Annotated in this window: 43 protein-coding genes and 1 tRNA gene (1 of these 44 running past the window's edge); 23 read left to right on the forward strand and 21 right to left on the reverse strand. The window is 59.7% G+C overall.

The features are described 5' to 3' along the window. Positions 1 to 61 precede the first annotated feature (61 nt). A complete protein-coding gene (locus tag QEP12_RS15200) occupies positions 62 to 643 on the reverse strand; it encodes a peroxidase-related enzyme (RefSeq protein ID WP_284214775.1) in 582 nt (193 codons plus the stop codon). Between the two features lie 137 nt (positions 644 to 780). On the opposite strand from QEP12_RS15200, the gene QEP12_RS15205 reads away from it, so the two are divergent. Continuing rightward, complete coding sequence (locus tag QEP12_RS15205; protein WP_174863870.1) at positions 781 to 1,275, forward strand: DUF6882 domain-containing protein; 495 nt, start codon at positions 781 to 783, stop codon at positions 1,273 to 1,275. Between the two features lie 265 nt (positions 1,276 to 1,540). On the opposite strand, the gene QEP12_RS15210 is transcribed toward QEP12_RS15205, so the two are convergent. Both QEP12_RS15210 and QEP12_RS15215 read right to left on the reverse strand, forming a co-directional pair. Continuing rightward, positions 1,541 to 2,989: a catalase gene (locus tag QEP12_RS15210; RefSeq protein ID WP_284214776.1), complete on the reverse strand. Its 1,449-nt coding sequence runs from the start codon at positions 2,987 to 2,989 to the stop codon at positions 1,541 to 1,543. Between the two features lie 299 nt (positions 2,990 to 3,288). Then, entirely contained in the window at positions 3,289 to 3,834 is a 546-nt protein-coding gene (locus QEP12_RS15215; protein ID WP_174863598.1) for a PAS and helix-turn-helix domain-containing protein, read from the reverse strand. Positions 3,835 to 3,912: 78 nt separating this feature from the next. On the opposite strand from QEP12_RS15215, the gene QEP12_RS15220 reads away from it, so the two are divergent. The 4 genes from QEP12_RS15220 to QEP12_RS15235 all read left to right on the forward strand — a co-directional run bounded on the left by QEP12_RS15220 (position 3,913) and on the right by QEP12_RS15235 (position 7,222). Further along, positions 3,913 to 4,620, forward strand: coding sequence for a CoA transferase subunit A (locus QEP12_RS15220; RefSeq protein WP_174863597.1), 708 nt, complete (start codon positions 3,913 to 3,915; stop codon positions 4,618 to 4,620). A gap of 1 nt (position 4,621) precedes the next feature. Continuing rightward, on the forward strand, positions 4,622 to 5,260 hold the full coding sequence (locus tag QEP12_RS15225; protein ID WP_174863596.1) for a 3-oxoacid CoA-transferase subunit B: 639 nt from the start codon (positions 4,622 to 4,624) through the stop codon (positions 5,258 to 5,260). Between the two features lie 101 nt (positions 5,261 to 5,361). Continuing rightward, positions 5,362 to 6,732 (forward strand): HD-GYP domain-containing protein, encoded by a 1,371-nt coding sequence (locus tag QEP12_RS15230; protein ID WP_284214777.1) that lies wholly within the window; start codon positions 5,362 to 5,364, stop codon positions 6,730 to 6,732. A gap of 256 nt (positions 6,733 to 6,988) precedes the next feature. Continuing rightward, positions 6,989 to 7,222, forward strand: a complete 234-nt coding sequence (locus QEP12_RS15235) for a DUF6566 family protein (protein ID WP_284214778.1) — start codon at positions 6,989 to 6,991, stop codon at positions 7,220 to 7,222. 131 nt (positions 7,223 to 7,353) lie between these two features. Here QEP12_RS15235 and selD read toward each other — a convergent pair whose 3' ends face one another. The 8 genes from selD to fdnG all read right to left on the reverse strand — a co-directional run bounded on the left by selD (position 7,354) and on the right by fdnG (position 17,951). After that, entirely contained in the window at positions 7,354 to 8,418 is a 1,065-nt protein-coding gene (gene selD / locus QEP12_RS15240) for a selenide, water dikinase SelD (protein ID WP_284214779.1), read from the reverse strand. Positions 8,419 to 8,599: 181 nt separating this feature from the next. After that, a tRNA-Sec gene (locus tag QEP12_RS15245) sits at positions 8,600 to 8,695 on the reverse strand. Positions 8,696 to 8,754: 59 nt separating this feature from the next. After that, a complete protein-coding gene (gene selB, locus QEP12_RS15250; RefSeq protein ID WP_284214780.1) occupies positions 8,755 to 10,686 on the reverse strand; it encodes a selenocysteine-specific translation elongation factor in 1,932 nt (643 codons plus the stop codon). Between the two features lie 75 nt (positions 10,687 to 10,761). Then, positions 10,762 to 12,177 (reverse strand): L-seryl-tRNA(Sec) selenium transferase, encoded by a 1,416-nt coding sequence (selA, locus tag QEP12_RS15255; RefSeq protein ID WP_431308100.1) that lies wholly within the window; start codon positions 12,175 to 12,177, stop codon positions 10,762 to 10,764. A 69-nt stretch (positions 12,178 to 12,246) separates the two neighbouring features. Then, positions 12,247 to 13,221, reverse strand: coding sequence for a formate dehydrogenase accessory protein FdhE (gene fdhE / locus QEP12_RS15260; RefSeq protein ID WP_284214781.1), 975 nt, complete (start codon positions 13,219 to 13,221; stop codon positions 12,247 to 12,249). A gap of 104 nt (positions 13,222 to 13,325) precedes the next feature. Next, positions 13,326 to 13,952, reverse strand: coding sequence for a formate dehydrogenase subunit gamma (locus QEP12_RS15265; protein WP_284214782.1), 627 nt, complete (start codon positions 13,950 to 13,952; stop codon positions 13,326 to 13,328). Then, positions 13,949 to 14,878: a formate dehydrogenase subunit beta gene (gene fdxH, locus QEP12_RS15270; protein ID WP_284214783.1), complete on the reverse strand. Its 930-nt coding sequence runs from the start codon at positions 14,876 to 14,878 to the stop codon at positions 13,949 to 13,951. Before fdxH ends, QEP12_RS15265 begins: the two co-directional genes overlap by 4 nt. A gap of 13 nt (positions 14,879 to 14,891) precedes the next feature. After that, positions 14,892 to 17,951, reverse strand: a complete 3,060-nt coding sequence (gene fdnG, locus QEP12_RS15275; RefSeq protein ID WP_219162099.1) for a formate dehydrogenase-N subunit alpha — start codon at positions 17,949 to 17,951, stop codon at positions 14,892 to 14,894. A gap of 367 nt (positions 17,952 to 18,318) precedes the next feature. Here fdnG and mnmH point away from each other — a divergent pair, with 367 nt between their 5' ends. The 5 genes from mnmH to QEP12_RS15300 all read left to right on the forward strand — a co-directional run bounded on the left by mnmH (position 18,319) and on the right by QEP12_RS15300 (position 25,434). Then, positions 18,319 to 19,362, forward strand: coding sequence for a tRNA 2-selenouridine(34) synthase MnmH (gene mnmH, locus QEP12_RS15280; RefSeq protein WP_174863589.1), 1,044 nt, complete (start codon positions 18,319 to 18,321; stop codon positions 19,360 to 19,362). A 47-nt stretch (positions 19,363 to 19,409) separates the two neighbouring features. Further along, entirely contained in the window at positions 19,410 to 20,294 is an 885-nt protein-coding gene (locus tag QEP12_RS15285) for a pirin family protein (protein WP_174863588.1), read from the forward strand. Positions 20,295 to 20,356: 62 nt separating this feature from the next. After that, a complete protein-coding gene (locus tag QEP12_RS15290) occupies positions 20,357 to 20,815 on the forward strand; it encodes a retropepsin-like aspartic protease family protein (protein WP_284214784.1) in 459 nt (152 codons plus the stop codon). 297 nt (positions 20,816 to 21,112) lie between these two features. Then, positions 21,113 to 23,257 (forward strand): HDOD domain-containing protein, encoded by a 2,145-nt coding sequence (locus QEP12_RS15295; RefSeq protein ID WP_284214785.1) that lies wholly within the window; start codon positions 21,113 to 21,115, stop codon positions 23,255 to 23,257. Continuing rightward, positions 23,254 to 25,434 carry an EAL domain-containing protein gene (locus QEP12_RS15300; RefSeq protein ID WP_174863584.1) on the forward strand — a complete coding sequence of 727 codons (2,181 nt, stop codon included), beginning with the start codon at positions 23,254 to 23,256 and terminating at the stop codon, positions 25,432 to 25,434. The genes QEP12_RS15295 and QEP12_RS15300 overlap by 4 nt, the downstream gene beginning before the upstream one ends. A 608-nt stretch (positions 25,435 to 26,042) precedes the next feature. Here the strand turns inward: QEP12_RS15300 and mmsB are convergent. From mmsB to QEP12_RS15330, 6 genes are all read right to left on the reverse strand, one after another. Continuing rightward, the gene (mmsB, locus tag QEP12_RS15305; protein WP_284214786.1) at positions 26,043 to 26,939 is read right to left on the reverse strand and encodes a 3-hydroxyisobutyrate dehydrogenase; all 897 of its coding nucleotides are present in this window, start codon (positions 26,937 to 26,939) and stop codon (positions 26,043 to 26,045) included. An 85-nt stretch (positions 26,940 to 27,024) separates the two neighbouring features. Beyond that, positions 27,025 to 27,447: a DUF488 domain-containing protein gene (locus QEP12_RS15310; RefSeq protein WP_174863583.1), complete on the reverse strand. Its 423-nt coding sequence runs from the start codon at positions 27,445 to 27,447 to the stop codon at positions 27,025 to 27,027. 18 nt (positions 27,448 to 27,465) lie between these two features. Continuing rightward, complete coding sequence (locus tag QEP12_RS15315; RefSeq protein ID WP_174863582.1) at positions 27,466 to 27,969, reverse strand: TfoX/Sxy family protein; 504 nt, start codon at positions 27,967 to 27,969, stop codon at positions 27,466 to 27,468. A 65-nt stretch (positions 27,970 to 28,034) separates the two neighbouring features. After that, positions 28,035 to 29,201: an acyl-CoA dehydrogenase family protein gene (locus tag QEP12_RS15320; RefSeq protein WP_174863581.1), complete on the reverse strand. Its 1,167-nt coding sequence runs from the start codon at positions 29,199 to 29,201 to the stop codon at positions 28,035 to 28,037. 55 nt (positions 29,202 to 29,256) lie between these two features. After that, entirely contained in the window at positions 29,257 to 29,664 is a 408-nt protein-coding gene (locus QEP12_RS15325) for a lysozyme inhibitor LprI family protein (RefSeq protein WP_284214787.1), read from the reverse strand. Between the two features lie 84 nt (positions 29,665 to 29,748). After that, positions 29,749 to 31,272 carry a CoA-acylating methylmalonate-semialdehyde dehydrogenase gene (locus tag QEP12_RS15330; RefSeq protein ID WP_284214788.1) on the reverse strand — a complete coding sequence of 508 codons (1,524 nt, stop codon included), beginning with the start codon at positions 31,270 to 31,272 and terminating at the stop codon, positions 29,749 to 29,751. Between the two features lie 140 nt (positions 31,273 to 31,412). Between QEP12_RS15330 and QEP12_RS15335 the strand changes: the two genes are divergently transcribed. The 6 genes from QEP12_RS15335 (at position 31,413) to QEP12_RS15360 (ending at position 43,644) form a co-directional block, all read left to right on the forward strand. Continuing rightward, complete coding sequence (locus QEP12_RS15335; RefSeq protein ID WP_219164776.1) at positions 31,413 to 32,312, forward strand: LysR family transcriptional regulator; 900 nt, start codon at positions 31,413 to 31,415, stop codon at positions 32,310 to 32,312. A gap of 140 nt (positions 32,313 to 32,452) precedes the next feature. Further along, positions 32,453 to 35,626, forward strand: a complete 3,174-nt coding sequence (locus QEP12_RS15340; protein ID WP_284214789.1) for a bifunctional diguanylate cyclase/phosphodiesterase — start codon at positions 32,453 to 32,455, stop codon at positions 35,624 to 35,626. Between the two features lie 183 nt (positions 35,627 to 35,809). Next, the gene (gene smc / locus QEP12_RS15345; RefSeq protein ID WP_284214790.1) at positions 35,810 to 39,334 is read left to right on the forward strand and encodes a chromosome segregation protein SMC; all 3,525 of its coding nucleotides are present in this window, start codon (positions 35,810 to 35,812) and stop codon (positions 39,332 to 39,334) included. Between the two features lie 26 nt (positions 39,335 to 39,360). Then, entirely contained in the window at positions 39,361 to 40,545 is a 1,185-nt protein-coding gene (locus QEP12_RS15350) for a cell division protein FtsZ (RefSeq protein ID WP_284214791.1), read from the forward strand. A gap of 17 nt (positions 40,546 to 40,562) precedes the next feature. Next, positions 40,563 to 42,674 carry an NAD-dependent DNA ligase LigA gene (ligA, locus tag QEP12_RS15355; RefSeq protein ID WP_284214792.1) on the forward strand — a complete coding sequence of 704 codons (2,112 nt, stop codon included), beginning with the start codon at positions 40,563 to 40,565 and terminating at the stop codon, positions 42,672 to 42,674. 1 nt (position 42,675) lies between these two features. After that, the gene (locus QEP12_RS15360; protein ID WP_284214793.1) at positions 42,676 to 43,644 is read left to right on the forward strand and encodes a patatin-like phospholipase family protein; all 969 of its coding nucleotides are present in this window, start codon (positions 42,676 to 42,678) and stop codon (positions 43,642 to 43,644) included. A gap of 79 nt (positions 43,645 to 43,723) precedes the next feature. Here QEP12_RS15360 and QEP12_RS15365 read toward each other — a convergent pair whose 3' ends face one another. Beyond that, positions 43,724 to 44,008 carry a hypothetical protein gene (locus QEP12_RS15365; RefSeq protein ID WP_284214794.1) on the reverse strand — a complete coding sequence of 95 codons (285 nt, stop codon included), beginning with the start codon at positions 44,006 to 44,008 and terminating at the stop codon, positions 43,724 to 43,726. Between the two features lie 139 nt (positions 44,009 to 44,147). On the opposite strand from QEP12_RS15365, the gene QEP12_RS15370 reads away from it, so the two are divergent. Next, positions 44,148 to 46,649, forward strand: a complete 2,502-nt coding sequence (locus tag QEP12_RS15370; protein WP_284214795.1) for a YgiQ family radical SAM protein — start codon at positions 44,148 to 44,150, stop codon at positions 46,647 to 46,649. Positions 46,650 to 46,754: 105 nt separating this feature from the next. Here QEP12_RS15370 and QEP12_RS15375 read toward each other — a convergent pair whose 3' ends face one another. From QEP12_RS15375 to QEP12_RS15385, 3 genes are all read right to left on the reverse strand, one after another. Further along, positions 46,755 to 49,199 carry a putative bifunctional diguanylate cyclase/phosphodiesterase gene (locus tag QEP12_RS15375; protein ID WP_284214796.1) on the reverse strand — a complete coding sequence of 815 codons (2,445 nt, stop codon included), beginning with the start codon at positions 49,197 to 49,199 and terminating at the stop codon, positions 46,755 to 46,757. Positions 49,200 to 49,682: 483 nt separating this feature from the next. Then, positions 49,683 to 50,627: a CoA transferase gene (locus QEP12_RS15380; RefSeq protein WP_284214797.1), complete on the reverse strand. Its 945-nt coding sequence runs from the start codon at positions 50,625 to 50,627 to the stop codon at positions 49,683 to 49,685. 211 nt (positions 50,628 to 50,838) lie between these two features. After that, entirely contained in the window at positions 50,839 to 52,035 is a 1,197-nt protein-coding gene (locus tag QEP12_RS15385; protein WP_284214798.1) for an amino acid aminotransferase, read from the reverse strand. Between the two features lie 118 nt (positions 52,036 to 52,153). Between QEP12_RS15385 and uvrB the strand changes: the two genes are divergently transcribed. The 6 genes from uvrB to hscB form a co-directional block, all read left to right on the forward strand. Further along, positions 52,154 to 54,214, forward strand: a complete 2,061-nt coding sequence (gene uvrB, locus QEP12_RS15390; RefSeq protein WP_284214799.1) for an excinuclease ABC subunit UvrB — start codon at positions 52,154 to 52,156, stop codon at positions 54,212 to 54,214. A 244-nt stretch (positions 54,215 to 54,458) separates the two neighbouring features. After that, positions 54,459 to 54,995, forward strand: a complete 537-nt coding sequence (gene iscR, locus QEP12_RS15395) for a Fe-S cluster assembly transcriptional regulator IscR (protein WP_042412774.1) — start codon at positions 54,459 to 54,461, stop codon at positions 54,993 to 54,995. Between the two features lie 93 nt (positions 54,996 to 55,088). Continuing rightward, positions 55,089 to 56,309 carry an IscS subfamily cysteine desulfurase gene (locus QEP12_RS15400; RefSeq protein WP_284214800.1) on the forward strand — a complete coding sequence of 407 codons (1,221 nt, stop codon included), beginning with the start codon at positions 55,089 to 55,091 and terminating at the stop codon, positions 56,307 to 56,309. Positions 56,310 to 56,361: 52 nt separating this feature from the next. Continuing rightward, entirely contained in the window at positions 56,362 to 56,763 is a 402-nt protein-coding gene (iscU, locus tag QEP12_RS15405; protein ID WP_219162074.1) for a Fe-S cluster assembly scaffold IscU, read from the forward strand. 2 nt (positions 56,764 to 56,765) lie between these two features. Further along, the gene (iscA, locus tag QEP12_RS15410; RefSeq protein ID WP_219162073.1) at positions 56,766 to 57,089 is read left to right on the forward strand and encodes an iron-sulfur cluster assembly protein IscA; all 324 of its coding nucleotides are present in this window, start codon (positions 56,766 to 56,768) and stop codon (positions 57,087 to 57,089) included. Positions 57,090 to 57,160: 71 nt separating this feature from the next. After that, positions 57,161 to 57,671 carry the 5' portion of a Fe-S protein assembly co-chaperone HscB gene (gene hscB, locus QEP12_RS15415; protein WP_174863965.1) on the forward strand. Its footprint extends 8 nt past the window's final position, so 511 of the gene's 519 nt are visible here — the first part of the coding sequence; its start codon is at positions 57,161 to 57,163; its stop codon lies beyond the right edge, outside the window.

Raw genomic sequence — 57,671 nt, forward strand, 5'->3', positions numbered from 1 at the left:
CAGCTATGGTTTTATGGGTTCAACCACTCGTTGGCATGGCTGAACGTCCAGGGCAGCTGGCTTAAGGCTTGGCCTTGGGGATGCGCCCCATCAGAAAAAACTCCGGGTTGGGCGCCATGCCGCTGAAGCTGGCCATGCGGTTGGACAAGCCAAAGAACGCGGTGATGGCGGCAATGTCCCAGATGTCCTCATCGTCAAAACCGTGGGCGTGCAAGGCGGCGAAGTCGGCATCTTCCACCTCGTGGCTGTGCAGGCAGACCTTCATCGCAAAGTCCAGCATGGCGCGCTGGCGGGGCGTGATGTCGGCTTTGCGGTAGTTCACGGCCACCTGGTCGGCCACCAGCGGTTTTTTCTCATAAATGCGCAACATGGCGCCATGGGCCACCACGCAGTACAGGCACTGGTTGGCAGCGCTGGTGGCGGTGACGATCATTTCGCGCTCACCCTTGGTCAGGCTACCCCCGTCTTTGAGCATCAGCGCATCGTGGTAGGCAAAAAAAGCGCGCCATTCGGCAGGGCGGCGGGCAAACGCCAAAAACACATTGGGGATGAAGCCGGCTTTTTCTTGCACTTCCAGAATGCGGCTGCGCAGATCTTCGGGCAGGGTATTCAGGTCGGGAAAAGGGTAGCGCGCGCTGGGCATGGTGGTGTCTCCGGTGGTTGTACTTGTGGCCCGTGGCTGGACTGTGCAGGGGGCTTGGGATCAGCATAGCCATATGGCTGCGTCAAGGTCGTCATGTAGCTGACAATCGGCAGCTCCTACAGCACAACGGATTGGGAATGAGCCAAGCACTTCACACCACAGACTGGGCGGCATGGAGCCGCGAAGCCGCCGAAACCATGGTGGCCCGCAACGCCGAATGGCCGCAGCAAATGGGGTTGACCGCGCCCTTGAAATGCCGCTGGGATCTGGAGCGTGCGCTGCTGGCTTTTGAGGCACCGCTGCATGAGGTGATTGCCACGGTGTGTCTGGTGGGCACCAGCAGTGACCAAGAGGGCAGCTTTGTCTGGAGCTGGGCCAATGAGGCCATTCCTGCGCAGCACGGCCAGGCGCTGGAAGTGGTGCATGATTTTGGGCGCGAGAACCAGTTGGCCCTGCTGACGACGCCCCGTTTGCAAGGGGGCAAGCCTGTGGGTATGGAGTGCCTGAGCATTGCCGCTCGCTTGCAGCGGGCAGTGGGCACCTATGTCGATCAGCAAGGCGATGTGGCGCTGTATTTCACCATCTTGCATTTGCAAGTGGCTGTGCCTGAGGCGGATCAACTGCCTAACTAAGCAAATAAGCAAGTTAGTCGGTACGGGAGGCAGCGTTAAGCAACGGTGCTGCAGCCATACCCAGCCTTATGCAGCCACCCTCCCATCAACGCGCAGTGCGCTGGAGACGGTGGGTTGATGGTGGCCCCCGCAGCGGCGGTGTGGCTGCAAAAAAGCCCTCTTCGCACGGGGCAAAGAGGGCCGGGCATGCGCCGCCGCTATGGGCATAGAGTTGGGATTGCGGTGAGCCGCATGTCCCAACACGGTGCCGTGCAGCGGTCGCTGCTTACAGCTTGCCAGCTTTGAGGGCTTCCAGCGCCGCATTCACGCCTGCGCCGTAGGCGGGGTCGGCCTTGGTGCAGTGCTCGATGTGCTTGTCGATGATGTGTTGCGACACACCATGAATGTTGCGGGCGGTGTTGGCAAACAGCAGTTGCTGCTTTTCGGGTGTCATCAGGCGAAACAGGTCACCGGGCTGGGTGAAGTAGTCGCTGTCATCTTCACGGTAGTCCCAGCGCGCTACGTCGCCATACAGCTTTTCCACGGGTTCCGCGTACTCGGGCTGCTCTTGCCACGCGCCCTTGGTGTTGGGTTCGTAGGCAATGGTGCGGCCAAAGTTGCCGTCAATACGCATGGCGCCATCGCGGTGGTAGTAGTTGGTGGGGCAGCGCGGGGCGTTCACCGGGATTTGGTGGTGGTTCACGCCCAGGCGGTAGCGTGCCGCATCCGCGTACGAGAACAGGCGGGACTGCAGCATGCGGTCTGGCGAGGGGCCAATGCCGGGCACCAGGTTGGACGGTGCGAACGAGGCCTGCTCGACATCCGCGTAGTAGTTGTCGGGGTTGCGGTTGAGCTCCATCACACCCACTTCAATCAGGGGGAAGTCTTTCTTGGACCAGACTTTGGTCAGATCGAAAGGGTGGAAGCGGTAGGTTTTCGCTTGCTCTTCGGTCATGATTTGCACGCACAGCGTCCACTTGGGGAAGTCACCGCGGTCAATCGCTTCCAGCAGGTCGCGTTGTGAAGATTCGCGGTCATGGGCCACCACGGCAGCGGCTTCTTGGTCGCTGAGGTTTTCAATGCCTTGATGGCAGCGCCAGTGGAATTTCACATAGTGGCGCACGCCTTCCTTGTTGATCAGGGAGTAGGTGTGCGAGCCGAAGCCGTGCATATGGCGGTAGCCCTTGGGAATGCCGCGGTCGGACATCACGATGGTGATTTGGTGCAAGGCTTCGGGCAGGCCGGTCCAGAAGTCCCAGTTGTTTTCTGCCGAGCGCATATTGGTGTAGGGGTCGCGCTTGACGGCTTTGTTCAGGTCGGGGAACTTCAGCGGATCGCGGAAGAAGAATACCGGGGTGTTGTTGCCCACCAAGTCCCAGTTGCCCTCTTCGGTGTACATCTTCACGGCGAAACCGCGGATGTCACGCTCGGCGTCGGCCGCGCCGCGCTCACCGGCGACCGTGGAAAAGCGCGCAAACAACTCGGTTTTCTTGCCAATTTCAGAAAACACCTTGGCACGGGTGTAGGCCGTGATGTCGCCAGTGACAGTGAAGGTGCCAAAAGCACCCGAGCCCTTGGCGTGCATGCGACGCTCTGGAATCACTTCACGGTGAAAGTGCGCCAGCTTTTCCAGGTGCCACAAATCTTGCAGCAGCATGGGGCCACGAGGGCCGGCAGTCAGAGAGTCCTGGTTGTTGGGTACCGGTGCGCCGGCTGCGGTGGTAAGGCGGTTCATCGCAAGCTTCCTTGTGCTGGTGGACAGACTAGAGGGCTGCGCAAAGAGGCTGTCCGTTTGGCTCTGTGCGTGTTGAATTTGATCGAGTGCTTGTATTTTTAATCAAAAACTATCGAAATAAATACCAGATTGATTGTTTTTAAACATCGCACTGATAAAGGATTTCAGGCCACATCTTGTGGGTTGCATTCGCAATATTCTGCGCAGTCTCATGCGAAGGCGTATGTCAGATGAGGCCGCTGTTCCAGTCCAAGGCCCGCAGAAACATGGGCACAGGATGCATGGCGTTTGCTGCGCTTTTATGTCAAAGACAGCAGTTTATGCACCAGGTCACCGGTGGTGCTGGCATCGTATTTGCGCATCAATCGGGCACGGTAAATCTCTACGGTGCGGTGGCTGATTCCCAGGGTGCGGCCAATCTCCTTGGAGGTCAGGCCTTCCAGCAACTTCGCGGCCACTTCGCGCTCACGTCCGGTGAGCCCGGCTTTGACAGGGCGTTGTTCGCTCATGTCCTCAAAACTCCAGATGCCCTCCGCATGCGGGTTGTGGCGGTCCAGCGCGCGTCCGCTGACATGGCACCAGAAGGTCTCGCCCGTGCTGCGCTTCATGATGCGGTTGTCGGAGTAGGTGCCCTTGGCGTTGAGGATAGGCGCCATGCGCGCACCCAGACGCTCGTACTCGTCCACACTGGGATACAGAATTTGGAAAGACTGGCCCACCATGATCTCGCGTGACATGGCAAACATCTCGCATACGCGCAGGTTGCAGTCCACCATGATGCGATTGCGCGAGATCACAAGGCCCACGGGGGCGAGCTCAAAAGCAAGGCGATGATCTAGCTCCATGGTGCAACTCTCTAGGAAATACTACGTATGCGGATAGGTAGTATCGTATGAAGCAGCGATAGTAAACAAGGAGACAACATGAAAAAACTCTATCCCTCAGCGGCTGCTGCCTTACAAGGTGTGGTGGCTGATGGTCAGTTGCTGGCCGTTGGTGGCTTTGGCCTGTGTGGGATCCCCGAGGCCTTGATCGATGCACTGCGAGACAGCGGTGTGAAGGATCTGACGATTGCATCCAACAACGCAGGTGTGGACGGCTTTGGCCTGGGCAAGCTGCTGGAGACCCGCCAAATCAAGAAGATGATTGCCAGCTACGTGGGTGAGAACAAAGAGTTTGAGCGCCAGTATCTGGCGGGTGAGCTGGAGCTGGAATTCACGCCCCAAGGCACCTTGGCAGAGAAGATGCGCGCTGGTGGTGCGGGCATTCCAGCCTTCTTCACCAAAACCGGGGTAGGCACGCAAGTGGCGGAAGGCAAAGAGCTGCGCGAGTTTGACGGTGAGACCTATGTGATGGAGCGCGCCATCGTGGCCGATGTGGCGCTGGTGAAGGCTTGGCGTGCCGACAAAAGCGGCAACCTGCAATTCCGCCTGACAGCACGCAACTTCAACCCCGCAGCCGCTACCTGCGGCAAGGTCTGCGTGGTGGAGGTGGAAGAGGTGGTGGAAGTGGGCGAGATTGCGCCGGACGACATCCATCTGCCCGGTATTTATGTGCACCGCATTGTGCACAACGCCACCCCCGAAAAGCGCATTGAAAAGCGCACCATCACTGAGAAGGCAGGAGTTTGATATGGCTTGGACGCAAGATCAAATGGCCGCGCGGGCGGCCCAAGAGTTGCAAGACGGTTTCTACGTCAATCTGGGTATTGGCATTCCTACGCTGGTGGCCAACCATACGGGCGATAAAGAAGTGTGGCTGCAGTCTGAAAACGGCATGCTGGGTATTGGCCCCTTTCCCACAGAAGATCAGGTCGATGCCGATCTGATCAATGCGGGCAAGCAAACGGTGACCACGATTGCAGGCTCGTCCATTTTTGGGTCCGACCAGTCGTTTGCCATGATTCGTGGCGGCAAGATCAACCTGTCGATCCTGGGTGCCATGCAAGTGAGCGAGACGGGGGATCTGGCCAACTGGATGATCCCTGGCAAGATGGTCAAAGGCATGGGCGGTGCCATGGACCTGGTGGCAGGCGTGAAACGCGTGATTGTGCTGATGGAGCATGTGGCCAAGAAAAAAGATGGCACCACCGACATGAAAATCCTGCCACAGTGCACCTTGCCTTTGACAGGTGTGGGCGTGGTGGATCGCATCATCACGGACTTGGGCGTGCTGGACGTCACCCCCGATGGCTTGAAAGTGGTGGAGCTGGCCGAGGGTGTGAGCTTTGAAGAAATCCAGAGCAAAAGCGGCGTGACCCTGTTGCGCTGAGACGCCTGCGTTTATTAACTTACATCAAGCCCACTCCGCAGTGGGCTTCTTTTTAGACTGAATCTACTAACATCGCACTAGTTACAACTAGAGTGTGCAGCATGGATTCGGAAACCGCAGAGGACGCAGCCACACTGCTGAGCAGTGCCTCCTTGATCAATGACCCACATTATCTGCAGGCGGTGTCGAATTTGGCCGACACCCAAGAAGTGGTGGCGGGGTCTGCTATTTACGCGGCGAGTGGCGTCAAGCTGCTGGACACCGGCGCGCGGATTGATCACCGGCTGTATGAGCGCCTCAAGCTGCACCAGCTGCACATACCGATTGATGACCAGCTTAAGGTGCAAAACGCGGTAGATATTCCCAGCCTGGAAGCGCAAGTCATGCTGCTGTCTGGTTCAACGCAACTGGGCAGGCAACTGTCTGCACACCTGGGGGCGCAGCAATACATGCTGATGGAGGTGCTGCGCCACATGCAGTGGCCGCAGCAAGCGTCTTTCAAGATGACGGTGATGCGCCACCACTTGCCCGAGCTGTTTGAGCACAGCATTTTGATGATGATGTCCGCCGTCTTCCTGGCGGTGAAGCAGCGCTTTTCGGTGCCAGATTGTGCGGAGCTGGCGGCGGCTGCCTTGCTCCACGATGTGGGCATGCTGTATATGCCACCGAGCTGGAAGAATGCCAAACACAAACTGACCGTGCAAGAGCGCAAGCAACTGGCCGCGCACTCCATCACGGCGATGCTGGTGGTGCGCGAGACGGGCGTGTATTCGCGCCGCGTAGAAGATGCGGTGCTGGAGCACCATGAACGTCTGGATGGCAGCGGTTACCCCCGCCACGCCAAAGGCGACGAGATTTCGCCCTGGGGACGCATTTTGATGCTGGCAGAGGTGATATCTGCCTTCTACAGCAAGTTCACGGATATGCCCGGGCAGCGCCTGTCGCTGATGCTGCGCATGAACCACAGCCGCTTTGATGCCACGCTGACACAGCACGTGTATGACTTGCTGGCGCAAGAAGAACCCAGCGCTGCCGACGGGCCTGCGCACACCAGCGCCGAAGTGCGCCAAGTGGTGGCAACGCTGGCCACGGTGATGCAGCACTGGGCGTTGTGCAAGCGCAAATTGCCCGAGGTGTGGCAGAGCCTGCCAGGCGCAGCAGCAGTGTCTTATGTGGACACGCGCATGCAAAGCCTGGAGAAATCTTTGGCGGAATCAGGCTCCCACCCGCGCCAGCAGGCGGATTGGCTGAAGATGTTTGAAGAAGACCCCAGCAGCATGCAAGAGCTGGTGTTGATCAACAAAGAAGCGCTGTGGCAGGTCGAAAGCTGCGTTGAGGCCTGCGTGCGCCAGTGGCCGCACCTGCTGCAGCCCCAAGGCCCGTTGGACACCATCATGGAAGACTGGTTGGTCAACAGCCGCATGGTGCTGGGGCTGCACAGCAGCACGCCGCCAGCGGCGCAGCAGGCCTAAGGCAGCGCACAGGCGCTATGGCGGCTGATTATGTGGTTTGCTGAAATTTGATAGCTGCTAGCGCTTGCTGATCAATGGGTTGAGGGTGGTTGGCATCTTATGTGTTTGGTAAATCTGCGCAAGCTGCTACTTTTTTTGTCATAGCACTGACACAGGCACGATCTATGCTGTAGGTTGAAATCAAAAAATCAACCTACAGCACGACCACGACGGTGGTGCATGGGCGCTAGGTCGCCCCAACGGAAAGGACAGCCTGATGGATCACAGCTATCACCAGCGCATCACCATGGACCGCTTTACCTTTGTCTCCAACGCGCAGCAGGCGCAAGGCGCAGGCTTTGTCTCGCAACTGAGCATTGACAGCGGTGAAGGCACTGCCCGCTACCAGCGGTTTTTTACCTTCAGCCCTGTGTTTGAGACGGCCGAGCACGCCGTGGCTTATGCGCTGGATCAGGCGCGCGAATGGATGCAACACAAGTCGCTGGCTTAAGGCGCAGCGTGCACAGTTTGCTTTGCTGCTGCAGCGCATGAAAAAAGCCCTTGGCGATTACCAAGGGCTTTTTTGATTATGGAAGGTGGCTTTGTCGGTGCCAGCATCCGTAAAGCATGGCGGGGCCTCGTTCAGGCTACGAGCACTTCGGCCGGGCCTGCTTGCATATGCCCCACGATGGCGGCATCGGCAAAACCACCGTTGCGGAAAATGGCCAGCACCTGCTCCACGGTTTCAGGGCTGCACGACACCAGCAAGCCGCCAGAGGTTTGCGGATCGGTCAGCAAGGCGCGCTGGGTGTCGGTGATGTGACTGGCCAAACGCACGGCCTCCCCGTAAGAGGCCCAGTTGCGGCCAGAGGCACCGGTGAAGATGCCTTGCTCGGCCAGCTCCAGCACGCCGGGCAGCACGGGCAAATCCTGGGCGTTGAGGTGCGCGGTCAGCTGGGCACCACGAGCCAGCTCCAGGCTGTGCCCAAGCAGACCAAAGCCTGTCACATCGGTCAGCGCATGTACGCCGTCCAGTTTGGACAGCTCGGTGCCCGGGCGGTTGAGCAAGGTGGTGGCATTCACCATGGACTGGTAGCCCGCCTCATTCAGCAGGTTCTTCTTGAGCGCGGCCGACAAAATGCCGACCCCCAGGGACTTGCCCAAAATCAGCACATCGCCGGCCTTGGCATCGGCATTGCGCTTCATCTGCTTGGGGTTGACGATGCCAATGCCCACCAGGCCATAGATAGGCTCTACGGAGTCGATCGAGTGGCCGCCGGCCAATGGAATGCCTGCTTCCTGGCAGACCGAAGCGCCACCATCCAAGATGGCGGCAATGGTCTCGTGCGGCAGCACATTGATTGGCATGCCCACAATGGCCAGCGCCATCAGCGGTGTGCCGCCCATGGCGTAAATGTCGCTCAGGGCGTTGGTGGCAGCAATACGGCCAAAGTCGTGGGGGTCATCCACGATGGGCATGAAAAAGTCGGTCGTCGCCACAATCGCTTGCTCGTCATTGATGCGGTAGACGGCAGCGTCGTCGGCGGTTTCGGTACCCACCAGCAAGTCGGGGAAGAACTGTTTGGGCAAGGTACTTTGGCCAATCAGCTTGGCCAAGATGCCGGGGGCAATTTTGCAACCACAGCCGCCGCCGTGCGACAAAGAGGTCAGGCGGGGGGCTGTGGCGGTATCAGATGCTTGGGTCATGGTGATTCAGTGGCTGCACGCAGCACGGGAGTGGCTCGCACATGGAGAAAGAAATAGCCACCATTGTGCGCCAGATGCGGTCTGTATTAGCGCTTGCGGTTATGTCGCAACGGCTGTGCCCCGTTGGATTGGGGACAAATAACAAAGCCCCTGCCTTGAAGGGCAGGGGCTTGGTGAAATCTGGCGGAAAGCAGCTGGAGTCGAACCAACCCGAGAGTGGCTAACACCCTCCACCGGGTTTGAAGCCCGGCCGCACCACCGGGCACGATTGCCTTCCTGAGAAGAGGTGCAAATTGTAGCTGTTCGCGCATGCTCCGTCTGCGTGCGCGGGCAATTTCATCCTTTTTTCACTTGGCTGTGCCACTGTGCATCGGGGCGCAGCACGTGAGCGTCGCGCACGCGGCGCGTGTAGCCCAGGCGGTCAAAGCACTCAATTATCTGGATAGCGCGCTTGCGGCCCAAGCCGGTGGCGTCGCGAAACTCTCGTGCCACCACTTCGCCGTTGGGGGTGGCAGAGGCCAGCTCTTTGATGATGCGGGCTAGCTCATCCATGTTGGCGGCGGTGTAGAACAAGTCTTTGACGACCTGAAAGATGTCGCCCTGGCGTGCCAGCTTGCGCAGCAGCTGGCGCACCACTTCTTCGCCCGTGCCGGTGTCGGCCGCCAGATCGCGCACCCAGGGTGGATCAAAGCGACCGTCCTGCAGGCGCGGCAGCAGTTGCTCGGCCAGGGTCTGCTCGGGCGCCGACAGTTGCACGCTGTGGCCGGGTAGGTGTAGCCATGCACCACTGCTGGTGAGTTGCTGCGCTGCCAGCATCTCGTCGAGCAGGGCGCGCCACAGTTTGTCGTGCTGGGGGTGGATCAGCCCGGGCCACGCCATGCGGCGCAGGCGGGCGGCGTTGATGCCCGGCTCGTCCGGGTACTTTTCGTGAAAACGCGCCAGGGTGTCCAGCACTTGCTGCTGTAGGCGCTGCCAGCGCTCGGCGTCAATCAGCACCGCGTCACCGTCGGGCTGCGGGATGTGCTGGGTGCCCGGCAGCGCGAGGTTGTCCAAGGCGCGACCAGACAGGCGCTGCAGTTGCGACAGGCTGATGCCGTGGTTGGCGTGGTGAACCAAAGCCGATGGGCTGCCGGTGGTGATGAGGGATTCCAGCGCTTGCAAATAAGCCATGCGCTCAGCGCTGCGGCGTTTGCGGGCTGGGGCATAGGGGTCAAGCACCATGCCGCCTGCAATGGTGCGGCTGGCTTGGGCGTTGCGCAGAATCAGTCGGTCACCGGGGATGGTGAATACGGGGTGGTCCAGCACCAGCTGCGCGGGCACTTCGGTGCCGGGCTCATTGGCACTGTCTTGCAGCAGTGCGACGTGGGCGGTGCAGCGCTGGGTGCCGATGTGGACGTGCACCGGCGTCCACTGCTGCATGGGCGGTGCTTCGGCCAGCAGGTGCAGGCGAATATCGATACGGTCACTGGCTTGCAGCACCCGTGCGTCGGCAATCCAGTCGCCGCGGATGATGTCTTCCTTGGCAATGCCTGCCAGGTTCAGCGCACAACGCTGGCCTGCCACGCCGATGTCGGCAGCCTGGTTTTGCGCATGGATGCTACGCACGCGCACCGCTTGGCCGCTGCCAGAGTGCACCAAGTTGTCTCCCACGCTGACCTTGCCGTTGAACACCGTACCGGTGACCACCGTGCCTTGGCCGGGCAAGGTGAAGACACGATCTACAGCCAGGCGGAACAGGCCGTCTTGCGCGCGCGCGGGCATCATTTGCGCTTGCACCTGCAGGTACTCGCGCAAGGCTTGCACACCGGCATCGCCCGGCTGGCTGGCGGCAGTTTCAAAAATAGGGCTGTCATGCAGCGAGGACACCGACAAGATGGCGGCAATCTCCAGCTTGACTTCTTGCACCCGCTCAGGCAACACGCGGTCAACCTTGGTCAGGGCCACCGTGCCTTTTTTGACGCCCAGCAGTTGCAGGATTTCCAAATGTTCCAGCGTTTGCGGCATGACGCCGTCATCGGCAGCCACCACCAGCAAGGCGTGATCAATGCCCACAGCGCCTGCGGCCATGGTGTGGACAAAACGCTCGTGGCCAGGCACATCAATGATGCCCATGACATCACCATTGGGCAGGGGCGCGTAGGCGTAGCCCAGCTCAATCGAGATGCCGCGTGCCTTCTCTTCTTTCAGGCGGTCGGTTTCCACGCCCGTGAGGGCGCGCACCAAGGTGGTTTTGCCGTGGTCAATGTGTCCGGCGGTACCGATGATCATGCAAACATTTCCTGGTCAGTCTTGAAAAATAGGGGTCAAATTGCCCTCCAGCGCTTATGCAGCAAGCACTGATAGCTATGAATTTGAGGTTTGAAGCGCGTGCAGCTGCTGCTCAAACTGCGGTTGCATGGCGGCTTCCAGGCAGCGCAGATCCAGCCACAGCGCGTCGTCGTGCAAGCGGCCAATCACGGCGCGGGGCAGGGCGCGCAGGCGTGCTTCCAGTTGGGTGAGCTGGCGGCCGGCTTGCTTGCCGCTGGCTGGGTACAGCTTCAGGCCATAGCTGGGCAGGCTTTCCACGGGCAGGGCGCCGCTGCCAATCTGGCTGTGCATGGCTGCAGTCTCCACCACCCACGCGTTACCCAGCACGGCTTGCAGTTGGGGGGCCAAGTGTTCGGCTTGGGCCTGCATGTCGGCTGGGGGGCGGGTAAACAGGCGCAACGTGGTCAGGCGCTGGGCCAGTTTTTCGGGGTGCAGGTACAGGCGCAGCGTGGGCTCCAGCGCTGCCAGCGTGAGTTTGCCCACGCGCAGGGCACGCTTCATGGGATTTTTTTTGATTTTGGCGATCAGCTCTTTGCGCCCGACGATGATGCCTGCCTGCGGGCCCCCCAGCAGCTTGTCGCCGCTGAAGGTGACGATGTCCGCCCCTGCATCCACGGTTTCGCGCACAGTGACTTCATGGGGCAGACCCCAGTCGCGCAGATCGACCAAGGTGCCGCTGCCCAAATCCACCATCATGGGCAGGCCACGGGCATGGGCCATGGCGGTGACTTCGGCGTCGGAGACGGCCTTGGTAAAGCCCACCACTTCGTAGTTGCTGGTGTGCACCTTCATGAGCAGAGCGGTGTGCTCAGTCACCGCCTCGGCGTAGTCTTTGGCGTGCGTGCGGTTGGTGGTGCCTACTTCTACCAACTGGCAGCCTGCACGTTTCATGATGTCGGGGATGCGGAAGGCGCCACCAATTTCCACCAGTTCACCGCGCGACACCACCACCTCTTTGCCCGCTGCCAGCGTAGACAGCGCCAGCAGCACCGCAGCGGCATTGTTGTTGACGATGGTGGCAGCTTCTGCCCCGGTCAGTTCGCAAATCAGTTGCTCAACCAGATCATCGCGGTCGCCACGGCCCCCAGTGGCCAGGTCGTATTCGAGGTTGGCGGGGTTGGTGAGGGCTTCGACGACTGCATCCACGGCCTCCTGCGGCAGCAGGGCACGGCCCAGGTTGGTGTGCAGCACCGTGCCTGTGAGGTTGAACACGGTTTTCAGGCGGGGTGCAAAACGCGCTGTCAGGCGCTCGTGCACGGCTTGGGTCAATGCGGCTTCTTCAACCTGTGCAGCTTGCAAGCTGCCTTCGCGCAGTTGGGGGCGCAGGCCGTCTAAAACTTGCCGCACTGCATCGGTCACACTGGCGCGACCAAATTCAGTCTGCAAGCCTTGCAAGACGGGGTGTTGAAGCAGTTTGTCCACGGAGGGCAGACGCGGTGCGGCAGTATTCAAGGTAGCAACTCTTTTTCAAAAACCAATAAAGAAAGGCCGCCGCAGCGGCCTTTCGGCAAGTGGCAGCGTTTATTGTGCCGCAGGGTCTACCAAGCCTTGATTTTGGGTTTCAGCTTGCTCTTCCGCCACAGCAACAAACAGCAGGGGGTTGGCGCTGGAGCGCTTGAACTTGGTGTTCTCACTCATCAACAAATCCAGCATCAGGCTGGCCAGATCGTCGGCCAGAGGCTCGGCCATCGGGTCTTTTTCCTGGTTCACGATCTTGCGGTAGGTGCCGCATTCATCGCAGGTTTCCGCTGTGATAGCATCGTTGCCACCTTCGATGGTTTCATAGTGAATGCCCTTGGTGGATTCGCAGTGTGAGCATTTCACGCGCACCATGTGCCATTCGGTGCAGCAGGTGCCGCAGTGCAGGTAGCGGTGGCCATTGGCCTTGCCGCCAATGCGCAGCACGCTTGCCACAGGCTCGCTGGCGCAGACGGGGCAGATGGATGCAGGGTCTGTGTACGGAACGTCCGCAGCATTCAGCGCTGCCGCACGCTTGGCGTAGGTCACTTGCAAGGCAGCCATGATAAATGGCGCCATGCCGATGTGGCGGGCCGCTACCTCTTTTTGCAGCAGGCGGGTGGCGATTTCGTCGCGCTCTTCCTTAGCCAGCTCACGCAAAGAGGTAATCAGGGGCTGCAGCGGCTCTGGCAAGCCTTCGTTGCCAGCAAGGGTGTCCAGCATGGCATCCAGCACCTGGTGCCAAGCGGGGTCAATATGTTCGGCTGCTGGCAGCAGCGGCATGGAGAACTGCTGCGCGCGCTCCATGGTGCTGGTGTCCAGTGGCTGCAGCGTTACCGATGCTTGCGCTGCATGCTGAGCATCCACGATTTTGGCTGCAAATTGCAGGTAGTCCGCAATCGGGTTGTCCTCAGAGAGTTGGCGCAGGCGCGCCGCACGCTCAAGAAACAAGCTGCCCACTTGAGGCAGCAGAATGCGCGGGAAAGAGGTCTTGTCCAGCGCTTCGATTTCGCCGGGTTGAAGAATGCGTTGTTGCATAAAAGGAATCCCTAAATTGAAACCGCCGGTACGCCCAGCTTGGGGCGTCCGGCGGTAATCAACAAGCGTCTAAGTGACTTCTATTTTTCGATCAGTCGTCTGGCTCAGTCGTTGTCGCCAGTTACCTTGCGATACCAGCCGCGGTGATGTTGCTTGGCCCAAGCACGGGTCACTGTGCCATACATCATTGCGCGCACGGTGCCGCGGGTCCAAATAGCCGCATAGACGTGCATGATGATCAGACCAATCATCCACACGGCTGCGATAGCGTGCAGGGTAGAAGCTACGCGGACCATGTCCACGGGCAGATTCCACCAAGCGCGCCACATCACAAAGCCCGACACGGTGATCAAGGCCATGCCGATGACCAAGCCCCAGAACAACAGCTTTTGACCGCCGTTGTACTTGCCTTGTTCAGGCATGTCGTGGTCGTCGCCATCAATCATCTTGTTCACGTTCTTGAGCCACTCGATATCGCGCGGCTCAATCACGTTCAAGCGCCAGAAGCGCAACGCCATGATGATGAAGAACACCGCCATCACAACACCAATGTAGGGGTGCAGGATGCGGGTCCAGGGGCCGCCACCGAACAGCTGAGTCAGCGGAAAGAAGGCGGGGTGGAAGAACGCCAAGCCAGACAAAGCCAGCAAGATGAAGCAAATGCCTACCACCCAGTGGTTGGCGCGTTCCGATGCGTTATAGCGCACGAGGTCGCGTGGATTGCGTTTCATTGGCCGTTCTCCTTCTTCTCGGCTTCGGCGTCCTTGCGGTCCATTTCATCTTCCAAGTCCTTGGACACTTCGTTCGGGCCCTTGGTGATGTAGTGGAACAAGCTGCCAACAGCGGCTGCGCCCAAAGCTGCCATAGCCAAAGGCTTGGCAACACCCTTCCACAGAGAAACCATAGGACTGATCTTGGGATCGTCGGGCAGGCCCTTGTAGAGGGAAGGCTTGTCGGCGTGGTGCAGCACATACATGACGTGTGTGCCACCCACAGCGGCAGGGTCGTACAAACCAGCATTGGCGTAGCCACGCTTTTGCAGATCGCCAATGCGGCGCTCTGCTTGGTCGTGCATCGCCTTCTTGGTGCCAAACATGATGGCGCCGGTGGGGCAGGTCTTTACGCAAGCAGGTTCACGGCCCACAGCCACGCGATCCGAACACAAGGTGCACTTGTACGCCTTGTGGTCCTTCTTGGAAATACGTGGAATGTTGAATGGGCAGCCGGTCACGCAGTAACCGCAGCCCACACACTGGTCTTGCTGGAAGTCCACGATGCCGTTGGCGTACTGCACGATCGCACCGGGCGATGGGCAGGCCTTCAGGCAACCTGGGTCTTCACAGTGCATACAGCCGTCCTTGCGGATCAGCCATTCCAAGTTGCCTGTGGCTTCGTTTTCGTATTCCGTGAAGCGCATGACAGTCCAAGAATCGGCCGTGAGGTCGGTTGGATTGTCATACACGCCGGCAGCCAATGTGCCGACTTCGTCACGCAGATCGTTCCACTCCATGCATGCTGTTTGGCAAGCCTTGCAGCCAATGCATTTGGAGACGTCGATCAACTTGGCCACTTCTCCGCTGTGCGCACCGCGTGCGCTCGGCGAAGGCGTAGTCGTTGCGGAACGACGCTTGATATCGAGAGACATGGTTGAAGACATCAGCTATTCCTCCTTATGCCTTCTCGACCTTGACCAAGAAGGTCTTGGACTCAGGGGTGTTGCTGTTGCCATCGCCAATCGATGCGGTCAGGTTGTTGGCCATGTAGCCCTTGCGACCTGTCGTCGAGAAGCCCCAGTGGATGGGGATACCCACGTGGTGGATGGTCTTGCCGTCGATCTGCATGGGCTTGATGCGCTTAGTCACCACAGCCGCTGCCTTCACGAAGCCGCGCTTGGACGAGACCTTGACCTTTTGGCCGGTCTCAATGCCCAACTCCTTGGCCAGCGCTTCACCAATTTCCACAAACTGTTCAGGCTGAATGATGTTGTTCAGCTGAACGTGCTTGGTCCAGTAGTGGAAGTGCTCGGTCAGGCGATAAGTAGTACCCACGTGTGGGTAGTCCTTCGGATCGCCAGCGGTACCCTTGGTCGACTCCAAGATACGTGCAGCGGGGTTGATCACCGCCAGCTTGTTCTCGGGGTACATCGGGTTGTAGCCCAATGGATTGTCGAACGCTTCGTAGTGCGTAGGGAACGGACCTTCGTTCATGCCCTTGCGAGCAAAGAAGCGAGCCACGCCTTCGGGGTTCATGATGAAGGGGTTGATGACTTCTGGATCCAGGCCCACCGCCACGTCTGGCACGTCAGCGCCAGCCCACTTCTTGCCATCCCACTTGATCAGCACGCGGTTGGGGTTGAACGGATTGCCCTGACGGTCGCACGATGCACGGTTGTACAGAATGCGGCGGTTGGCAGGCCATGCCCAAGCCCAGTTCAGCGTATTGCCAATGCCGGTGGGGTCGCTGTTGTCGCGACGAGCCATCTGGTTGCCCGACGAAGTCCAGCTACCAGCCCAGATCCAGCAACCACCCAAGGTGGTGCCGTCATCACGCATCTCACCAAAACCGCCCAGTTGCTCGCCAGCCTTGCGGATGACGTTGCCATTGGCGTCCTTGATATCTGCCAATGCACGACCGTTGTACTCCTTGGCAATTTCCTCGGAGGTTGGGTGTGCTGCCTGTGCATAAGGCCAGTAGAGATTGACGATGGGGTCGGGGAACTTGCCGCCGTCCTTTTCGTACATCTTCTTCAAGCGCAGGTGCAGGCCAGACATGATCGCAATGTCGGTCTTGGCTTCGCCCGGAGCGTCCGAGGCCTTCCAGTGCCACTGCAGCACGCGTGAGGAACTCACGACTGCGCCGTCTTCTTCTGCGAAGCAGGTGGTGGGCAGGCGGAATACTTCGGTTTGGATCGAAGCGCTGTCTACGTCGTTGAACTCACCGTGGTTCTTCCAGAACTCGGAAGTTTCTGTGACCAGCGGATCCATCACGACCAAGAACTTCAGCTTGCTCAAGCCATTGCGAACGTTGTTCGAGTTGGCCAGCGATGCCAATGGGTTAAAGCCTTGGGCAATGTAACCATTGACCTTGCCTTGCACCATCATGTCGGTGATCTGCAGCATGTCGTACTGCTTGTCCAACTTGGGCAGATAGTCATAAGCCCAGTTGTTTTCGGCAGTCGCAGCAGGGCCCCACCATGCTTTCATCAGGCTCACGTGGAACTTGGGCGTATTGGCCCAATAGTTCATCTGGCCGGGGCGCAGCATCTTGGGTGTACGTGCACCAATGTACTTCTCGTACTCTTGCTCGCTTTCGTTGGGCAGCGTCAGGTAACCTGGTAACGAAGCAGACAAGATGCCCAAGTCCGTGAGACCCTGGATGTTGGAGTGACCGCGCAATGCGTTCATCCCGCCGCCAGCCACACCGATGTTGCCGCACAGCAGCTGAATCATGGCACCTGTACGCAGCATCTGTGCGCCGGTGGTGTGCTGGGTCCAGCCCAGGGCATACATGATGGTCGCAACACGGCCAGCAACTGCGGTCGACGCGAATTGCTCAGCAACGTGCAGGAACTTTGCCTTGGGTGTACCGCAGATGCTTTCCACCTTTTCGGGGGTGTAGCTTGCGTAGTGGCGCTTGAGCCACTGGTACACGCAGCGTGGATGCTGCAGCGTGGGGTCAACCTTCACAAAGCCATCTTCACCCAGCTCGTAATCCCACGACGATTTATCGTAAGTGCGAGTTTCGGGGTTGTAGCCCGAGAAGATACCTTCGTCGAACGCAAAATCTTCACGCACGATGAACGAGAAGTCTGTGTAGTTCTTCACGTACTCATGGTGGATCTTGTCGTTGGTCAACAGGTAATTGATGATGCCGCCCAGGAATACGATGTCCGAGCCCGAACGGATAGGGGCGTAGAAATCGGCAACCGATGCGGAGCGGTTGAAACGGGGATCGACCACCATGAAGTGCGCACCGTTGTGCTCCTTCGCTTCGGTGACCCACTTGAAGCCACAGGGGTGAGCTTCTGCTGCGTTACCACCCATCACGAGAATCACATCAGCATTCTTGATGTCTTCCCAGTGATTGGTCATGGCTCCACGGCCAAACGTCGGGGCAAGACCTGCCACCGTCGGGCCGTGTCAGACACGTGCTTGGTTATCGAGCGCCAGCAGACCCCAGGAGCGGGCTACCTTGTGTGTGACGTAACCGGCTTCGTTGCTGGAAGCTGAAGCAGCCAGCATGCCGGTGGTGAGCCAACGGTTAACCGTTTGGCCCTTTTCATTCTTCTCAACGAAGTTGGCGTCGCGGTCTTCTTTCAGAAGTTTGGCGATACGGTCCAAGGCTTCGTCCCAAGACATGCGCTTCCACTCGGTAGAGCCAGGAGCGCGGTACTCAGGGTACTTGAGGCGGTTGGGGCTGTGCACGAAGTCGAGCAGCGAAGCACCCTTGGGGCACAGTGTGCCGCGGTTAACAGGGTGATCTGGGTCGCCTTCAACGTGCATGACGGACAGCTTGGCGTTCTTGACACCGTCGCTGTACGAATACATCAAAAGACCGCAACCGACCGAGCAGTACGTGCATGTCTGCCGTGTGACGGTGGTAGCGGCCAGCTTGAACTGGCGTACTTCAGCAAGAGCGGCGGTGGGCGAGAAGCCCATCACTGCCAAGCTGGATGCCGCCAGACTCGAACCAGTCACTTGCATGAACTGGCGTCTGGATAGTTGCACCATGGGGTTACCTTTTTAAAACTTGACGCTTGTAGGCAGGATTCTAGTTATGTGTCTCATACAAGACCTACATTCCAGTCTTTAACCGATGAAGGCTGACGGGGAATGTATGCATATGGTTGCATAGATTGTGAATGTCTATACCGCTGCAAACCCTCGCAGTCGGATGTAAGACAACACCTGCACTGCCACTGCTGCCGTGTGCTCTGCAGGAGCAGGCGAGAACGGTGACAATTCATACCTTGTCATCAAGGTTCTCTGCTGCGGCGGAGGCGTGTCGAGGCTCGACCATCCTTGCCTGGTATCCACACACCACGCTGTGGAAAAGACTGTCGAGCCTGAGCGCCCGCATAAGCACTGTTGAATTTTCATGTCCCACCGCCAACCCGTTCGCGTTACTGATATTGCGCAGTACGACTGCATCATTGACGCCCGCACCCCTGCAGAGTTTGAACTAGACCGCATTCCGGGTGCCATCAATTGCCCTGTGCTCAGCAATGAAGAGCGGGTCACGATTGGCACTATCTATAAGCAAGTCAGTCCGTTTGAGGCCAAACGTCTGGGTGCGGCCATGGTGGCTGCCAATTTGGCCAGGCATTTGCACACCACTTTTGCGGACAAACCTGCGAACTGGAAACCCTTGGTCTATTGCTGGCGCGGCGGTTTGCGCAGCGGCTCCATGGTGACGTGGCTGCGCCTGGTGGGCTGGGATGCGCAGCAATTGGCGGGCGGTTACAAGGCATTTCGCCACCATGTGCTGGAAGTGACGGAGGCCATCGTGCCGCAATTGCAACTGCGCGTGCTGTGCGGTGCTACGGGCAGCGCCAAAACCAGGCTGCTGCACGCGTTGAAGGAACAAGGCGCACAAGTGCTGGATTTGGAAGGGCTGGCGCGCCACAAGGGTTCCTTGCTGGGGGGGCTGCCGGGTATTGCTCAGCCCAGCCAAAAGCATTTCGATACTTTGCTGGCGCAAGAGCTGAAAGCGCTGGATGTAAGTCAACCCGTGTTTATCGAAGGAGAAAGCCCCAAGATTGGCCGTATCGCACTGCCCTTGCAACTGGTGCAGCACATGCGCAAATCTGCCGTGGTGGAAATTGATGCCACGCCACAGGCGCGGCTGGAATATTTGCTGCGCGACTATGCCTACCTGGGGGATGACGTCGAGAGTCTGTGCGAGCGGTTGGGTTTTCTGAAAGAGATACAGGGCAACGAAACGATTGCCCGCTGGCAAGCGTGGGCCCGCGAGGGCGATTTGCCCGCCTTGTTTGAAGAGCTTATGCGCTTGCACTACGACCCGCAGTACGAGCGTTCGCAGTCCAAGCATTTCACACAATGGCCCCAGCGCCAGAGCCTGCCAGCCAATGACCTTTCGGCCGCAGCAGTGCAGGCACTGGCCTGCCAGATGCTGCGGTAGATTCGCAGTCAGCGACCTACGATCCCAATCCCTCCAAGGAGAACTGCATGTCTGAGCCTACTTTTCCTGCAGTGCAACGCATTACCGGCCGCAAAGGCAGCTTGGGGGAGGGGATGGAGATTGCCCGCCTTTTGCCCACGAAAGCGCGGCGCATGATTGGCGCATGGTGTTTTCTGGATCATTTGGGGCCGCTGCAGTTCCCGCAAGGCGGGGGCATGCACGTGGGTGCGCATCCGCACACTCGGCTGCAGACCTTCACGTGGATGATGGAAGGCGAAGTCATGCACCGCGACAGCTTGGGCTCTGTGCAAATTGTGCGTCCGCAGCAGGTCAATTTGATGACGGCAGGCTACGGTATCTCGCACACCGAAGATTCTGTGACGCCCGGTGGCCGCATTCACGCTGCACAGTTGTGGATTGCCTTGCCCGATGCGGTAGCCGATCAACCGCCGGCATTTGCGCACTACGCGCAGGTGCCGCAGTGGCAAGCGCAGGGGTGTGTATGGTCACTGATGGCAGGTAGCTATGGCACACATACCGCTCCGACCGAGCTGCATTCGCCATTGATTGGCTTGGACGTGCGCGCAGATGCGGGTGTAGCGCTAGCGCTGGAACTGCAGGCAGACTTTGAATATGGGCTGGTGGCCTTGACTGGCGGCTTTGCACTGGACGGCCAAGCTTTCGTTCACGATGAGCTGGCTTATTTGGCGCCTGGCCGCACACAACTTGCGCTGCAACTACACGCTGGCACGCGCTTGCTGTTGGTGGGTGGCACGCCTTTTGCCGAGCAAGTGACCATGTGGTGGAACTTCTTGGGCAAGGACTTGGACGCCATCCGTGGCTACCGAGCCCAGTGGGAAGGTAACGATGCCCGATTTGGCACGGTGGAGGGGGGCGAGCACCGACGCCTGGCCGCCCCGCAACTGCCATGATGGCAAAGGCAGCTACGCGCCGTAGGCACACTGGGCGCTCGTTGTGGCGCTTAAACCTGGGCATGGCGCTGTTTTGGCTGGTGGCGCTGGGCGTGATGTACGTGGCCATGGAGCGTTACCTGCAGCCTTCCGAGGCGGTCGTTCTCTCCAATGGTAGTTTGCAACTGCAGCGCCAGCGCGATGGTCACTTTTACGCGGATGGCAGCATCAATGGCCAACCCGTGCGCTTCATGGTGGATACGGGGGCTTCATCGATTGCCGTGACCGATGCCTTGGCACAGCGTGCCGGGCTGGAGGGTGGGCAGGTGGTGCAGTTTCAGACTGCGAATGGCCCGCGCATGGGGCGGCTGGTGCGGGCGCAAAACATTCAGGTGGGGCCGCTGCAGGTGCGCAATCTGACGGTAGGTACCGGCTATACCGGCCGCACTGCGCAAGATGCACTGCTGGGCCAGAATTTCTTGCGACAGTTTCAAGTCTCCATACAGGGCGATGTGCTCGAGTTGCGGCGGCTGCAAAAGTAATCAGTGAAAACAATAGCTGCTAGCGCTTACGCAGTAAACGTTAGAGGTTGTTTGGGCTGTGAATGGTCTAGTTGCAAAAAATGCTGGGCAGGCTGCTCATGCCTCAAGACTACTGCTAGTCGCACATCGATATAAGCAACAGCGCACATGTAGGACAAAGGCGCTTTCGAATGCAATATCTCTGTGAGTTGTTGTTTGTGATGATCAAGTAGGCGCTGTTGTGCCGATTTATTGTTTTTGTATCAATAAAAACTTATAAAGTATTTGACACAACCACAAATCAAAGCAATGCCAGCCATGCATCGACTACCAGAGGTCGTTCGGGAGTTCGTAGCAACCGGGAGGATCCCGTCGCCACCTGAAGTCTTGGTGCATCTGATGCGTGCCATGGAGGATGAGGCGTCTTCTATTGCCGATTTGGCGCAGATTGTCAGCCAAGATCCTGGCTTGACGAGCCGCATTCTGTCGGTCGCCAATTCGCCTGCGCTGCGGCGAGCGAAAGAACTCACAACGATTGAGGACTGCCTCACTTCCATCGGTATTCGACTGGTGCGCGCTTTGGTCACGTGCCTGTCCATCCAAAGGCTGTTTGACAAAGACAACCAGCTTGCATCGGCCGAAGTGGCGGATTTCTGGTGCCATTCATTGCTGGTGGGTGAGCTTGCACGGGGCATTGCCGAGCAGGCCGGTTTGAAAAACCCGGACGACGCTTATTTATCCGGTCTGCTGCACGACATCGGTGAATTGATTTTGCTGCAGGCCATCGGTGATCCCTATCGTCAGTTCCTGGCAAATGTATCGGCACACCCTTCGCTGACTGCCGATGAGGAACAGCTTTTTGGCACTACACACGGTGAGGTCGGGGCGTGGCTGATCGCTCATTGGGGGCTGAACTCGGTGCTGGGCGATGGTATTGCGTTTCACCATGCCCGTGCCACTGAGATAGCCGCAGCGACAGTATTGCCACAAGCCGTGTGGCTCGCGCAGGCGCTCACGGCGCTGGAGGAGGACGCGGTCGAATACGGGGCACTGATTGAGCGCACCGCGCTTTCCATCGACCAAGCGGCATTGGCTGCGACGCGAGCGCGTGCGGTGGAGCGCACCCGGCAGATTGTGGAGGCCATGGGGATTGCGGTGGCTGCGGAATTTCCTCAACGAGCCATCCAGCAGGTGCCCGCGACCAGTGCCCCCGTCATGGCGCTCAGCCCTGCCGATAGCGAGCTGTCAGTGATGGTGGGCGGTATGGCTTTGCTGCAGCCGCTGCAGCAGGATTTGCTGCAACTTGGCAACGTCAAGGAGGTGCTGCTGGCGCTGCGAGAGTCTGCGCGCATTTTGTTTGAGCTGCCAAGCATGGCCATCTTGCTGGTTGATGCTTCAGGTACTGTATTGACGGGCGATGGGGTGGACGACCAACCTTCGCTTTTTTGCCACCTCTCGATCCCCTTGGCTCCTGCCGGATGTCTGGCGGCGGCCGCTGTCGCTGATCGCCAAGTCAGCGCATCGTTTGCCAGCACCCAGCCGTTGGCTTTGCTCGACCAGCAATTGGTGCGCGCGCTCTCGGCGGAGGGCCTGTTGTGCATTCCGATGGTGGCCCGCCAGCGGACGGTGGGCGTCATCCTCTGCGGTCTGTCTTCCCAGCAATACGCAGGCCTGCAGCGACGCATTCCGTGGTTGAGCCATTTTGGAAAAATTGCTGCGTTGAGCCTGGATGTGGTGCTGGTGGCTGAGCAACAGCAACAGCAGGCCGAGGAGGAGCGGAGTCAGCAATTTACCCGGCACGCGCGCCAGATCGTTCATGAAGCAGGCAATCCGCTCGGCATCATCAAGAGCTATTTGAAGATTCTGGAACGCAAGCTGCCTGAAGACGGCGTTCGCCAGGAACTGGGAATCCTCACTGAAGAAATTGACCGTGTTGCCGCTATCGTCGGGAAAATGGCCGATGACCAAGCCCAGCACGCCGCCCGCCAGAGCATTGATCTGGCGGGCGTGCTGAGCGATTTTCTGGCCCTGTATGCTGATCCCCTATTCAAACAAAAAGGGATCCGGGTTGAAAAGCAAGTGCCCACGGTTGAAATCCTTGCCTCTGTGGGGCGCGACAGTTTCAAGCAGATCGTGCTCAATCTCTGGAAGAACGCATCAGAGGCATTGGGGGCGGGCGAGCTGGTCAAAATTGCCCTGATTGACGGTGTGGTGCACGGGGGCGCCCCTTACGCGCAGCTTCGGATTGATGACACGGGTCCTGGCATCAGCGAAGCAAAAATCCGCACCCTGTACGAGCCTGCAGCCGTTTCCGCGACACAAACGCGTGGATTGGGCCTGTCACTGGTGGGGCGGCTCGCAAAGCAGGAAGGAATTTTGATCACCTGCCGCAGCCAGCCGGGAACGGGGACCTGCATCGAACTACTGGTTCCAAAATTCATACCGGAGAGCGCACTCACATGAATGCCATCAGCATCCTGGGCGTTCCCGACAGCCCTCAAAACCTGGAGACAGGCTGCCATCTCTTGATTGCTGACGACGAAGCACGCTTTCGAACCGCCTACAAAACCTTGCTGGCCCATGAGCAGCGGGTCATTGAGGAGGCCGAGAATGGACAAGAAGCCTTGTCCAAGCTCAAAGAGGGAAAAATCGATCTGGTGATCCTGGATTTGAAGCTGCCGGACATTTCGGGGCTGGAGATCATGGAGTGGTTGACCGCCAACAAGATCAACACCACCGTGATTGTCTTCAGCGCTGACAAATCCATCAATTCCGCAATCCATGCCTTGCGCTACCGGGCTTTTGAGTTTTTGCGCAAGGATTGCGATCCGGACGATATGTTGCTGGCGGTCGAGCGTGCTTTGAACCACCGGCAGCGGGACAAGGAGCACGCCATCATCTCGGCCCAGCTCAAGCACTCGGAACGTTTGCACCGATTTTTGGTGGAGCAGTCCCCCGACATCATCTTTACGCTCAACCGAGAAGGTTTTTTTACCTTCATGAACAGCCGCGTATACAGCCTGTTGGGGTACGAGGCCGATGAGCTGATTGGCAAGCACTACTCGCTGATCGTCGACCCGCGCGACTACCTGCACGTGCAATATGCGTTCAAGGAGCGGCGTGTCGGTCTGCGCGCCACCAGCAACAAGGAAGTGCGCTTTCGCGTCAATCCGGTATCGCCCAAGGCCAGCAGCGGCAGCGAGATCACGGCCATCCTGAGTACCCAGGGCGTGTATGAGGCCCAGGATATCGGGCAGACAGGACGCTTTCTGGGCACAGCTGGCGTGGCCCGCGACATTTCCGAGCGCAAGCGCGCAGAAGAAACAATTGCCTTTCAGGCCTTGCACGATTTGTTGACCAAGCTGCCCAATCGCAACCTGTTCATGGATCGCCTGGAGATGGCCATTGTCGAGGCGAGCCGCCGCAAAGAAAAACTGGCCGTGATGTTTTTCGATCTGGATCGCTTCAAGCTGGTCAACGACACCTATGGCCATGCCGTTGGCGACCAGCTTTTGCGGGAGTTTGCGGCGCGTGTGCGCAAATGCCTGCGCAATGGCGACACCCTGGCGCGCCAGGGTGGGGATGAATTCACCGTCTTGCTGCCGTCCCTGGCGCATCGCGATGACATTGCCGTGATCACGGAAAAAATCCAGGAGGAATTGCGCAAGCCCTTCAGGGTCTCGGATACGCAGTTTCTGGCTACGACGAGCATTGGCGTTGCGGTCTATCCGGAAGACGCGACGAATGCCGCAGAACTGATCCGCTGCGCCGACATGGCCATGTACCAGGTGAAAGGGCAGGGCAAAAATGGCTGCGCAGCTTTTTTGCCGCACATGCAGACCACCTACCTGAACCGCTTGTCGATTGAGAATGACCTGCGTGAAGCCGTCAAACAGGGCGACCAGTTCGAGCTGTACTTTCAGCCGCAGATCGAGGCTTTGACTGGTCAAGCGACAGGTTTGGAGGTGCTCATTCGTTGGCACCACCCCAAGGAAGGAATGATCAGCCCCGATGTTTTCATCCCGATTGCTGAGGAAACAGGGTTGATTGTGGCCATCAGTGACTGGGTGCTGTGGAAGGCCTGTTCCCATTTTGCGGCCTTGAGTGCCATGGGTTTTGACAATCTGCGCCTTGGCATCAACCTCTCGCCCCGTGAATTCGATCGAAGTGATTTCATGGAGCGTATCCAGCTGCCGCTGGAGGAGTTTGGCGTGCCCCCCCAGTTGCTGGACATCGAAATCACCGAGAGCCTGCTCATGAAGGATGTTGAAAGTATCGTTGCGCGCATTCAGCGCTTGCGCGATACCGGGATTCACATCTCCATCGATGATTTCGGCACGCGTTATTCATCGCTGAATTACTTGCGCCGGTTTTCGGTCAATCGCATCAAGATCGATCAATCCTTTGTGCGTGACCTGGGCCTGTCGCAGGACTCCTACGCCATCATCCAGGCGATTGTGGGCATCGCCAAGAATTTCAAGCTGAACGTGATTGCCGAAGGCGTAGAAACGGCGCAGCAACTGGAGATACTGCACCAATTGGGGTGCAGCGAGATGCAGGGCTACTTCTTCAGCCGCCCCTTGCCTTTTGAAAAGACGTTGGAGTTTTTGAAGACCACTCCGCAGTACGCTCTTGGTTGATCATGGCGCGGCTCGTGATGGGGGAAAATCCTTGGACAACCCGTGGCGCTGGCGTGTATCCCTCTTTTCGTCACATAGCGAAAGCTGGAATTGATGCATGGAGGCCGGTGCAAACTGGTACTTCCGTGTTTGGCTGGGCAGCGTAGAGGGCCACCATATGCACCATGCATGGAGCTCAGGGTGTGACGCTTGCGGCACTTGGCGTTAACGGGGGGCCTTTACCTGAGCACGCCATCTCACTGCAAATCCAGCGACCGATACTGCTGGTTTCAGCACGTCGATGTGGGCGATGCCACCCTTGTCATAGACATCCTCCGCCGCCTGAAAACCGAGTGATTCGTAGCACTTTTCCACCCCAGCTTGCGCACCAATCCGTATACCTTGGCCGGGAAAGTGCTTTCCCGTGAAGACGATGAGGCCAGCGCACCCAATTGACGGCTCCGTGTATTTGAGCCCGGGCTCTACGACCCGTGGGGCATGGCAGAGAGGGCCCCAACAGGTTCGCCTAATGGTTCGTCTGCACGACGCGCCATCGCCCCCCAAAAAACAAACCGCCAGACACATGCCTGGCGGCCTGGGAGGTGAATCAACCGTGGCGGCTCAGGCCATCACGGTTTTTGCAGCATCTTGATGATGCTGGAGAAGTCCTGGCCTCCGTGGCCCGCAATGCTGTGGGCCGCATAGATGGCGCGTGCCATGCCGCCCAGCGGGGTACTGGCCTTGGTGGCGATGGCGTTGTCCTGGGCCAGGCCCAGGTCCTTGAGCATCAGGTCCGTGCCAAAGCCGCCGGCATAGCCCTTGCTGGCAGGGGCATTCTCGTGCACGCCGGGGAAGGGGTTGTACTTTTCCAGCGCCCAGTTGCCGCCGGAACTGCGGCGCATGATCTCGCTCAGCACCTTGGGGTCCAGGCCGTTGGCCACGCCCAGGGCGATGGCTTCGCTGGTGCCCACCATCAGAATGCCTAGCAGCATGTTGTTGCAGATCTTGGCGGTCTGGCCGGCCCCCACGGCGCCGGCGTGGAAGATGTTGGCGCCCATTTTTTCCAGGTAGGGCTGGGCGCGTTCCAGCTGTGCCGTGGTGCCGCCGACCATGAAGGTCAGCGTGCCCGCAATCGCGCCGCCCGTGCCGCCCGACACCGGGGCGTCGATGAAGTCGATGCCGGCGGCATCGGCCGCCTTGGCCACCTTCTGGCTGGTGGCGGCGGCGATGGTGGAACTGTCGATCACCAGCGTGCCCGGCGCAATGCTGGCCAGCAGACCGGGGGCGCCGTCCTTGCCCAGGAACAGGGCCTCCACGTGCTGGCTGGCGGGCAGCATGGTGACCACCACCTTGGCGCCCTGCACAGCGTCCTGTGCGCTGAAGGCGGCGGTGGCGCCTTCAGCGACCACCTTGGCGACGGCCTCCTTGGACAGGTCGAAGGCGCGCACGGCGTGGCCGGCTTTTTGCAGGTTGATGGCCATGGGGCCGCCCATGTTGCCGAGGCCGATGAAAGCGATGGTGGTCATACCGTTGTCTCCTGGTGGTGTTGAACTGGGGTTGTAATCTTCAAAAAAACTAGCTGTCTGCGCTGGTGTGATAAGGGTAGGAGGCCTAAAAGTCTTGCAATGTGAGCTGGCCTATGCTGAAGTCGGCCCCGCGCTCGGCCAGCAGGCTGCGCAAAATGCTGCGGTGGCAGCGGGCTTCGTCCTCGCAATAGCAGCCCAGGGCGAAACGGCCGTGGTGCGACAACGCCGCCAGCAGGTCCAGCGTGCGCGCCGCCGGGGCTTCGGCCATGGCCTTGCGAAAGGCTTTCTCAAACTGTTGCCAGTCCTTGGCGTCGCCGTTTTTCTGCGCCGCCTGGCCCAGGGCCATGAGTTCGGCCGAGGGCGACAGCTCCGGGTACCAGACGTCGTAATAGTCGCGACGGGCAAATTCGGCCTTGGGCACACCGCGCGGCGGGCGGCGCACGGTGCCGATGCGCAGGCCTTCGCCCGCGCTGCGCGGGCTGCCAAGTTGAACGATGCGGATGGGCATGGCGGATCTCCGGGCCGGTCAGGCGTCGTCATCGAACACGGAGTGCTTGCGCGCAGGCGAGCGCGGCGTGGCCTTCGTGTTGCTGGGTGTTTTGGCCGTTTTGCGCAGGCTGGAAGACCGTGGTGTGCTCTCTTTGAGAGAGCGCGTCGGTGCCCCGTCACCGCGTGCGGCCTTCTTGCGCGTGGCCTTGGCCAGCGGGTTGAAGGCCAGGGCCGCAGCGATCCAGTGCTGCCACTGTGCGCGCGTGGCGTAGGCGGCGGGGCTGATGTAGAAGTAGCCGTCCATCAGCCCCTTGCTGGACAGGGTGCGCACGCCCGGCGTTTCCGCCACGGCGGCGTGCGTGTCTGGCGGCAATCGCACCAGCAGCTCGTCGCCTTCCACACCCAGGCACAGCTTGCCGTTGACCATGAAGACATGGCAGCCGAACATGCGCTTTTCCTCGACCTCGCCGGCATCCAGCAGCGCTTCGCGCACGGCGTCGATGAGCTGCAAGGTGTCTTCGGAAAGCGGGCGGGCAGGCATGGTGGTTTTGGTGTGAAAAATGGCGTTGAGGCTGGTGCAGTGCGCGCTGCCAGCTATGAAAAATGTCAGCGGATGGCGTCGGGCGCGTCGGCCTCCAGCATGCGCCGGGCAATGATGACACGCATGATCTCGTTCGTGCCCTCCAGGATCTGGTGCACGCGCGCATCGCGCATCAGGCGCTCCAGCGGGTACTCGCGGATGTAGCCATAGCCGCCGTGCAGCTGCAGGGCCTCGTTGCAGACCATGAAGCCGGCGTCCGTGGCAAAGCGCTTGGCCATGGCGCAGTAGGTGCTGGCGTCGGGGGCGGAGGCATCCAGTTTGCTGGCAGCCAGGCGCACCATCTGGCGCGCGGCAACCAGCTCGGTCGCCATGTCGGCCAGCTTGAACTGCAGCGCCTGGAAGCTGGCGATGGCCTTGCCGAACTGCTTGCGCTCCTGCATGTACTGCTGCGCCTGGGTGAGTGCGCCCTGGGCGGCACCGATGGAGCAGGTGGCGATGTTGATGCGCCCGCCGTCCAGCCCCTTCATGGCGATCTTGAAGCCTTCGCCTTCCTGGCCCAGCAGGTGGTCGGCCGGGATGCGCACATTGTCAAAGCTGATGACGCGCGTGGGCTGGCTGTTCCAGCCCATCTTCTCTTCCTTCTTGCCGTAGCTGATGCCCGTGGCATCGGCCGGCACGGCAAAGGCGCTGATGCCCTTGGCGCCCGAGTCGGGGGCGCCGGTGCGGGCCATCAGCACCAGCACGTCGGTGCTGCCTGCGCCGCTGATGAAAGCTTTGGCACCGTTGATCACGTAGTGGCCGCCGTCCCTGTCGGCCCGGGTTTTGAGCGAGGCGGCGTCCGAGCCGGCGCCGGGTTCGGTCAGGCAGTAGCTGGCCAGCTTCTGTCCACTGGTCAGTGCCTCGCCCCAGGTGGTGCGCACGGCTTCGGTGGCCCAGGTGCCCAGCATCCAGGTGGCCATGTTGTGGATGGTGATGAAGGCGGTGGTGCTGGGATCCACGGCGGCCAGCTCCTCAAACACCAGCGTGGCATCCAGGCGCGGCAGGGCCAGGCCGCCGGTGTTCTCGGGAGCGTACAGGCCGCAAAAGCCCAGTTCACCGGCCTGGGCGATGGCCTCGCGCGGGAAGATGGCTTCGCGGTCCCATTCGGCGGCATGCGGGGCCAGGGCGGTCTGGGCGAACTGGCGCGCGGTGTCGGCAAAGGCGCGTTGGTCTGCGCTGAGTTCAAAGTCCATGGCGGTGTCTCCTTGTTCTTCTTGGTCGGCTGGCCCGTGCGGCGGTTCAGGTGGATCAGGAACCCGGTGCCCGGCCTTCGTGCAGCCAATGCATCAAGGCTTGGCGGCGTTGTTCGGTCAGCTGCGTGAGGCAGTCGTGCAGGCGCTGGGGCCAGTCGGGGCTGCCTTCAGCGTCTGCGTGCTGGGCTTTGCAGTGCTGGCTGCGCTGGCGGCTCCACGCGGATTGGTCTTTGCGCAATGCGGGGCGTTCATGGGCTGACAGGGCGCGCATTACATCGCCATACAGGATGTTCTGCGCGCTGTCGGCCTGCTGAAAGCGCTGCACGGCGCAGGCGTTGGTGCTGGCGGTGTCTGCAGACTGCGGATCACAGGCAGCACCCGCTTGCGCCAGTGCGGAGCCTGCCAGCAGCCAACTGGCGGCCAATGTGGCGTACTGAATCCGGGAAAGAAGGCGGAGCGTCATGCCCAGCATCTTCCCAGAATTCAATGCCAAATTGGCTGCTAACGCCCGCTGTATCTGCGCTGGCAGCTATGCTGTGCGCAGGCTTTACTTCAGGCTGATGGTGGTGTTCACGCCGTGGCTGGTGGTCGAGTCGTCGAACCAGCGCGCGGTGACTGTCTTGGTCTGGGTGTAGAACATCACCACCTGCTTGCCGTAGGGGCCCAGATCGCCCAGCTTGGAGGCGCGGCTGCCGGTGAACGAGAACAGGGGCACAGGCACAGGGATTGGCACGTTGATGCCGACCTGGCCCACGTCGATTTCTTCCTGGAACTTGCGCGCGGCGGCGCCGCTTTGCGTGAAGATGGCCGTACCGTTGCCGTTGGGGTTGGCGTTGATGAACTCAATCGCCTGGTCGATGTCGTCGGCTGCCACGATGCACAGCACGGGGCCAAAGATTTCCTGGTCGTACACGCTCATGCCGGGCTTGACGCCGCTGAAGATGGTGGGGCCGACAAAGTTGCCCTTGTCGTAGCCAGCCACCTGGGGCTTGCGGCCATCCAGTTCCAGCACTGCACCTTCGGCAATGCCACGTTCAATCAGGCTTTCCACGCGCGACAGGGCAGCGCAGCTGACCACGGGGCCCACGTCGGTGCCGGGTTCGGTGCCGGCGGAGACTTTCAGGGTCTTGGCCTTGGCCACCAGCTCGGGGATCCATTTTTGTGCCTCGCCCACCAGCACCACCACCGACAGCGCCATGCAGCGCTGGCCAGCCGCGCCAAAGGCGGCGCCGGCCAGGGCGTTGAGCGACTGCTCCTTGTTGGCATCGGGCAGGACGATGGCGTGGTTCTTGGCGCCCATCATGCACTGCACGCGCTTGCCGTTGAGGCTGGCGCGGTTGTAAACGTGGGTGCCGACCTTGGTGGAGCCCACGAAGCTGATGGCCTTGATGTCGGGGTGGTCGCAGATGGCGTTCACCGCGTCTTCACCGCCGTGGATCACGTTCAGCACGCCGGGGGGCACGCCCGCTTCCAGTGCCAGTTCGCACAGGCGCATGGTGACCATGGGATCCTGCTCGGAAGGCTTGAGCACGAAGGTGTTACCGGTGGCGATGGCCATGGGGAACATCCACAGCGGAATCATGGCGGGGAAGTTGAAGGGGGTGATGCCGGCGCACACGCCCAGGGGCTGGTTCAGGGTGTAGGTGTCCACGCCGTTGGCCACGTTGTTGGCCAGCTCGCCCAGTTGCAGGGTGCCGATGTTGGCGGCGTGCTCCACCACTTCCAGACCGCGGAAGACGTCGCCTTCGGCGTCGGGCAGGGTCTTGCCCTGTTCGGCGGTCAGGATGGCGGCCAGCTCCTTCATGTTCTCGCGAATCAGCTGCTGCAGCTTCAGGAAAATGCGGGCGCGGGTGCCGATGGGGGTTTTCTTCCAGGTCTTGAAGGCTTCCTTGGCGTTGCTCACCGCCAGGTTGATTTCCTCGGGGGTGGCAAAGGGCACGCGGGCCAGCACCTCCTGGGTGGCCGGGTTGACCACGTTGCGCCACTGGGTGGTTTTGGATTCGACCAGCTGGCCGTTGATCAGCAGCTTGACGGTGGGCGCAAGCACTTGGGAGGAAGTGGGGGCATTCATGGCGTGTCTCCTTGGTTGGTGGGTGTCTGTGGGGTGGCTTTTGCAGCACATATGCAGGCATCGTAGATGTGCAAATCTGCTTGGGCAATACGCGTTTACGCACCTTGGCTTTGCAAAAAAGCACAGGCACACTGCGAGCCATGGACTGGGATCACTTGCGTTTTTTTGCGGCACTGGCACAGACGGGCACCTTGGCAGGGGCGGCGCGCGTGCTGGGGGTAGAGCACACCACCGTGGCGCGGCGCATTCAGGCGCTGGAGCAGCAACTGGGGCATCCAGTTTTTGTCCGTGAGGCGTCGGGCCACAAGCTCAATGAGGCGGGGCGGCAACTGTTGCCCGTGGCGCAGGCCATGGAGCAAGCGGCACGTGGGATGGAGCACTTGGGGCAGCAAGCTGCGGCGCAGCCCAGCGCAGTCGCTGGCCTGGTGCGAGTGGGGGTGACGGAGGGGCTGGGCGTGCAGTTGCTGGCAGCGCCTTTGGCGTTGCTGGCGCAGCAGTACCCCAAGTTGTCGGTCGATTTGCTGGCTTTACCACGTCTGATGCATTTGTCGCGCCGGGAGGCAGACATCGTCATTTCCCTGGAGCGCCCCAAGCGCGCGACGGTGGTGGTCAGCAAGCTGGCGGACTATCACCTCTATCTATATGGAGAGCGCCAGTATTTGGCCCGCAGACCCTTGGTGCGCAATTGCGACGATTTACGGCATCACCAATTTATTGATTACGTGGACGACATGCTGTTTTCCAAAGAGCTGCAATTGCTGGCGCAAATGCACAAGCCGATGCAGTATGTGTTTCGCAGCACCAGCATTGCCGCGCAGTACGCCGCGGTGCGGGCTGGGGCCGGGCTGGCGGTGCTGCCCGCTTTTTTGGCCGATCGTGACCCCTTGCTGCAGCGGGTGATGCCAGAGCAGGCCAAGTTTGAGCGCACTTTTTGGATGTCCATGCCCGAAGAGGCCAAAGGATTGCTGAGAATTCAGACCGTTTGGCGCTTGCTCAAGCAAGTGATGGCGGAGTACCACGCAGGTTTAAGGCCTGTTTGACCTGGGTTTAGAAGCGTTATTTAGGCCACTGGTTTGCAAGATTCAGGGGCCGAGCAAGGTTATGCTTGCGGGCAAGTAATTGTTGTTTGCAATTGCTGCGATACAAATCCGTTGATTTTTGCCCCTTTTTTGCCTCACCTATGACATTTAGTCCCAAGCTTCGTCGGCAGCTGCATATCTGGTGGCCTGCAGCAGCTGCGCTCGCTGTCGGAGCTGCATTGAGTGTGGGGCTGTGGCATGTGCTGGCGCAGCGTCAGACGCAGACGGTGCAAGAGCGCTTGGAAGAGCAGGCACAACTCTTTACCAGCACGCTAGAGCAAAGGCTGTACTCCTATGCCGACTACGTGCGGGTAATGCGTCCGCTGCTCGAGGCCAATCCCGGCGAAGTGCATGAAATCTTCAAAAACTTGAAGCTGGTGGAAGATATCTCGCAGCGCTATCCCGGTGTGGAAGGGATGACCTTGGTGCGCAAAATGTCTGCGCAAGACTATGCGCAGCGCAGAGCGCAGCTATTGCAGGAGGTGTCGCCCCAGCTGCGGGTCGATGAAAGTGCAATGCCCGCCTGGCCGCTGACGCAGTCCACGTACTTCATCGTCGATGAAGTGTGGCCCTTGCGGGCCAAGCGCAGTCTGTCGGGCCTGGATGCCATGCAGCAACCGGCTGTACGCGCACAAATTGAACGGGTGCAGCAGGTTCAAGACGCCGTGATGAGCGGTCCCATGACGCTGAGTGATGCCGGCTCCGATGCGGTCGGGGTTCTTATCAGCGTGCCTGTGCTGGCAGAGCAGACTGATGCGCAGGGCGCGCAAGCTCTGCTGGGGGTGCTCAATGTCAGCGTGCGTGTCAATGCATTGGTCGCGCAATTCCGTGATCGCGGCATGCTGCCGCACATGATGCTGGCCATTGAAGACACCACCCCCACCAAAGGGCACATGGTGCCAGTGACGGTGGTGGCGCCGCCCTGGACGGCGCAGCAGCCATTCTTGGCGTCTGCCCAGCACAGCATCTCGGTGCTGGGGCGCCAGTGGTCGCTGCAGTTCGTGGCCAGCGACTCCATGCTCTCTTCGGTAGAGCGCATGTTTCCGGTGATTATTGGCGTCAGCAGTTTGGGGGCCAGCTTGTTGCTGGCAGCCGTGGTGTTGCTGCTGTCACTGCAGCGCGCGCGCGCTCAGGTGCAGGCCAAGGCCAAGTACAACCTGCTGCGCGAACGCACCGACCGCCTTAAAGCCTTGTTTAACCAGTCGGCAATTGGTGTGGCCGAGATAGAGCCTGCCAGCGGTAGCCACGTCAGTGCCAACGCGCGGTTTGCGGACATTGTGGGTTACAGCCGTGAGCAACTGGGGAGCATGAGCATCCATGATCTCATCCACCCCCAAGACCGCGATGAATGCCAGCGCCTGGAGCGTCAGCTGATTGAGGGGCGCCTGCAGCACTTTAATGTGACGCAGCGCATGGTACGCAAAGACGGCGGCGAGATTTGGGTGAAGTTCTGGGTGTCACCACTGCAAAGTGTGGACGGCAGGCTGTTGGGCCGCCACTTTGTGCTGCTCATGGATGTGACGGAGCGGCGCGTGATGCAGCAGCAGTTGCAGGCGCGTGAGGCTTACTCCAGCGAAATGCTGCGCTACATGCCGGTGGGCTTGGTCGTCGTGGGGCCGGTGGGCAATATCGAGTTCGTGAACCACCAGTTTGAGGTGATGACGGGCTGGGCGCAAAGCGATATGTCCGATGAGTCCACCATGTGGCGCCATTTGTGCGTAGATATGCAGCAGCACGCTACCTTGCTGCAACGCCTGAATGCCGGGCGCTGCGAGGTGGTGCCTACAGGCGTGAACATGCCGGCGATGGAGTATTTGCTGCGCAGCAAAAACGGCCAAGAGCTTGCGATGGAGGTGTCGGGCCGTTTCTTGTGTGGCCGCATCTTGCTGAGCTTTGTTGACGTGAGCCAGCGCAAAGCGGCGGAGGCAGAAATCCGTTGGCTGGGCTATTACGACACATTGACGCAATTGCCCAATCGCCGCTTGCTGCTGGATCGTCTGGAAGAAGCCCTGATGCGCAGTCAGCGCGGGCATGGCAACAAGGGCGCCTTGCTGCTTTTGGACATTGATAATTTCAAGTCGCTCAATGAAACCCTGGGGCATGACCATGGCGATGCCTTGCTGCGACTGGTAGCCACCCGCTTGAGCAGCTGCATAGCCGGGCGCCACACCTTGGCGCGCCAAGGTGGTGATGAATTTGCGGTGGTGCTGGAAGATTTGCCCGTTGATTCTTTGGAGGCCGGCCGCTGCACGGAGCAAGTGGGTGGTGCCATCTTGCAAGCGCTGCGCACGCCGTTTTATCTGAACAACCAAGATTTCCACGTCACCGTCAGCATGGGGGCGGTGGTGTTTTGCGGGCCAGATGACTCGGTCGAGGAGCTACTCAAACGCGCAGACTTGGCGCTGTACCAGGCCAAGAGTGCGGGGCGCGACACCCTGCAGTTTTTTGACCCCAGTATGCAAAAAGCGGTCAGCGCCCGTGTGGAAATGGAGAAAGACATGCGCATGGCGCTGGAGCGCCATGAGTTTGATCTCTTCTTCCAGCCGCAGGTGCAGCATGACAAGGTGATTGGTGCAGAGGCGCTGCTGCGCTGGCAGCACCCCACCAAGGGGTTTATTCCGCCCGGGGTGTTTGTGCCTGCAGCCGAAGAGTCGGGCCTGATTTTGCCTTTGGGCGAATGGGTGTTGTATGCGGCCTGCCGCCAGTTGGCACGCTGGGCGCAGGACCCGGCACTGGCGCATCTGACCATGTCGGTCAATGTCAGCCCGCGCCAGTTCTACCAGCCTGACTTTGTTGACAAGGTGCAGCAAGCTTTGCAGGTGACTGGTGCCACACCCGATCTGCTGGAGCTGGAATTGACCGAAGGCATGTTGCTGACGGACGTGGAAGACACCATTCGCAAGATGGTGCAGCTCAAGGCAATTGGTGTGATCTTCTCGCTGGATGACTTTGGTACCGGCTATTCCTCGCTGAGCTATCTCAAGCGCTTGCCGCTGGACAAGCTCAAGATTGACCAGAGCTTTGTGCGTGAAGTGGAGACCAGTGTGAACGATGCCACGATTGCATGTTCCATCATTGCGCTGGGCAACAGCCTGGGATTGCAAGTGATTGCGGAAGGGGTGGAGACGGAAGCCCAGCGCGCCTTCTTGGCGGCCAATGGCTGCAGCTATTGGCAAGGCTTTTTCTTCAGCCGCCCACAGCCTGCTGCGAAGTTTGAAGCGTGGACGCGCGCCTATGGCGCAAGCCACGAGGCGGACACCGTGCTCAGCAGCTAAGTCTTGCGCAATCGGTCGCCACCAAGACACTCCTAAATATGGAGCTAACAGCGCTTACTGCATCTGCGTAAAAGCTATTTTTGTTACAAAGTTCGCAGAGAGGGCTGGCAAGCACTTGTAACCGGGCGCGTTATCATCGCGGCTTATCCATCTTGGTTTGCCAGCTTCTAAGACACATCCTCCGTGCGCCTTAATTCGATCAAGCTCTCCGGCTTCAAGTCCTTTGCCGAGCCCACCAACTTCCTGCTGCCCGGTCAGCTGGTTGGTGTGGTGGGGCCCAATGGCTGCGGCAAATCCAACATCATGGATGCCGTGCGCTGGGTGCTCGGTGAGAGCAAAGCCAGCGAATTGCGTGGCGAGAGCATGCAGGACGTGATCTTCAACGGCACGACGCACCGCAAGCCGGCCAGTCGCTCCAGCGTGGAGCTGGTGTTCGACAACAGCGACCACCGTGCGGGCGGCCAATGGGGCCAGTTCACGGAAATCGCCGTCAAGCGCGTGCTCACGCGCGACGGTAACAGCAGTTACTTCATCAACAACCAGCCGGTGCGCCGCCGCGATGTGCAGGACGTGTTCTTGGGCACCGGCCTGGGCCCGCGCGCCTACGCCATCATTGGCCAGGGCACCATCAGCCGCATCATCGAGTCGCGCCCGGAAGAGCTGCGCCTGTTCCTGGAAGAGGCGGCGGGTGTTTCCAAGTACAAAGAGCGCCGCCGCGAGACCGAAAACCGCCTGGGTGACACGCGCGAGAACCTGACGCGCGTAGAAGATATCTTGCGCGAGCTGAACGCCAACCTCGACAAGCTGGAAAAGCAGGCTGTGGTGGCGGCCCAGTACAACACGCTGCAGTCCAGCGTGACCCTGAAGCAGCACCAGCTGTGGTTCCTGAAAAAGCAGGACGCCGAGGGCGATCTGGCCAAGATCCGCCAGGAAGGTCTGCAGGCCGTCAACGAGCTGGAAAGCCGCATGGCGGAAATCCGCCACATCGAGGCCGACCTGGAAGCCGTGCGCCAGGCGCACTACGAGGCCGGCGACCAGGTCAACCAGGCCCAGGGGCGGCTGTACGAAGCCACGGCTGAGGTGGGCAAGCTGGAGGCCGAGATCCGCTACGTGGTCGAGGGCCGCCAGCGCGTTGAGCAGCGCATGCAGCAACTGGCCGAGCAGATCGCCCAGTGGGCGCAGCGCAAGGACGACGCCGCAGCCGAGCTCGAGCACCTGGCCGCCAGCGGCATGGATGCGGAAGAACAGACCGAAATGCTGGCCGCGCAGCTGGAAGAGCAGAGCCAGCGCCTGCCGGACCTCGAAGACGCGCTGCGAGCCACCCAGCACAAGGCCAATACCCAGCGCCAGCAGGTGGTGCAGGTGCAGCAGCAGATCCAGGTGCTAGCTGCCGAGCAGCGCAGCCTGAACGAGCAAACCCGCCAGCACGAAAGCCGCCTGGAGCGATTGCGTAACGACCGCAACGCCCTGGCGACACCGGACGAAGCACGCTTGCAGCAAGTCACTGTCCAGTACGCTGATGCTGCCGAGTTGGCCGAGATGGCAGAAGCTGCATTGGTAGAGCTGCAAGACAGCGTGCCGCAACTGGACGATGAGCGCCGTCAGCGCCAGCAAGCGCTGAATGCTGAAACCTCCAGGCAGGCCGAGCTGGCCGCACGCATGGAGGCGCTCAAGGCCTTGCAAGAAAAAGTCAAAACAGACGGCAAGCTCCAGCCTTGGTTGGCCCAGCATGGCTTGGAAAGCCTGCAAGGGCTGTGGACCAAAATCCATGTGGAAAATGGCTGGGAAAATGCTTTAGAAGCGGCCCTGCGCGAGCGCATGGGTGCGCTGGAGATCAGCCGCCTGGACATGGTGCGGGGATTTTTGGGTGCAGGCGCCAAAGAGGCACCTCCTGCACGGCTGGCTTTTTATTCCAAACCAGACGCTGCCATCGGTCTGAATGGCAATGGTATGCCGCTGTTGGCGGATTTGCTGCGTGTGCAGGACGTGGGTTTGAAAGCGCTGTTGACCGAATGGCTGGCCGGCTGCTACACCGCACCCAGCTTGGGTGAGGCCTTGAGCCAGCGCAACCGGCTGAAAGCGGGCGACACCATGTATGTGCCGACGGGCCATGCGGTCACCGCGCACAGCGTGAGCTTTTACGCCCAAGACAGTGAGCAATCGGGGTTGTTGGCGCGTGCCCAAGAAATTGAGCACTTGGAAAAAGAGCTGCGCGCTCAAGCCTTGATCAGCGAAGAAACACGCACTGCCTTGGTGAAAGCCGAAGCAGCCTATGCCGACGCCTCGCAACGCCTAGTCAGCGCACGCCGTGAGGCCAGTGAGGCCAAGCAGAGCGCGCACGAGCTGCAAGTCGACATGCTGCGCTTGACGCAGCAGGCCGAACAGGCGCGGGCCCGCACGGCACAGATCGAGGCCGATGTGGCCGAGGTACAAACCGCGCTGGACGATCTGCAAGAGCGCGCCGTGGCCGCCGAGGCACGCTTTGAAGAGCTCGACATGCAGTTGGCCGACAGCCAGGAGTTGCACGCCCAACTGGACGAAAAAGTGATTGAGGCTGAGCGCAAACTGGCGGAGAGCCGTGAGCAATTGCGCACGCTGGAGCGTCGCGCGCAAGAAGCCACGTTCAGCCAACGCAGCATGCAGGCGCGCCAAGGTGAGTTGCAGCGCACCCTGGAGACGGCCGAGCAGCAAACCAAGGCGCTGCTGGAAGAGTGCGAACGCGCTGTGGCCGAGCAAGGGCGCTTGAACGATGCCGCCGCCCAGGGCGGGCTACAGGATGCCCTGGCGCTGAAGATGGAGCGCGAGCAGGCCGTAGCCACTGCCCGCAGCGCCTATGAAGACTTGACCAACAAGCTGCGCGCCAGCGATGACCGCCGCGTGCAGATCGAGCGTGCGCTGGATCCCATGCGCGCGCGTATCACCGAGTTTCAGCTCAAGGAGCAGGCCGCATCGCTGGGCAGTGCCCAGTATGAGCAGCAACTGGCCGAAGCCGGGGCCGATTTTGCCGCGGTGGCGCAGTCCATCCTGGAAGGCAATGTGAAGCTGCACGGGCTGCAGTCGGAAATTGACCGCCTGCACCGCGAGATCGCCGCGCTGGGTGCTGTGAATTTGGCCGCACTGGAAGAGTTGCAGCTGGCCAAAGAGCGTAAAACCTTCCTGGATGCCCAGATGGCCGATCTGACCGAGGCCATGTCCACGCTGGAAAACGCGATCAAAAAGATCGACAACGAAACGCGTGAGCTGCTCTCGGGTACCTTTAACACCGTGAACGAACACTTTGGGCGTATGTTCCCCGAGCTGTTTGGCGGCGGGCAGGCCAAGCTCATCATCACGGGTGACGAAATCCTGGATTCAGGGGTACAAGTGATGGCGCAGCCCCCAGGAAAGAAGAACCAGACGATTCATTTGCTGTCGGGCGGTGAAAAAGCCCTGACTGCGATTGCGCTGGTGTTTGCCATTTTCCAATTGAATCCTGCTCCGTTCTGCTTGCTGGACGAGGTGGATGCGCCACTGGATGATGCCAACACCGAGCGTTATGCCAAATTGGTGGCCAGCATGAGCAAGGGAACCCAGTTCCTGTTCATCAGTCACAACAAAATCGCCATGGAAATGGCGCAACAATTGATCGGTGTGACGATGCAAGAGCAAGGCGTCTCGCGCATCGTGGCCGTGGATATGGAATCTGCCCTGTCCATGGCACACGCCTGAGCACGGAAACGGGACAGAGTAATTCCATGAGTACCCTTCAAATCAGTCTGGCCGTCGTAGGGGTGATCCTGCTGGGCCTGATCGTGGCCTACAACACGTGGACCCACCGCCGCAATGCACCCAAGCGCGCCGACGCAGAGACCCGGTTGAGCGACAACCACTCGCGTTTTGATCCGGCTTTGGATGGGGTGGATGTCACCAATTTGCCTGAGCATGCCCGCACCCCCCTGGTGGACCCTTTGCTGGATGCCACGCCTGCGCAAGAAGGCGTTGCCGAGGGGATGGGCCTGGACCCTGCGCTGGAGGCATCGCCTGCCGACACGGCCACCGCTGCTGAGGGGGCTGCCGCGGAGCCTGCGGGCCGTGCTGCACAGCAGCATGCGGAGCGCAAGCTCGCGTTAGATGGCTTGATCGATGCGATTGCCACGGTGCGCATTGAAGGCGTGGTCACGGGTGATGCCGCGCTGATGGTGCAACCCACCACGCGCCGAGCAGGCAGTAAGCAGTTTCGTATTGAAGGGCTCAACGCCGCTTCGGGCGAATGGGAAACCGTGCGCTCCGGCCAGCGTTACACCTGCTTTCAGGCGGGGGTGCAATTGGCCAACCGCTTGGGCGCGCTCAACGAGATTGAATTTTCGGAATTTGTGGCCAAGGTACAAAGCTTTGGCGATGCGCTCAATGCAGCGGTCGATTTGCCAGACATGCTGCACGAAGTCAGCCGTGCGCGCGAGTTGGACCAGTTTGCCGGAGAGCACGACGCACAGCTGAGCTTTATGTTGCGCCCCCGCCGTGCGGCGTGGAGCCCCGGCTATATCGAGCAACATGCCGCAGCGGCGGGCTTTGTGTCTGCAGCCATGCCGGGGCGTATGCAACTGCCGTCCGAGACCGTAGGCCATGCACCCTTGCTGACACTGGCGTATGACGCGCAAGCCGCTCAGGCGGACAACCTGGACCAGACCGCGGTGCACGAAGTGTGGCTGAGCCTGGATGTCCCCCAGGTGCCGCGCAGCGAAGATCCCTTTAAGCGCTTGCGTGATGTGGTGCAAGTGCTGTGCGAGGGCATGGACGGCATGCTGTGCGACCAGAACGGCTACCAGTTGCTGCCGCAGGTGCTGGACCCTATCGGGGCCGACCTGCAAAAACTGTATGACAAGCTCGACAGCCGCGAACTGTCTGCAGGCTCTATGCTGGCGCGCCGCTTGTTCAACTGAGGCTTGGTTGAGCACGCATGAGCGAGAATTTAGACCTTTTTGGCGATGCAGCGCCCACCCAGCCTGCGCTAGCAGCTCCTAAAGCTGTAGTGGATAAGGTGCAGGCGCTGCGCAGCCAGTTGCAGCAATGGGCCCATGAATACTATGTGCTCGATGCGCCCACCGTGCCTGATGGTGCGTACGACAAGGCCTTTGAGCAGTTGCAGGCGCTGGAAGGGGCTTACCCCGCGCTCGTCACGCCGGATTCACCCACGCAGCGCGTGATTGGTGCGGTGCTGCAAGGGCTGACGCCGGTGCGGCATGTGGTGCCCATGCTGTCGATTCGCACCGAAACCGACAACGAAGCCACAGGCGCAGAAGCGTTTGACGCCCGTATTCGCCGTGAGCTGGAGCTCGACGACAGCGCCTCTGCGGTCGAATATGTGGCCGAGCCCAAGTTTGACGGCCTGGCCATGAGCTTGCGCTACGAAAATGGCCGTCTGGTGCATGCGGTCACACGCGGGGATGGCGAAGTGGGGGAGGACGTGACCCACAACATCCGTACCATTCGGCAAATTCCCCTGGTGTTGCCGCTGGGAGACGGCGGTGTACCCCCCGTGCTGGAAGTACGCGGTGAGGTGTATATGCGCCGCGCCGACTTCCAGGCGCTGAATGCGCGCCAAGAAGCCGCAGGCGGCAAGCAGTTTGCCAACCCGCGCAATGCGGCGGCAGGCTCGGTGCGCCAGCTGGACTCGCACATTGCCATGCAGCGGCCGCTGTCCTTTTTTGCCTATGGCATGGGCGATGTCACCCCCGCAGAGCAAGGTGGCCCCGCCTTTGCCACGCATTACGCCATGCTGCAGCAGCTCAAAGCTTGGGGTTTTCCGGTTGCAGCGCAGGTGCGTATTGCGCATGGTGCTTCTGAATTGGTAGCATTTCACGCCGAGTTGGGTGCGCAGCGAGCCGCCTTGCCCTATGAGATCGATGGCGTGGTCTACAAAGTCAACAGCTTGGCCTTGCAGCGCCAGCTGGGTTTTGTGACGCGCGAGCCGCGCTGGGCGGTGGCCCACAAATATCCTGCCGAAGAAATGGCGACGGTCATGGAAGGCATTGATGTGCAGGTCGGGCGCACGGGCAAGCTCACACCGGTGGCGCGCCTGGCGCCGGTGAGTGTGGGAGGGGTCACGGTGACCAACGCCACGCTGCACAACCTGTTTGAAATCCGCAAAAAACGTGTGCGGGTGGGCGACACCGTCATCGTGCGCCGTGCGGGGGATGTGATTCCGGAAGTGGTGGGCAAGGTGCCGGGCGAGCGGTCTGCGTATGTCCCCAACTTCCAAATGCCCAAGGCCTGCCCGATTTGCGGCTCTGACGTGGTGCGCGAGCCCGGTGAGGCCAACCACCGTTGCACAGGTGGGCTGTTTTGCCCGGCGCAGCGCAAAGAGGCCATGCTGCACTTTGCCGCACGCCGTGCCATGGATATCGAGGGTTTGGGCGGCAAGCTGGTCGACCAGTTGGTGGATGGCAATGTGGTGCGCACCTTGCCGGATTTGTACCGCCTGGGTTTGACGGCGTTGTCCTCGCTGGATCGCATGGCCGAAAAATCGGCCCAAAACGTGCTGGCGGCACTGGAAAAATCCAAATCCACGACGCTCAACCGGTTCTTGTTTGGCCTTGGCATCCGCCATGTGGGTGAGGCCACGGCCAAAGACTTGGCGCGCCACTTTGGCTTGCTGGACGCCATCATGGACGCCAGTGTGGAGCAGCTGTTGGAAGTGCGTGATGTGGGGCCCGTGGTGGCCGAGAGCATTCACACCTTTTTTGCCCAGCCGCACAACCGCGAAGTGGTGGAGCAGTTGCGTGCCTGCGGGGTGCACTGGGACGAGGGCGCGCCAGCGGCAAAAGCGCCGCAAATCCTGGCGGGCAAAACCGTGGTGCTGACCGGCACCTTGCCCACCATGGGGCGTGATGAGGCCAAGGAGCTGCTGGAGGCTGCGGGCGCCAAGGTGAGCGGCTCGGTCAGCAAGAAAACCAGCTACGTGGTGGCGGGGGCGGAGGCGGGCAGCAAGCTCGTAAAAGCCCAGGAGCTGGGCGTGCCGGTGCTGGATGAGGCCGGTATGCTGGCATTGTTACAAGGCAAGGACGTTTGATATGGCACTGGCCCCGCGCACTCCGAAGATTGGTCTGGCGCTGGGCAGTGGCTCCGCGCGAGGATGGGCACATATGGGGGTGCTCAAGGCCCTGGACGATGCGGGCATCAAACCCGATGTCGTGTGTGGTTCCTCCATCGGCGCGCTGGTGGGCGCGGCTTACGCGGCGGGCGAGCTGGACCGCTTTGCCGAGTGGACGCAGACCTTGAATATGCGCAGCGTGTTCGGTTTCATGGACTTCAAGCTGTCGGGCGGCATGCTCAAGGGTGAGAAGCTCATTGATTTTTGGCGCCGCAATTTCGTCGATTTTGATATCGAGTCCTCGGCAATCCCCTTTGCGGCGGTGGCCACCGATTTGCATTCGGGCGCAGAGGTCTGGCTGCGCGAAGGTTCCATGGCAGATGCCGTGCGCGCCTCCATCGCCTTGCCAGGCCTGTTTACCCCGGTGCAGCGTGGCGGGCGTTTGCTGGTGGATGGTGGCTTGGTCAATCCGGTGCCTGCATCGCTGGCGCGCGCCATGGGTGCAGACATTGTGATTGCCGTTGATTTGAATGCCGATTTGATTCAGCGCCATATGCGCCCGCTGGGCGTGGTGGCACCCGTGAGCGATGCGGCGGGGGCGCTGGATGCCGCCGAGGCACAAGGCGAAGTGGTGGCCGCGCAAAACGCTGTGTGGCTGGAGCGCTTGCGCGGCTGGATGCCCGGCCCGCGTTCCCCTGATGTGCTGTCCAGCGCGCAGATGCCCTCGCTGCTGGATGTGGTGATGACCAGCGTCAACATCATGCAGATGCGCATCACGCGCAGCCGCATGGCGGGCGACCCGCCCGAGCTGGTGATTGCGCCGCGCCTGGCGCATTTGGGCTTGCTGGATTTCCACCGCGCCAAAGAAGCGATGGAAGAAGGCTATGCCGCGACGCAGGCGGCGCTGCCCGGGCTGCAGCACTTTGGCTGGAAAGCTGTCCAATCTTAAAACAATAGCTGCTGGCGATTGCTGGGTAAGCGTTAGAGGTGGTTTTTATGCTTTTCTGGCATGCGCGCGCTGCGGCGCTTCAACGTCGGCGTGCTGCGCCCGCGCGGCCGGCTTTGCTCCATTCGTAGATTTCGCCGTCCGGGGTGCGGCCGTTTTCTACGGCGGACACACCCATGCTACCGACCATGGCGCGCAATTCGGACGAGATGCACACATGCATATTGCGAGGGTTGGTGCGCAGGGTCTGGCAGTCGGCCAGGGCCTGGCCCATTTCTTGGTCGCTATAGGCTTGGCTGTGGGGCTGCCACACGGGGGCTTGGCCTTCGGGTTGGGCGTTGTGCAGGTGAAAGACGATGATGCTCATGGCAGTGGGCAGGGTAGACGGAGTGAAAATCGGTTGTAGCGCAAGTCCAGCCTGCGTGCAGCGCTATAAACCTACTCCCCCCAATGTTAGAGGTGGAAACGTACACTGTCGGGTTGAATTTTCCCGCACGAATCCCCCGATGAACGCACCGATTGATGTTTCCTTTTTTCAGCGCGATGCCAAGCCGCTGACCAGCTATCGCCCGTACTGGGCGAAGCGTTTCGGCACGGCGCCATTTTTGCCCATGAGCCGGGCCGAGATGGACCAGCTGGGCTGGGACAGCTGCGACATCATCTTGGTGACGGGCGATGCCTACGTTGACCACCCCAGCTTTGGTATGGCCGTGATTGGCCGCGTGCTGGAGTCTCAGGGCTTTCGCGTGGGCATTATTGCCCAGCCCGACTGGCACAGCGCAGAGGCCTTCAAGGCGCTGGGCAAGCCCAACCTGTTCTGGGGCGTGACTGCGGGCAATATGGATTCGATGATCAACCGTTACACGGCAGATCGCAAAATTCGCTCGGACGACGCCTACACCCCCGGCGACGTCGGTGGCAAGCGCCCGGATCGTGCCGCCATCGTCTACTGCCAGCGTTGCCGCGAAGCCTTCAACGATGTGCCGATTGTGCTGGGCGGCATTGAGGGTTCGCTGCGCCGCATTGCGCATTACGACTACTGGAGCGACAAGGTGCGCCGCTCCATCGTGGTGGACAGCAAGTGCGACATCCTGCTCTACGGCAACGCCGAGCGGGCACTGGTGGAAGTGGCGCACCGCATTGCCCGCCGTGAGCCGGTAGAGCAAATCACCGATGTGCGCGGCACCGCCTTTGTGCGCCGCGCCTCCGAAAACGGCTGGTTTGAGGTGGACTCCACCGAGGTAGATGAACCTGGTGTGGTGGAAGCCCACATCAACCCTTACATGACCACCAGCGAGCAGGCTGCGGCCCAAGGCCAAAGCTGCTCCAAGGAGGATGGATCAAATTCTGTAGCTGTCAGCGCAGGTGCAGCGTGCGCTACAGGCCAAAATGGCACTGAATCGACAGTGCCGGCCATGCCTGCTGTGCAACCGATTCAGTTTGTGCCCAATTTGTCGCTGCGCAGCAAAAGCAAGCTGCCCCCCCGTGACAAGACAGTGCTGCGCCTGCCCAGCTATGAGCAGGTCAAGAGTGACCCGATTCTGTACGCCCACGCCAACCGTGTGCTGCACCTGGAAACCAATCCCGGCAATGCCCGCGCCATGGTGCAAGCCCACGGTGAAGGCGCGACCGCGCGCGATGTGTGGCTGAACCCGCCCCCAATCCCACTGACCACGGCCGAGATGGACTGGGTGTTTGGCTTGCCGTATGCGCGCGGCCCGCACCCCAGCTATGCCGACGAGCACGGTAGCCACGAAGGTGCGACCAAGATCCCGGCGTGGGAGATGATCCGCACCTCGGTCAACATCATGCGCGGCTGCTTTGGTGGCTGCACTTTCTGCTCAATCACGGAGCACGAGGGCCGCATCATCCAAAGCCGCTCGGAGGATTCGATCATTCAGGAGATTGAAGACATTCGCGACAAGGTCAAAGGCTTTACCGGCACGATTTCTGACCTGGGCGGCCCTACGGCCAATATGTACCGACTGGGCTGCTCCAGCCCCGAGATTGAAAAGCACTGCCGCAAGCCCAGCTGTGTGTTCCCGGGTATCTGTCCGAACCTGCATACCGACCACGGCCCGTTGATCAAAATCTACCGCCGTGCACGCAAGCTGCCCGGCATCAAGAAGATTTTGATCGGCTCAGGCCTGCGCTACGACTTGGCCGTGAAGTCGCCGGAATATGTCAAGGAACTTGTGCAGCACCACGTGGGTGGCTACCTGAAGATTGCACCGGAGCACACCGAGGCGGGCCCGCTGAACAAGATGATGAAGCCGGGCATTGGCAGCTATGACAAGTTCAAGCAGTTGTTTGAGAAGTTCAGCGAAGAGGCTGGCAAAAAGCAATTCTTGATTCCCTACTTTATTGCGGCCCACCCCGGAACCAGCGATGAAGACATGATGAACTTGGCCATCTGGCTCAAGAAAAACGGCTTCCGTGCAGACCAGGTCCAGACCTTCTACCCCAGCCCCATGGCCACGGCCACGGCCATGTACCACAGTGGCCGCAACACCTTGACCAAGGTGCGCCGCGAGATGCGTGACGAGGAGGAAGAGCGCGTGGACATCGTGCGCGGTGAAAAGCGCCGTCGTCTGCACAAGGCATTCTTGCGCTACCACGACCCCAACAACTGGCCGCTGCTGCGTGACGCGCTCAAAACCATGGGCCGTGCAGACCTGATTGGCAACGGCAAGCACCATTTGATTCCCACCTTCCAGCCCTTGGTGGACGGCAGCTACCAAAGTGCGCGCAAGAAAAACAGCACGACATCGGCGTCGGTGAAGACTGGAATGGGCTACACCACCAACAAGGATGGCAAGGCGGTGGCTTTGCGCCCTCGCCAGGTGGATGAGCATGCAGCCAAGGAGCCCAAGGGGGATGTGCGCTTCCGCACCCAGGACAATCAAGCGCGCCCCGGCAAGCTGATGACGCAGCACACCGGCCTGCCCCCGCGTGCAGGCGTCAAGTCGCGCACTGCGGCGCCAGGGGCTAAAAAGCCCAAGCGTTGAAGCACAAGCTGCGCTTTTGAAAACACAAGGCCGACGCATCAACGTCGGCCTTTTTTGTGGGCGGGCTATTCTGGAGTTAATGCACTATGCACTGCCGCGGTAGCGTCAGTGCCGTGGCACAGGCTTTCTTTCTGTACCTGCAGGCACGATCTGGGGCGGTGGCAGTGCTGCGCGCACAAAGAACTCCGCGTTCAGTGGCACGGGTGGGGCAATGTAAAAGCCCTGCGCGTAGTCCACGCCCATGGCTTTGAGGGCTTCAAAGGTTGCGGCATCGCCCACAAACTCGGCCACTGTGTGCTTGCCCAGCACCCGGCCAATGTGGTGAATGGCTTCTACCATGGCATGGTTGCTGGGGTTCTTGAGCATGTCTTGCACAAAGCTGCCATCAATCTTGAGGTAATCCACCGGCAGTTGCTGCAGGTACTTGAAGCTGGCCATGCCAGAGCCAAAGTCATCCAGTGAGAAGCGGCAGCCCAGTTTGCGCAACTCGGTAATCATGAAGGTGGCGCTTTCCAGGCTGGCAATCGCGCTGGTTTCGGTAATTTCAAAGCAGAGCTTTTCTGCAGAAACGCCATGCTCCCAAATGTTGTGGCGGATGAAGTCCAGCAGCTCGCTATCGCCCAAGCTGGCCCCTGAGAGATTGATGGAGCAGGTGCTGATATTGGCGCCTTCTGAAAGGTGCGTGCGCAGCAGTTTCAAGGTATTGCGCACCACCCAGCGGTCAATATGGGGCATGAGGTCGTAGCGCTCCGCAATCGGGATGAAGACGGAGGGTGCAATCAATGGCCCTTGCCCGTCTTGCAGGCGCAGCAGCACCTCAAAGTGAACGCCGCCCATGCCTTTGGGCTGTGGCTTGAGCGGGTAGACCGTTTGTGCCATGAGTGAGAACTGATTGTTCTCTAAACTCGATCGCAGGCGCTGCACCCATTCCATATCCCCTTGGTAGCGCTGAAAAATGCGGTTGAACGGGTTGTACACAGAAATGCGGTTGCGCCCACTTTCTTTGGCGTGTTTGCATGCGTTGTCCGCCATGCTCAGCAATGACTGGGGCGCACTGCTGTGGTGGGGCTCAATGTGCACCACACCAATGCTGACACCAGTGTGCAGATTTTTTTGGTGCCAATGCACATTCAACTCATGCACGCTTTTGCGCAAACGCTCGGCCGTTTGCATGGCCGCATGGGGAGGGCAGTTGGTGAGCAAGATGGCAAATTCATCGCCGCCAATACGCGCTAGCGCATCGCTTTCACGCAGAGCAGAGCGCAGCAGATGGCAAACCTGCCGAAGTACTTCGTCCCCCACGGAGTGCCCGTAGGTGGCGTTGATCATCTTGAAGTGATCCAGGTTCAGTTGCAGCAAGCTGGCTTGTTGGCGGCCAATAATTTGCTCCAGGTATTGCTCAAAGGACGCGCGATTTTGCAGTCCTGTCAAAGCGTCGTGGCTGGCTTGCCAGGCCAGCATACGCATGTAGTTTTGCTCCTGTGACACGTCATGCAGCACGATGACGGTGCCCGAATGCTTGGATTCGCTTTCCAAGGCGGTGATGGACACGCGCACGGCCACGTTGTCTTTACCGGGCCGGGTGATCCAGTGGACGTGGTTGTCGCTATTGCTTTTCTTTGCCTGCGCCAAAGAGGGGTTGTGGGTCGCAATCAGCTCTGGCACAAAGCCTAGTACTTCTGCAATGTTGCGGCCCAGCAATTGCGCAGAGGGAAGGTCCAGCAGCTGTGAAGTTGAGGGGTTGGCATACAGAATGCGCTGCTGCACATCGAGCGTAATCACACCGTCGCCCAGGGCAGCCAAGGTGACGCTGCTGCGTTGGCGTTCTACTTCGAGCTCGCTGTAAGCCTTGGCGCTTTCGGCGATGGCCCTTTGCACCGAGAGCCAGTAAATCAGGCTCAGCACCATGGCTGTGAGTAAATTGATGATCAGCAACAACCGGCCAAGCTGCCGGGAGTTGCTGCCAAGCGATGCGCTGAATTGCTTGGACAGCGGCATCACGGTGTTGCCAAGGTCTGAAATTTGTTGGTGCCAGGCATCAATTTCAGCCGCAGTCACCGGTTTGTCTGTGCTGCGCCGCTCTTGAATTTGGTGGCCCAACGCTTGAATTGCTTGCACATGGCGATCGCCACGGCGCCAATACTCGATCGTGGGGGCCAGGGTTTGGAGATTCCATACCCAAGGCAGGATGCGCAGCAAGCTGTCTACATCTGAGGGGTGGTTCTCGCCTTGGAGCAGGCCTTCGCGGATTGCGCTGTTGTTGCGAGTCTGTGCGTCGAGCACTTGGCGGGCCTCGCCCATCCCGATGGGGATGGACAGAGACTTTTGGAAGTCTGTGTAGTCTTGCAGATTGCCAGTTTCTGCATAGCGCTGCAGGTGCATGACCGCCGAAGAGAAGCCCTTGCTCCACAAACTTTCACCACTGACCACCACGCGCACCGAAGACATCAGGGCGATGCTGCTGCTGGCAACCAGTAATTGCACTGCGACCGCAGAGATAAAAATCCAGCGTCGCCAGGTGTAGGTTTTGCTGATGGTGGAGTGGGGCATGCAAGTGTCTCCTGTTCTCAATCGGTGGCTTGCATGTGGTGGGCGAATGTCGCCTTGCGAAAGCAGTGTTGCCTCAGTTTTAAGAATAGGGCTGCCACGGCGTCAACAGGTGCGGGCGGTTGGCAGTAGAAGCTGGAAACAATGCATGCGTGCACATGGCGTAGGTGTTGTTCGATGAGGGTGGATGGGTGCCGTGGTGCAGCGACTGCGCCGCACCTTGTGGGGCCGTTCACTACCCATTACGTATGTTGTAACGCAACATGGAGTGGTTTTTTGTAGCCGCGCAGCCGTTTTGTATGTCGGATGCTATGGCTGTTGCGCAGGGTAAACCACAGTCCCCAGCGCAGTGGCAATTCCGTGACCACCGTGCCGTTTCGTTGCGAGGCATCGACAGCAACCTATTAAGCGCGACAGCTGGGCAAGTCTGCCTATCTAAATAAGTGTGCTGCGTGGGGTGAATACTGCGCCGAGATGGGGTAGTAATTACTCAGGTTGATCAGCAATCAGGTGTAGAGGGATGTCGCTTTGTGCTGCCATTGCCGCGATGTGGCTGCGGCGGTGGCGCTGCATGAAAGTCTCAATGGCTGCATGCACGGCGGGCGTGCGCATCTGCTGGACGCTGCCGTTGCAGTCCGTCAGTCCGACGGCTTGGCAGATGCGCAGGGCAAAGTGGGGCTCCAGCGCAGCCAGCGCGACCCAGCCATCTTGGCAGCGGTACATGCGATAGCCAGCATGGGCACCACCTACATCGCCCTGTGCCGTGGTCATTTGCCACTGCCGCGGCAGCGCCAGCCACTGTGCCGCTTGGGCCAAGCCAATGTCCAGGCAGTGGCCTTTAGTGCTGCGGGCGCGTGCCATCAGCACCTGCAAGACGGCTTCGCTGGCCATGACGGCGCCCGTCATGTCTGCAAACAAGCTGGCGGGCAGTTGCCCGTGATCGGTCAAGCCCGCCTCGGCCTGGTAGGTCAGGTCGTGGCCTGCGTGGTCTGCCTCTGCAGGCTGGGTGCTGCCAAAGATGCGCACCATGCACAGCTGTGGGTGTTGGGTATGTAGGCTGTCCCATTCCAGCCTCAATTTGGCCAGTGCGCTGGGGCGAAACGAGGTGAGTAACACATCGGTTTGTGCCAGTTGCTGGTGCAGTAGCGCTTGCCCCGCCTCGGTTTTGAGGTTGGCTTGTAACAAGGTGATGCCGTCGTGCAGCTGCGCGTAGGCCGCGGGGCTGTAGGCATGCATGGGGTCTGCACTGTGGCTGGCTGTGGCCAGCGGCTCGAGCTTGCTGCACTGCGCGCCCATGCGGTGGCAGCGCAACAAGGCCGCCGGACCGGGTAGGTTCAGCGCCAAGCTCAGAATGCGAATGCCTTGTAGCGGCTGCAGCGTGGGTGCTGTATGGGTGGTGTTGGTGTGGACTGTGTGGCTGGAGGGGTGCATGCCAGCTTTGTAAAGCGAGCAGGCTGCAAAGTCTGCCGCCAAGGCGTCAATTACTTATTTGATAGCTGCTAGTGCTTGTTAATGAAGGGATTCAAGTATGTTTGTTATTGAAAGCATTGATTTGGTTGCGCTGGCAGCTATGTTTTTCATGATTGGCCATGAAAAAACCGCCCGAAGGCGGTTAGGTGCATAAGCGCGAGGCTTGTGCGGTTTACATCACTGCAGCGATGGCCTTGCACACGTGCTCGATGTTCTTGCTGTTCAGCGCGGCCACGCACATGCGGCCGGTGTCGGTGCCGTACACGCCGAACTCAGAGCGCAGGCGCACCATCTGTTCCTTGGACAGGCCTGAGTACGAGAACATGCCGATCTGGGTGGTGATGAAGGACATGTCCTGCTGCACGCCGGCGGCCTTCAGGCCGTCCACCAGCTTTTGGCGCATTTCCTTGATGCGCACGCGCATCTCGCCCAGCTCCTTTTCCCACAGAGCGCGCAGCTCGGGGTTGTTCAGCACGGCGGCTACGACCGCGCCACCGTGGGTGGGTGGGTTGGAGTAGTTGGTGCGAATGACGATCTTCAGTTGCGACAGCACGCGTGCGGCTTCTTCCTTGTCGCTGGCGACCACGGACAGGGCGCCCACGCGCTCGCCGTACAGGCTGAAGCTCTTGGAGAAGGAAGTCGACACAAAGATGTTCAGGCCGGCGGCCACGAACTTGCCGATCACGGCGCCGTCTTCGGCGATGCCGTGGCCAAAGCCTTGGTAGGCCATGTCCAGGAAGGCGACCAGGCCCTTGGCCTTGACCACTTCAATCACCTGATCCCACTGGGCGGCGGTGATGTCGTAACCGGTGGGGTTGTGGCAGCAGGCGTGCAGCACCACGATGGTGCCGGGCGCGGCGGCGTTCAGGTCGGCCAGCATGCCGGCGAAATCGACCGAGCGGGTGGCAGCGTCGTAGTAGGCATAGGTGCCGACTTCAAAGCCCGCGTTGGTGAAGATGGCCTTGTGGTTTTCCCAGCTGGGGTTGGAGATCAGTACCTTGGCGTTGGGGCTGATCTTCTTCAGGAAGTCAGCGCCGATCTTCAGGCCGCCCGTGCCACCGATGGCCTGCACGGTGGAGACACGGCCGGAGGTGACTACGTCGGAGTCAGCGCCGAACACCAGTGCCTTGACGCCATTGTCGTAAGCGGCAATACCGTCGATGGGCAGGTAACCACGGGGTGTGGGCTTGTCCATCATGGCCTTCTCAGCAGCTTGCACGCACTGGAGCAAAGGCAGCTTGCCGTTGTCATCGAAGTACACGCCCACGCCCAAGTTCACCTTGCTGGGGTTGGTGTCGGCTGCGAATTGTTCGTTCAGACCCAGGATCGGGTCGCGGGGGGCCATTTCGACGGCGGTAAACAGAGACATGGATTGTCCTTGAGGGTAGAAATAATGCAGCGAACCCTCAACTGACTCCTGCGGTAGGCTTGAGGGTTAGCTAGCCATTTTACTCCGGCAACAGCCTATGCGTTGAAGACATAAACTCATGCAAGACCAAAACATTGCTTCTGAGCCGCAAGGCACTTTTGTCACTTTTCCTGACTCGCCCTTTGAGCTGTTTCAGCCGTATCCGCCTGCAGGAGATCAGCCCACCGCCATTCAAAAGCTGGTGGAAGGCGTGCAAGACGGTGAAACTTTTCAAACGTTGCTGGGGGTGACCGGTTCGGGCAAGACCTTCACCATGGCCAATGTGATTGCGCGCCTGGGGCGGCCTGCCATCATTTTTGCGCCCAATAAAACCTTGGCTGCCCAGCTGTACAGCGAGTTTCGCGAGTTCTTTCCGCGAAACGCGGTGGAGTACTTCGTCAGTTACTACGACTATTACCAGCCGGAGGCCTATGTGCCCCAGCGCGATCTGTTTATTGAAAAAGACAGCGCCATCAATGAGCACATTGAGCAGATGCGCCTGTCATGCACCAAGAGCCTGATGGAGCGGCGTGACGTGGTGATTGTGGCCACGGTATCGGCCATTTACGGTATTGGTGAGCCTGAGAGTTACCACCAGATGGTGATGACGCTGCGCACGGGCGACCGCATGAATCAGCGCGATGTGATTGCGCAGCTCATTCGCATGCAGTACCAGCGCAACGACCAAGATTTTTCGCGCGGCACGTTTCGTGTGCGTGGTGACACGATTGATGTGTTCCCTGCGGAGCACTCGGAGCTGGCCCTGCGCATTGAGCTGTTTGATGATGAAGTCGATACGCTGCAGCTGTTTGATCCGCTCACTGGTCGTATTCGCCAAAGCATTCCACGCTTTACCGTTTACCCCAGCAGCCATTACGTGACGCCGCGTGACAAGGTGCTGGCGGCCGTGGAAACCATCAAAGAAGAGCTGCGCGAACGCAGCAAGCAACTGGTGGAGATGGGCAAGCTGGTGGAGGCGCAGCGCTTGGAGCAACGCACGCGCTTTGACATTGAGATGCTCAGCGAAGTCGGGCATTGCAAAGGCATTGAAAACTACACGCGCCACCTCTCGGGGGCAGCGCCGGGTGAGCCGCCGAGCACATTGACCGATTACATGCCCAAGGACTCGATCATGTTCTTGGATGAAAGCCACCAGATGATTGGTCAGCTCAACGCCATGTACAACGGCGACCGTGCGCGCAAGACGACGTTGGTGGAGTACGGCTTTCGGCTGCCTTCGGCCATGGACAACCGCCCGCTCAAGTTTGAAGAGTTTGAGCAGCGCATGCGCCAGGTGATTTTTGTCTCTGCCACGCCAGCGGATTATGAAAAGACGCATTCGGGGCAGGTGGTCGATCAGGTGGTGCGTCCGACGGGCTTGGTCGACCCCGAGATCGAGGTGCGCCCGGCCACCCACCAGGTGGACGATGTCTTGCAGGAAATTCGCCTGCGTGAGCAGTGTGGTGAACGGGTGCTGATTACCACGCTGACCAAGCGCATGGCCGAACAGTTGACCGACTATCTGACGGAAAACGGTGTGAAAGTGCGCTATTTGCACTCTGACATCGATACGGTGGAGCGCGTAGAGATCATTCGCGACCTGCGCCTCGGGGTGTTTGATGTGCTGGTCGGAATCAACTTGCTGCGTGAAGGCTTAGATATTCCGGAGGTGTCACTGGTTGCGATTCTGGATGCCGACAAAGAGGGCTTTTTGCGCGCCGAGCGCAGCCTGATTCAAACCATAGGCCGCGCAGCACGCAATCTGAATGGCAAGGCGATTTTGTATGCAGACCGTATTACGGATTCCATGCGCAAAGCGATGGATGAAACCGCGCGCCGTCGCGCCAAGCAAATTGCTTTTAATGAAGAAAATGGCATAACGCCCAAAGCACTTGTCAAGAGGGTGAAAGACCTGATTGATGGGGTCTACAGCGAAAAAAGCGTGCGCGCAGCAGATGAGCAAAGCCGTGCGCAAGTTCGCCATGGGGTGTTCGATGCTATGTCTGAAGCCGAACTCACCAGAGAGATCAAAAAAATGGAGAAGGAGATGCTGGAGCGGGCGAAGAACCTGGAGTTTGAAGCCGCTGCACGCTTGCGAGATCAGCTGGCTGTGTTGAAGCAAAAGCTGTTTGGGGTTTGATTTTGAAGCACTTTTTTGGCATTGATAGCTCTGGTTTATGACGGCGATTGCATGTATCCGACAAAATTGATGGGGTTTCTGGTATACTCCGGGTATTCACTCAACAACAACAAAAACTTCTTAATTTGAAGGGCTCGGCGCGCTGGATAAACGGCGAAGCTGGAGTAAGGGCGGAGGCGGTAGTCAATCCGGTTTGCCGCGATTGATGTTTCTGTAACTAATAGCCTGACTGAAGGAGCTCACGATGCGTCTCACTACCAAAGGCCGCTTTGCGGTCACTGCCATGATCGATTTGGCCCTGCGCCAAAACAATGGCCCTGTCACGCTGGCAGCGATCAGTCAGCGCCAGCAAATTTCACTGTCCTACTTGGAACAGTTGTTCGGCAAGTTGCGCCGCCATGAATTGGTGGAGTCGACACGCGGCCCCGGTGGCGGCTACACCTTGGCGCGCAAAGCGGCTGAGATCACGGTTGCAGACATTATTGTTTCGGTGGACGAACCCATTGATGCCACCCAATGTGGTGGCAAGGAAAACTGCATGGGCGAAGCAGGTCGTTGCATGACGCACGAGCTGTGGTCGGCCCTGAACCAGCGCATGGTGGAGTTTTTGGACTCTGTCACCTTGCAAAAGCTGGTGGACGAGCAGTTGGCCAAGGGTATCCAGATCGAAGACAAGCCTGTCGTGCGTCGTGCCATCTCGACCGCGCCTGTGGTCAAGCCTATCCGTGTGAATGCCCCTAACTCGGTGTTCGCATTGGGTAACGTATTTGCCAAGTCTTGATCGCGAGCGCAAGCCCGCCGGGCACGCTCGGCAGGCAGTAAAGAGTTTCCATTAGGCACTGAAGGTGCCAGACAGATTTCAATAGAGCCAGCCATGGACATGACCCCACATTTCCCCATCTATCTTGACTACGGTGCGACTACACCTTGTGATCCTCGCGTAGTGGATGCCATGATTCCATGGCTGCGTGAGCACTTTGGCAATGCAGCATCGCGCAGCCACGCTTGGGGTTGGGAAGCAGAGGAAGCGATTGAAAAGGCCCGCACGCAAGTGGCAGAGCTGATCAATGCCGATCCCCGTGAAATCGTCTGGACCAGTGGTGCGACCGAATCTGACAACCTGGCCATCAAAGGTGCAGCGCACTTTTACCAAGGCAAAGGCAAGCACCTGATCACTGTGAAGACCGAGCACAAGGCTGTGCTGGACACCATGCGTGAACTGGAGCGCCAGGGCTTTGAGGTGACATACCTCGACGTGCAGGAAAACGGGCTGCTGGATCTGGAAGTGTTCAAGGCTGCTATTCGCCCTGACACTATTTTGGCCAGCGTGATGGCGGTGAACAATGAAACCGGTGTAATTCAGGACTTGAACGCCATTGGTGCGCTCTGCCGTGAAAAGGGCATCATTTTCCACGTGGATGCAGCGCAGGCCACCGGCAAGATGCCTCTGGATATGCAGACCATGCCCATCGACTTGATGAGCTTGGCGTCGCACAAGACCTATGGCCCTAAAGGGATTGGCGCTTTGTACGTGCGCCGCAAGCCCCGTGTGCGCCTGGAAGCGCAAATGCACGGTGGCGGCCATGAGCGCGGTATGCGCTCAGGCACCTTGGCCACCCACCAGATCGTGGGCATGGGCGAGGCTTTCCGTATTGCCAAGGAAGAAATGCAGCAGGACTACGAGCACGCCAAGCGATTGCAGCAGCGTTTGCTGGATGGCCTGAAGGATATTGAGCAAGTGTTCGTCAACGGTGACCTGGAGCACCGCGTGCCCCACAACCTGAACATTAGCTTCAACTATGTGGAAGGTGAATCCTTGATCATGGGTATCAAGGGTTTGGCAGTGTCTTCGGGTTCGGCATGTACTTCTGCCAGCTTGGAGCCTAGCTATGTGCTGCGCGCCTTGGGCCGTAGCGACGAGTTGGCGCACAGCTCGTTGCGCATGACGATCGGTCGCTTCACCACGGAAGAGGAGATTGACTATGCCATTTCGACCATTCGCCAAAATGTGGCCAAGCTGCGTGAACTGAGCCCGCTGTGGGAAATGTACAAGGATGGTATTGATCTGAGCACCATCCAGTGGGCTGAGCACTAAGCACGCCAACCACGTCAACGCACTGATTATTTGAATTCAAGAGGTAGACACCATGGCTTACTCCGACAAGGTTATTGACCACTACGAAAATCCCCGCAACGTTGGCTCTTTTGACAAGGGTGACAACAGCGTTGGCACCGGTATGGTAGGCGCACCTGCATGCGGTGACGTGATGAAGCTGCAAATCAAGGTGAACCCTGAAACCGGTGTGATCGAAGATGCGCGTTTTAAGACCTATGGCTGCGGCTCGGCGATTGCTTCGTCTTCGCTGGTGACCGAATGGGTCAAAGGTAAAACGCTGGACGAGGCAGCAGCATTGAAAAACAGCGTCATTGCTGAAGAGCTGGCTTTGCCGCCCGTTAAGGTGCACTGCTCCATCTTGGCCGAAGACGCGATCAAGGCCGCGGTGAACGACTACCGTGCCAAGCGTGGCGAGACCGTTGCTGCTGAATAAAAATGGCAGTCACGCTCTCTGATGCAGCTGCGCGCCACGTCAATCGCTACCTGACAAAGCGCGGCAAAGGGATCGGGGTACGCCTGGGGGTGAAAACCACTGGCTGCTCCGGTCTGGCCTACAAGCTGGAATATGTGGACGAGCAAGATCCTGACGACGTCGTGTTTGAGAGCAATGGCGTCAAGGTGATGATCGATCCCAAGAGCTTGGCTTATATCGACGGCACGGAGCTGGACTTTGTGCGCGAAGGATTGAATGAGGGCTTTAAGTTCCACAATCCGAATGAGCGGGATCGCTGCGGTTGTGGCGAGAGCTTCCGCATCTAAATTGCCAACGGGCCAGCGTGCCCATACACACCAAACCGCCATTGCTCTCTTGCTGGCGGTTTTTTATTGATATGAATCTGCAGTCTGACGATTTTGAATTGATGGGTTTGCCGCGGCAGTTTGCTCTGGATCGCGCCATGCTCGACGAACGTTGGAAAGAGTTGCAAAAGCAGGCCCACCCAGATCGTTTCGCAGGGGGGGGTGGCGTTGCACAGCGCGTGGCCATGCAATGGTCGGTGCGTATCAATGAGGCTTACCAGCGTTTGAAGCATCCGCTCAAACGGGCGGCCTATCTGTGCGAGCTGTTTGGTGTGCCTGTGCGGGCTGAAGACAACACGGCCATGCCGACGGATTTCTTGATCCAGCAAATGGAGTGGCGTGAGGCATTGGAAGAGGCGACGACGGAAGATCATTTGAATGATTTAGAGTCGGAAGTGGCTTCAGTTAAGCGCAAGATGCTTCAAAAATGCGAGCAATTATTGGTGTCTGAGGTAGGCGCTCAGGAGGCGGTGCAAACCGTGAGATCCCTCATGTTTGTTGAGCGCTTTGCACAAGACATCGATCGACGTCGCGAGCAACTGG

It is taken from the genome of Comamonas jiangduensis, assembly GCF_030162955.1.
GTDB lineage: Bacteria > Pseudomonadota > Gammaproteobacteria > Burkholderiales > Burkholderiaceae_C > Comamonas > Comamonas jiangduensis.

Coding starts and splice junctions, on each gene's coding strand:
- QEP12_RS15365 (WP_284214794.1), bottom strand. CDS start 44,008: ATGAGCATCATCGTCTTTCACCTGCACAACGCCCAACCCGAAGGCCAA.
- iscA (WP_219162073.1), top strand. CDS start 56,766: ATGGCAGTCACGCTCTCTGATGCAGCTGCGCGCCACGTCAATCGCTAC.
- QEP12_RS15385 (WP_284214798.1), bottom strand. CDS start 52,035: ATGTCTCTGTTTACCGCCGTCGAAATGGCCCCCCGCGACCCGATCCTG.
- QEP12_RS15215 (WP_174863598.1), bottom strand. CDS start 3,834: ATGGAGCTAGATCATCGCCTTGCTTTTGAGCTCGCCCCCGTGGGCCTT.
- QEP12_RS15330 (WP_284214788.1), bottom strand. CDS start 31,272: ATGAATGCCCCCACTTCCTCCCAAGTGCTTGCGCCCACCGTCAAGCTG.
- QEP12_RS15200 (WP_284214775.1), bottom strand. CDS start 643: ATGCCCAGCGCGCGCTACCCTTTTCCCGACCTGAATACCCTGCCCGAA.
- QEP12_RS15320 (WP_174863581.1), bottom strand. CDS start 29,201: ATGGACTTTGAACTCAGCGCAGACCAACGCGCCTTTGCCGACACCGCG.
- iscR (WP_042412774.1), top strand. CDS start 54,459: ATGCGTCTCACTACCAAAGGCCGCTTTGCGGTCACTGCCATGATCGAT.
- QEP12_RS15300 (WP_174863584.1), top strand. CDS start 23,254: ATGAATGCCATCAGCATCCTGGGCGTTCCCGACAGCCCTCAAAACCTG.
- QEP12_RS15205 (WP_174863870.1), top strand. CDS start 781: ATGAGCCAAGCACTTCACACCACAGACTGGGCGGCATGGAGCCGCGAA.
- QEP12_RS15340 (WP_284214789.1), top strand. CDS start 32,453: ATGACATTTAGTCCCAAGCTTCGTCGGCAGCTGCATATCTGGTGGCCT.
- QEP12_RS15235 (WP_284214778.1), top strand. CDS start 6,989: ATGGATCACAGCTATCACCAGCGCATCACCATGGACCGCTTTACCTTT.
- ligA (WP_284214792.1), top strand. CDS start 40,563: ATGAGCGAGAATTTAGACCTTTTTGGCGATGCAGCGCCCACCCAGCCT.
- QEP12_RS15230 (WP_284214777.1), top strand. CDS start 5,362: ATGGATTCGGAAACCGCAGAGGACGCAGCCACACTGCTGAGCAGTGCC.
- selD (WP_284214779.1), bottom strand. CDS start 8,418: ATGACCCAAGCATCTGATACCGCCACAGCCCCCCGCCTGACCTCTTTG.
- QEP12_RS15310 (WP_174863583.1), bottom strand. CDS start 27,447: ATGCCCATCCGCATCGTTCAACTTGGCAGCCCGCGCAGCGCGGGCGAA.
- QEP12_RS15290 (WP_284214784.1), top strand. CDS start 20,357: ATGGCGCTGTTTTGGCTGGTGGCGCTGGGCGTGATGTACGTGGCCATG.
- uvrB (WP_284214799.1), top strand. CDS start 52,154: ATGCAAGACCAAAACATTGCTTCTGAGCCGCAAGGCACTTTTGTCACT.
- QEP12_RS15325 (WP_284214787.1), bottom strand. CDS start 29,664: ATGACGCTCCGCCTTCTTTCCCGGATTCAGTACGCCACATTGGCCGCC.
- QEP12_RS15360 (WP_284214793.1), top strand. CDS start 42,676: ATGGCACTGGCCCCGCGCACTCCGAAGATTGGTCTGGCGCTGGGCAGT.
- QEP12_RS15210 (WP_284214776.1), bottom strand. CDS start 2,989: ATGAACCGCCTTACCACCGCAGCCGGCGCACCGGTACCCAACAACCAG.
- QEP12_RS15335 (WP_219164776.1), top strand. CDS start 31,413: ATGGACTGGGATCACTTGCGTTTTTTTGCGGCACTGGCACAGACGGGC.
- mnmH (WP_174863589.1), top strand. CDS start 18,319: ATGTCCCACCGCCAACCCGTTCGCGTTACTGATATTGCGCAGTACGAC.
- QEP12_RS15400 (WP_284214800.1), top strand. CDS start 55,089: ATGGACATGACCCCACATTTCCCCATCTATCTTGACTACGGTGCGACT.
- QEP12_RS15225 (WP_174863596.1), top strand. CDS start 4,622: ATGGCTTGGACGCAAGATCAAATGGCCGCGCGGGCGGCCCAAGAGTTG.
- iscU (WP_219162074.1), top strand. CDS start 56,362: ATGGCTTACTCCGACAAGGTTATTGACCACTACGAAAATCCCCGCAAC.
- mmsB (WP_284214786.1), bottom strand. CDS start 26,939: ATGACCACCATCGCTTTCATCGGCCTCGGCAACATGGGCGGCCCCATG.
- selB (WP_284214780.1), bottom strand. CDS start 10,686: ATGATCATCGGTACCGCCGGACACATTGACCACGGCAAAACCACCTTG.
- QEP12_RS15315 (WP_174863582.1), bottom strand. CDS start 27,969: ATGCCTGCCCGCCCGCTTTCCGAAGACACCTTGCAGCTCATCGACGCC.
- QEP12_RS15295 (WP_284214785.1), top strand. CDS start 21,113: ATGCATCGACTACCAGAGGTCGTTCGGGAGTTCGTAGCAACCGGGAGG.
- QEP12_RS15285 (WP_174863588.1), top strand. CDS start 19,410: ATGTCTGAGCCTACTTTTCCTGCAGTGCAACGCATTACCGGCCGCAAA.
- QEP12_RS15370 (WP_284214795.1), top strand. CDS start 44,148: ATGAACGCACCGATTGATGTTTCCTTTTTTCAGCGCGATGCCAAGCCG.
- QEP12_RS15220 (WP_174863597.1), top strand. CDS start 3,913: ATGAAAAAACTCTATCCCTCAGCGGCTGCTGCCTTACAAGGTGTGGTG.
- QEP12_RS15265 (WP_284214782.1), bottom strand. CDS start 13,952: ATGAAACGCAATCCACGCGACCTCGTGCGCTATAACGCATCGGAACGC.
- QEP12_RS15380 (WP_284214797.1), bottom strand. CDS start 50,627: ATGCACCCCTCCAGCCACACAGTCCACACCAACACCACCCATACAGCA.
- fdxH (WP_284214783.1), bottom strand. CDS start 14,878: ATGTCTTCAACCATGTCTCTCGATATCAAGCGTCGTTCCGCAACGACT.
- QEP12_RS15350 (WP_284214791.1), top strand. CDS start 39,361: ATGAGTACCCTTCAAATCAGTCTGGCCGTCGTAGGGGTGATCCTGCTG.
- QEP12_RS15375 (WP_284214796.1), bottom strand. CDS start 49,199: ATGCCCCACTCCACCATCAGCAAAACCTACACCTGGCGACGCTGGATT.
- fdhE (WP_284214781.1), bottom strand. CDS start 13,221: ATGCAACAACGCATTCTTCAACCCGGCGAAATCGAAGCGCTGGACAAG.